At 52.4% G+C, this 57671-nt stretch carries 54 protein-coding genes (2 of these 54 only partly in view); 15 read left to right on the plus strand and 39 right to left on the minus strand.

What is annotated here, in order from left to right; all coding sequences use genetic code 11:
- Positions 1-530, plus strand: partial view of an SDR family oxidoreductase gene (locus BM025_RS01560; protein WP_085847238.1) — the 3' portion only. 229 nt of this gene lie to the left of the window's left edge; 530 of the gene's 759 nt are visible here — the last part of the coding sequence; the start codon falls outside the window, past its left edge; it ends in the stop codon at positions 528-530.
- A gap of 173 nt (positions 531-703) precedes the next feature.
- Here BM025_RS01560 and BM025_RS01565 read toward each other — a convergent pair whose 3' ends face one another.
- Complete coding sequence (locus tag BM025_RS01565) at positions 704-2149, minus strand: aminotransferase class V-fold PLP-dependent enzyme (protein WP_085847237.1); 1446 nt, start codon at positions 2147-2149, stop codon at positions 704-706.
- Between the two features lie 97 nt (positions 2150-2246).
- Here BM025_RS01565 and BM025_RS01570 point away from each other — a divergent pair, with 97 nt between their 5' ends.
- Positions 2247-2711 (plus strand): Lrp/AsnC family transcriptional regulator, encoded by a 465-nt coding sequence (locus BM025_RS01570; RefSeq protein WP_085847556.1) that lies wholly within the window; start codon positions 2247-2249, stop codon positions 2709-2711.
- Positions 2712-2720: 9 nt separating this feature from the next.
- On the opposite strand, the gene BM025_RS01575 is transcribed toward BM025_RS01570, so the two are convergent.
- The 10 genes from BM025_RS01575 to BM025_RS01620 all read right to left on the minus strand — a co-directional run bounded on the left by BM025_RS01575 (position 2721) and on the right by BM025_RS01620 (position 14660).
- Positions 2721-3962 carry a D-amino acid dehydrogenase gene (locus tag BM025_RS01575; protein WP_170842084.1) on the minus strand — a complete coding sequence of 414 codons (1242 nt, stop codon included), beginning with the start codon at positions 3960-3962 and terminating at the stop codon, positions 2721-2723.
- 7 nt (positions 3963-3969) lie between these two features.
- The gene (locus tag BM025_RS01580) at positions 3970-4749 is read right to left on the minus strand and encodes an SDR family oxidoreductase (RefSeq protein WP_085847235.1); all 780 of its coding nucleotides are present in this window, start codon (positions 4747-4749) and stop codon (positions 3970-3972) included.
- A gap of 11 nt (positions 4750-4760) precedes the next feature.
- Positions 4761-7031, minus strand: coding sequence for a molybdopterin-dependent oxidoreductase (locus BM025_RS01585; protein WP_085847234.1), 2271 nt, complete (start codon positions 7029-7031; stop codon positions 4761-4763).
- Between the two features lie 3 nt (positions 7032-7034).
- A complete protein-coding gene (locus BM025_RS01590) occupies positions 7035-7970 on the minus strand; it encodes a dihydrodipicolinate synthase family protein (protein ID WP_085847233.1) in 936 nt (311 codons plus the stop codon).
- 4 nt (positions 7971-7974) lie between these two features.
- Entirely contained in the window at positions 7975-9273 is a 1299-nt protein-coding gene (locus tag BM025_RS01595; protein ID WP_085847232.1) for a TRAP transporter large permease, read from the minus strand.
- Positions 9270-9788 (minus strand): TRAP transporter small permease, encoded by a 519-nt coding sequence (locus BM025_RS01600; RefSeq protein WP_085847231.1) that lies wholly within the window; start codon positions 9786-9788, stop codon positions 9270-9272. Before BM025_RS01600 ends, BM025_RS01595 begins: the two co-directional genes overlap by 4 nt.
- 76 nt (positions 9789-9864) lie before the next feature.
- Positions 9865-10860, minus strand: coding sequence for a TRAP transporter substrate-binding protein (locus BM025_RS01605; RefSeq protein ID WP_085847230.1), 996 nt, complete (start codon positions 10858-10860; stop codon positions 9865-9867).
- Positions 10861-10976: 116 nt separating this feature from the next.
- A complete protein-coding gene (locus tag BM025_RS01610) occupies positions 10977-11882 on the minus strand; it encodes a LysR substrate-binding domain-containing protein (RefSeq protein WP_085847229.1) in 906 nt (301 codons plus the stop codon).
- Between the two features lie 218 nt (positions 11883-12100).
- Positions 12101-13945: an adenine deaminase gene (locus BM025_RS01615; RefSeq protein ID WP_085847228.1), complete on the minus strand. Its 1845-nt coding sequence runs from the start codon at positions 13943-13945 to the stop codon at positions 12101-12103.
- A 67-nt stretch (positions 13946-14012) separates the two neighbouring features.
- Positions 14013-14660 (minus strand): phosphoribosyltransferase, encoded by a 648-nt coding sequence (locus BM025_RS01620; protein ID WP_085847227.1) that lies wholly within the window; start codon positions 14658-14660, stop codon positions 14013-14015.
- Positions 14661-14728: 68 nt separating this feature from the next.
- Here BM025_RS01620 and BM025_RS01625 point away from each other — a divergent pair, with 68 nt between their 5' ends.
- A complete protein-coding gene (locus BM025_RS01625) occupies positions 14729-15898 on the plus strand; it encodes an amidohydrolase (protein ID WP_090875128.1) in 1170 nt (389 codons plus the stop codon).
- On the opposite strand, the gene BM025_RS01630 is transcribed toward BM025_RS01625, so the two are convergent.
- The 15 genes from BM025_RS01630 to BM025_RS01695 all read right to left on the minus strand — a co-directional run bounded on the left by BM025_RS01630 (position 15895) and on the right by BM025_RS01695 (position 29975).
- On the minus strand, positions 15895-16776 hold the full coding sequence (locus tag BM025_RS01630) for a nucleoside hydrolase (RefSeq protein WP_085847226.1): 882 nt from the start codon (positions 16774-16776) through the stop codon (positions 15895-15897). The two genes, BM025_RS01625 and BM025_RS01630, sit on opposite strands and share 4 nt — an antisense overlap.
- A 105-nt stretch (positions 16777-16881) precedes the next feature.
- Positions 16882-18213: an amidohydrolase family protein gene (locus BM025_RS01635; RefSeq protein ID WP_085847554.1), complete on the minus strand. Its 1332-nt coding sequence runs from the start codon at positions 18211-18213 to the stop codon at positions 16882-16884.
- A complete protein-coding gene (locus BM025_RS01640; RefSeq protein ID WP_085847225.1) occupies positions 18213-19277 on the minus strand; it encodes an ABC transporter ATP-binding protein in 1065 nt (354 codons plus the stop codon). The genes BM025_RS01635 and BM025_RS01640 overlap by 1 nt, the downstream gene beginning before the upstream one ends.
- The gene (locus BM025_RS01645) at positions 19274-20062 is read right to left on the minus strand and encodes an ABC transporter permease (RefSeq protein ID WP_085847224.1); all 789 of its coding nucleotides are present in this window, start codon (positions 20060-20062) and stop codon (positions 19274-19276) included. The genes BM025_RS01640 and BM025_RS01645 overlap by 4 nt, the downstream gene beginning before the upstream one ends.
- 5 nt (positions 20063-20067) lie before the next feature.
- On the minus strand, positions 20068-20895 hold the full coding sequence (locus BM025_RS01650) for an ABC transporter permease (protein ID WP_085847223.1): 828 nt from the start codon (positions 20893-20895) through the stop codon (positions 20068-20070).
- Positions 20896-20965: 70 nt separating this feature from the next.
- Entirely contained in the window at positions 20966-21982 is a 1017-nt protein-coding gene (locus tag BM025_RS01655; RefSeq protein ID WP_090875130.1) for an ABC transporter substrate-binding protein, read from the minus strand.
- Between the two features lie 357 nt (positions 21983-22339).
- Complete coding sequence (locus BM025_RS01660; protein ID WP_085847221.1) at positions 22340-23128, minus strand: creatininase family protein; 789 nt, start codon at positions 23126-23128, stop codon at positions 22340-22342.
- Positions 23129-23209: 81 nt separating this feature from the next.
- Entirely contained in the window at positions 23210-23314 is a 105-nt protein-coding gene (locus BM025_RS19410) for a 2-oxoglutarate and iron-dependent oxygenase domain-containing protein (protein WP_217808923.1), read from the minus strand.
- An 18-nt stretch (positions 23315-23332) separates the two neighbouring features.
- Positions 23333-23932, minus strand: a complete 600-nt coding sequence (locus tag BM025_RS01665; protein ID WP_085847220.1) for an NAD(P)H-dependent oxidoreductase — start codon at positions 23930-23932, stop codon at positions 23333-23335.
- 2 nt (positions 23933-23934) lie between these two features.
- A complete protein-coding gene (locus BM025_RS01670) occupies positions 23935-24537 on the minus strand; it encodes an NAD(P)H-dependent oxidoreductase (RefSeq protein ID WP_085847219.1) in 603 nt (200 codons plus the stop codon).
- The gene (locus BM025_RS01675) at positions 24534-25940 is read right to left on the minus strand and encodes an FAD-binding oxidoreductase (RefSeq protein WP_085847218.1); all 1407 of its coding nucleotides are present in this window, start codon (positions 25938-25940) and stop codon (positions 24534-24536) included. The genes BM025_RS01670 and BM025_RS01675 overlap by 4 nt, the downstream gene beginning before the upstream one ends.
- A complete protein-coding gene (locus BM025_RS01680) occupies positions 25937-27217 on the minus strand; it encodes a cytosine deaminase (protein ID WP_085847217.1) in 1281 nt (426 codons plus the stop codon). The genes BM025_RS01675 and BM025_RS01680 overlap by 4 nt, the downstream gene beginning before the upstream one ends.
- Entirely contained in the window at positions 27217-28074 is an 858-nt protein-coding gene (locus BM025_RS01685) for an ABC transporter permease (protein ID WP_085847216.1), read from the minus strand. The genes BM025_RS01680 and BM025_RS01685 overlap by 1 nt, the downstream gene beginning before the upstream one ends.
- Entirely contained in the window at positions 28071-28850 is a 780-nt protein-coding gene (locus BM025_RS01690; protein ID WP_085847215.1) for an ABC transporter ATP-binding protein, read from the minus strand. Before BM025_RS01690 ends, BM025_RS01685 begins: the two co-directional genes overlap by 4 nt.
- A gap of 129 nt (positions 28851-28979) precedes the next feature.
- On the minus strand, positions 28980-29975 hold the full coding sequence (locus tag BM025_RS01695) for an ABC transporter substrate-binding protein (RefSeq protein WP_085847214.1): 996 nt from the start codon (positions 29973-29975) through the stop codon (positions 28980-28982).
- A gap of 264 nt (positions 29976-30239) precedes the next feature.
- Between BM025_RS01695 and BM025_RS01700 the strand changes: the two genes are divergently transcribed.
- The 5 genes from BM025_RS01700 to BM025_RS01720 all read left to right on the plus strand — a co-directional run bounded on the left by BM025_RS01700 (position 30240) and on the right by BM025_RS01720 (position 36021).
- Positions 30240-30635 (plus strand): RidA family protein, encoded by a 396-nt coding sequence (locus BM025_RS01700; RefSeq protein WP_085847213.1) that lies wholly within the window; start codon positions 30240-30242, stop codon positions 30633-30635.
- 381 nt (positions 30636-31016) lie between these two features.
- Positions 31017-31568, plus strand: coding sequence for an RNA polymerase sigma factor (locus BM025_RS01705; RefSeq protein ID WP_170842085.1), 552 nt, complete (start codon positions 31017-31019; stop codon positions 31566-31568).
- An 88-nt stretch (positions 31569-31656) separates the two neighbouring features.
- Positions 31657-32610 (plus strand): FecR family protein, encoded by a 954-nt coding sequence (locus BM025_RS01710; protein ID WP_085847211.1) that lies wholly within the window; start codon positions 31657-31659, stop codon positions 32608-32610.
- Positions 32611-32749: 139 nt separating this feature from the next.
- Positions 32750-35350, plus strand: a complete 2601-nt coding sequence (locus BM025_RS01715; protein WP_085847210.1) for a TonB-dependent receptor — start codon at positions 32750-32752, stop codon at positions 35348-35350.
- A gap of 74 nt (positions 35351-35424) precedes the next feature.
- Complete coding sequence (locus BM025_RS01720; protein ID WP_085847209.1) at positions 35425-36021, plus strand: biliverdin-producing heme oxygenase; 597 nt, start codon at positions 35425-35427, stop codon at positions 36019-36021.
- Positions 36022-36069: 48 nt separating this feature from the next.
- Here BM025_RS01720 and BM025_RS01725 read toward each other — a convergent pair whose 3' ends face one another.
- From BM025_RS01725 to BM025_RS01745, 5 genes are all read right to left on the minus strand, one after another.
- On the minus strand, positions 36070-36720 hold the full coding sequence (locus BM025_RS01725) for an aspartate/glutamate racemase family protein (protein WP_085847208.1): 651 nt from the start codon (positions 36718-36720) through the stop codon (positions 36070-36072).
- Positions 36720-37556 (minus strand): ABC transporter permease, encoded by an 837-nt coding sequence (locus BM025_RS01730; protein ID WP_085847207.1) that lies wholly within the window; start codon positions 37554-37556, stop codon positions 36720-36722. The genes BM025_RS01725 and BM025_RS01730 overlap by 1 nt, the downstream gene beginning before the upstream one ends.
- Position 37557: 1 nt before the next feature.
- A complete protein-coding gene (locus tag BM025_RS01735) occupies positions 37558-38412 on the minus strand; it encodes an ABC transporter permease (protein ID WP_085847206.1) in 855 nt (284 codons plus the stop codon).
- A gap of 92 nt (positions 38413-38504) precedes the next feature.
- Positions 38505-39767: an ABC transporter substrate-binding protein gene (locus BM025_RS01740; protein ID WP_085847205.1), complete on the minus strand. Its 1263-nt coding sequence runs from the start codon at positions 39765-39767 to the stop codon at positions 38505-38507.
- 45 nt (positions 39768-39812) lie between these two features.
- Positions 39813-40787, minus strand: coding sequence for an ABC transporter ATP-binding protein (locus BM025_RS01745; RefSeq protein WP_085847204.1), 975 nt, complete (start codon positions 40785-40787; stop codon positions 39813-39815).
- Between the two features lie 253 nt (positions 40788-41040).
- Between BM025_RS01745 and BM025_RS01750 the strand changes: the two genes are divergently transcribed.
- Both BM025_RS01750 and BM025_RS01755 read left to right on the plus strand, forming a co-directional pair.
- Positions 41041-41727 carry a GntR family transcriptional regulator gene (locus BM025_RS01750; RefSeq protein ID WP_090875134.1) on the plus strand — a complete coding sequence of 229 codons (687 nt, stop codon included), beginning with the start codon at positions 41041-41043 and terminating at the stop codon, positions 41725-41727.
- Positions 41724-42599, plus strand: coding sequence for a GNAT family N-acetyltransferase (locus BM025_RS01755; RefSeq protein ID WP_085847202.1), 876 nt, complete (start codon positions 41724-41726; stop codon positions 42597-42599). Before BM025_RS01750 ends, BM025_RS01755 begins: the two co-directional genes overlap by 4 nt.
- An 18-nt stretch (positions 42600-42617) precedes the next feature.
- Here BM025_RS01755 and BM025_RS01760 read toward each other — a convergent pair whose 3' ends face one another.
- Positions 42618-43304, minus strand: coding sequence for a GntR family transcriptional regulator (locus tag BM025_RS01760; RefSeq protein ID WP_085847201.1), 687 nt, complete (start codon positions 43302-43304; stop codon positions 42618-42620).
- A gap of 174 nt (positions 43305-43478) precedes the next feature.
- Here BM025_RS01760 and BM025_RS01765 point away from each other — a divergent pair, with 174 nt between their 5' ends.
- From BM025_RS01765 to BM025_RS01775, 3 genes are all read left to right on the plus strand, one after another.
- Positions 43479-44288, plus strand: coding sequence for an ABC transporter substrate-binding protein (locus BM025_RS01765; RefSeq protein WP_085847200.1), 810 nt, complete (start codon positions 43479-43481; stop codon positions 44286-44288).
- 87 nt (positions 44289-44375) lie between these two features.
- Entirely contained in the window at positions 44376-45047 is a 672-nt protein-coding gene (locus BM025_RS01770) for an amino acid ABC transporter permease (RefSeq protein ID WP_085847199.1), read from the plus strand.
- A gap of 30 nt (positions 45048-45077) precedes the next feature.
- A complete protein-coding gene (locus BM025_RS01775) occupies positions 45078-46229 on the plus strand; it encodes an aminotransferase class V-fold PLP-dependent enzyme (protein ID WP_085847198.1) in 1152 nt (383 codons plus the stop codon).
- 209 nt (positions 46230-46438) lie between these two features.
- Here the strand turns inward: BM025_RS01775 and xylA are convergent, their stop codons facing one another.
- The 4 genes from xylA to xylF all read right to left on the minus strand — a co-directional run bounded on the left by xylA (position 46439) and on the right by xylF (position 51188).
- Positions 46439-47740: a xylose isomerase gene (xylA, locus tag BM025_RS01780; RefSeq protein ID WP_085847197.1), complete on the minus strand. Its 1302-nt coding sequence runs from the start codon at positions 47738-47740 to the stop codon at positions 46439-46441.
- A 223-nt stretch (positions 47741-47963) separates the two neighbouring features.
- Complete coding sequence (locus tag BM025_RS01785) at positions 47964-48713, minus strand: ATP-binding cassette domain-containing protein (protein WP_085847196.1); 750 nt, start codon at positions 48711-48713, stop codon at positions 47964-47966.
- Positions 48710-50005 carry a sugar ABC transporter permease gene (locus BM025_RS01790; RefSeq protein ID WP_085847195.1) on the minus strand — a complete coding sequence of 432 codons (1296 nt, stop codon included), beginning with the start codon at positions 50003-50005 and terminating at the stop codon, positions 48710-48712. The genes BM025_RS01785 and BM025_RS01790 overlap by 4 nt, the downstream gene beginning before the upstream one ends.
- Before the next feature lie 160 nt (positions 50006-50165).
- The gene (gene xylF / locus BM025_RS01795; RefSeq protein WP_085847194.1) at positions 50166-51188 is read right to left on the minus strand and encodes a D-xylose ABC transporter substrate-binding protein; all 1023 of its coding nucleotides are present in this window, start codon (positions 51186-51188) and stop codon (positions 50166-50168) included.
- 403 nt (positions 51189-51591) lie between these two features.
- On the opposite strand from xylF, the gene BM025_RS01800 reads away from it, so the two are divergent.
- Together BM025_RS01800 and BM025_RS01805 are read left to right on the plus strand one after the other, a co-directional pair.
- Positions 51592-52662 (plus strand): ROK family protein, encoded by a 1071-nt coding sequence (locus BM025_RS01800; RefSeq protein ID WP_306455971.1) that lies wholly within the window; start codon positions 51592-51594, stop codon positions 52660-52662.
- Positions 52659-54143 (plus strand): CRTAC1 family protein, encoded by a 1485-nt coding sequence (locus BM025_RS01805; RefSeq protein ID WP_085847193.1) that lies wholly within the window; start codon positions 52659-52661, stop codon positions 54141-54143. Before BM025_RS01800 ends, BM025_RS01805 begins: the two co-directional genes overlap by 4 nt.
- On the opposite strand, the gene BM025_RS01810 is transcribed toward BM025_RS01805, so the two are convergent.
- The 3 genes from BM025_RS01810 to BM025_RS01820 form a co-directional block, all read right to left on the minus strand.
- Positions 54140-55474, minus strand: a complete 1335-nt coding sequence (locus BM025_RS01810) for a cytochrome-c peroxidase (RefSeq protein ID WP_370738050.1) — start codon at positions 55472-55474, stop codon at positions 54140-54142. The genes BM025_RS01805 and BM025_RS01810 overlap by 4 nt on opposite strands.
- 208 nt (positions 55475-55682) lie before the next feature.
- The gene (locus tag BM025_RS01815; protein ID WP_085847191.1) at positions 55683-57569 is read right to left on the minus strand and encodes a bifunctional sugar phosphate isomerase/epimerase/4-hydroxyphenylpyruvate dioxygenase family protein; all 1887 of its coding nucleotides are present in this window, start codon (positions 57567-57569) and stop codon (positions 55683-55685) included.
- A protein-coding gene (locus BM025_RS01820; protein WP_085847190.1) for a shikimate dehydrogenase family protein crosses the window boundary here: on the minus strand, positions 57566-57671 show its 3' end. It continues 746 nt past the right edge of the window; only the last 106 of its 852 coding nucleotides appear in the window; the start codon falls outside the window, past its right edge; its stop codon occupies positions 57566-57568. Before BM025_RS01820 ends, BM025_RS01815 begins: the two co-directional genes overlap by 4 nt.

Consider the following 57671-nt stretch of genomic DNA (forward strand, 5'->3'; position numbering starts at 1 on the left):
GCGTTGGGATGCTCAACGTTTTGGAAGGCGTCAACATGATCAAGGCACGCGAAGTGTTTGAGACGAATGTCTTGGGCACTATCGCTGTGACGCAAGCGGTCATGCCAATTATGCGCGAACAGCGCTCAGGCGTGATTATCAATATCAGCTCCTCGGTCACTCTGCGCCCACTTCCAGCCTTGTCAGTCTACAGCGCCAGCAAAGCTGCTGTGAACGCCTTTACCCAAAGCCTTGCGCTTGAGGCTGCGGAATTTGGCATTCGTGTAGGGTTGGTTTTTCCCGGCAGCGCCCCCACAACATCCTTTGGCAAAAATGCAGTGGCGCGCATGGGAATGGATGTGCCTGCGCCCTACAGCGCCTTTGTGCAAAACTATTTCCAATCATTGCAATCCGCGACGGAAAAAACTCAATCCGATGATGTCGCCAAGGCAGTGTGGCGTGCCGTCACTGGTGCGCAAACGCCCATGATGTTACCCGCGGGGGCTGATGCCATCACGTGGTTCCGTGAAGCAGGCTACACCACGCAATAATAGCTGAGCCTTGTGCGCCGTTAATCAAATGCTTTGGCGATCTGTGCATGGCCAACAGGTAATTGTCGCGAAATTCAGGAAACTGCCCTTCAATTGATCTTGTTTTGTGTCAGTCGTTTAGAGCAGTAAGATCAATTCCCCCCAAACGACCAATCGTTAGGGGGGATGTGTCTTTAAGATGCCAATTGATCTGTCCGATTTTGCTTGATCGAAAAGCGTGCAGTCAATGTATCAACGTCATAATATGCTTCGAACTCTTCCAAGCGATTCAGCAGATCCAGCACGCTTTCAAGAATAAACTGCACCTGAACATCGCTCATAAGGTAGCTAAAGTTCAACCGAACCCATCCCGGTTTGTTGATTTCATTGCCCAGACGCAGCTCTTCTAACAGACCTGCAGAGGCCATCTCATCAATCTTTAAAAGCGCATGCGCATAGGGACCAGCACAGGCACAGCCACCCCGCACCTGTATTCCGTAAATGTCACTCAACATGCGGGTAAACAGCTGGTGATGGAACCGCGCACCATTTTTACGAGACACCAGAAAAGAAAAGATCGGCAACCGATTGACATGAGCCCCACTCAAAAGCGTCAGTTGCGGATGCCCGCCCCACGCAGACAAAGCTTGCACATTCACAGCATGTTCTCGTGCCGTGATAAAGCTTTGCGACACAACATCTTTCACGATGAACGCAAGAGCAGCGCGGATATCGCCAATCACATTAGGCGTGCCCGCTTCTTCGCGAGATGAAATGTTTTGCGTGTACTCATGGGTCCATGATGAGACAAAAGTGACCGTCCCACCACCCGGTGAAGTTGGCGCGTGTCGTGTCACAGCATCCTTGCGCAAAATCAAAACACCGCTCGCACCTGGACCGCCGACAAATTTGTGCGGAGATACAACGGCTGCATCAATTTGCGCATCGGCACAGGGAGACATATCAATCTCAAGATATGGTCCGCCCCCCGCATAATCCCAAACAGACAGCGCGCCGTGGTCTTTCAAAATCTTGGTCACGGGAACAGGGTCGGTCACGATGCCGGTCACATTAGAGGCCGCCGAAAAGCTGCCGATTTTTACATCTGCCGCTGAGTGTTCGGCCAGTTTGGCGCGCAACACATCAAGATCCGGACCACCATGTGCAGCCTCTGGAATTTCAATCACAGTTGCTTTGCTTTCACGCCAAGGCAAAATATTGGAATGGTGCTCGTAGGGACCGATGAACACAACAGGATTGGCCGCTGTATCAACGCCAAGCAATTTCACCAACTTGTTCAGACCTGTCGTCGCACCAGACCCCGTGAACACAACGACGTGCTCATCCCCTGCTCCGGTGAGCTTGGCAATTTCAGCACGCGCATCGTTGCGCAAACGCGTCATAAAGGAACCGCAATAGGACGCTTCTGTATGGCTATTGGCATAGAATGGTAAGACGTCATGCCTGATATAGTCTTCGACCTGCTCAAGCGCACGGCCAGAGGCCACGTAATCGGCATAGACAAGCGGCACATCGCCAAACAGCCCTGGAATCAACGTTCCGTCACCGATCAGACCCGCCTGCAGGTCTTGGATTGTGTCCGGTGTTTCGATGGAGGCGCGAAATTTATCTAAGCTCATGGTGATCCCTCATATTTTCACCACTATGACGACTCTAAAGGCAAATTTTGTTATCATAATTATAGTAATTCACACCAATACTGCATATTATGATCGTATGAACAGTCAAAAATTAGATCATATTGATCGCCTCATTCTTCAAGCCTTGCAGCAAGATTCGTCTATCTCGCAAAGGGACCTTGCCGACCTTGTGGGTGTCTCGCAAAATGCGTGCTGGCGTCGCTTGCAAAATCTGAACAAGCAAGGAGTCGTGAACGGGTCCGTGGCCAAAATAGATCGCAAAAAACTAGGCTTGGACTTGGTTGTTTTTGTGATGGTGCGTACCCGCAAGCATTCAACAGAGTGGCTTAAACTTTTTCGCAACGCTGTCTTGAACACGCCTGAAATTGCTGATGTTTTCCGCATCGCGGGGGACTACGACTACATGCTGAAAGTCGTCACAAAAGACATGGCAAGCTATGATGCCGTCTATCAGCGTTTGATCGAACAGATCGAATTGGAAGCCGTGACATCCTATTTTGCTATGGAATCCATTGCAGAAAATCGCCCTCTCGCAATTTAGGGAAATGGCTTAATCAAGTGCCGCATCAAAAGGGCGACCTGCAACAAGATCAGCCATCATTTTGCCTGTCCCACAGGCTTGCGTCCAACCATTGGACCCGTGACCTATGTTCAAGAATAGATTGTCGTAGCGACTGCGTTTCACTTGGCTCGGGCCGTCCGCAGTCATTGGTCGAAACCCGTGCCACCACTGCGCCGAGGCATAATCTGCAGCACCGGGGAACAGGGCTTCAACCCGCTCGCGAATACCGCTCAGCACAGGTTCGTGCATTGAGGTGTTAAATCCCGCCAGCTCCGCCACGCCTGCCGCGCGAATGCGTGAGCCAAGGCGCGTGATCATCACTTTAGAATGTTCATCCATCACCGAAGATCGCGGCGCGGCATCTTCATTCGTGATCTCAGCCGTCATAGAATAGCCTTTGACGGGATAGACTGGCACGTTCAATTTGAGAGCGCGCAACAAATCCATTTGTGGACCCGTGGCAAGTACGATGGCATCCGCCTCAAGCGTGCTCTGCTCAGTTCCATTCTGCAAGATTTCAATCGACGAAACGCGGTTGCCTGTGGTCTGCAGTCCGGTCACGCGCGTATCAAAACGGAATTTTACACCCAAGGTGCGGCACAGCTTTTCCAACGCGCGGCAAAACAAATGGCAGTCCCCCGTTTCATCATCCGTAAGTTGCAACGCGCCCGAAAGTTCGACCGAAGATTGTGCCAAGCCCGCCTCAACTTCGCAGGCCTGTTGCGGCGACAACAAACGATGCGCTATGCCAAGTGATGACAACACTTGCGCATTGCGACGCCCGCCGTCTGCCTCGTCCTTGGTTTGAAAAATCTGTAGTACGCCGCCCGTTCCGTGATCATATTCAACACCCGTTTCGTCCCGCAGCGCCTTAAGTTGCGCTTTGGAATAGTGGGCAACCTTTTGCATCCGCGTTTTGTTTTCGGCGTATCGTGCAGGCGTGCAATTCGCGGTGAACCGCAAAAGCCACGCCCATTGAGCCACAGAAAAGCTGGGGCGAATTTTTAACGGCGCCGCAGGGCGAAACATCCATTTAAGCGCTTTAAACGGCATCCCTGGAGCTGCCCAAGGCCCCGCAAACCCCGGGCAAACACCGCCAGCATTGCCAAAGGAGGTCTCAAGCGCCACGCCTTTGCGCGCTTCAATCACAGTTACCTCGTGTCCATCGCGCGCCAAATACCACGCAGTTGTGATCCCGATGACGCCCGCCCCTATGACAACAATTTGCATCGGGACCTCAGTAGGTTCCGGGATAGCTTCCGCCATCCACCAAAAGGTTTTGCGCGGTGACAAAGCCAGCGTGTTCAGAGCACAAAAACGCAAAGTAAGCACCGATTTCTTCGGGGCGCCCATAACGGCCAGCGGGATTTCCCGCAGCGCGTGCGGCACGAATTTCTTCGTAGCTTGGGCCGCCTTCGATCAGCATGCCTTCAATATGTTCACGCTGTCCGTCACTGTCTGTAATCCCGGGCAGCAAGTTGTTGATCGTCACGCCTTTGGAAATGGTTTGACGCGCAAGACCCGCTGTAAAACCGACCAAACCTGAGCGCGCCCCATTCGACAGACCCAATTCAAGCTGTGGGATTTTCACACTGCGTGAGACGATGTTTACAATACGTCCCCAACCACGATCCATCATGCCATCCACAAGGTCGCGCGTCATCAAGATGGGCGGCAACATCATAAGTTCAATCCCTGCGAGCCACTCGTCGCGACCCCAATCGCGAAAATCACCGGGGGCTGAGCCACCTGCATTGTTGAGCAAAATATCAGGGTTTGGGCAGGTCTCTAAAATCTTTGTCCGCCCCGCCTCAGTCGTCACATCCGCGACGATGGTGTGAACCGTGGCCCCTGTGGCACGGCGAATTTCTTCGGCAGTTTGCGTCAAACGCTCTGCGCCGCGCGCACAAATGGTGATGTCTGCGCCTTCAGATGCGATGGCCATAGCGCAAGCGCGCCCCATGCCTTTACTCGCTCCAGTCAAAAGGGCGTGGCGACCTTGAATTCCCAGATCCATTCATTTTTTCCTTATGTAGAGAGGGGTTCGATCCGCGCAAGGGCGGACAGTGCGGCACAGGCCTGACCAAGCTGAGAGCTTCGTCGGTCTGCCGTTAAAACATTTGGATTGCCATTTTGTTCAAGTCCCGTCAGCGCATCGGGTTCAAACCAAGCGCCTGTTGGCATCACCAGCACAGAGCGGCGCACACCAACATCTATACGCGCCGTCGCTTTACAAGCACCACGCGCGTTATAAACCCGCACGGGTTGACCATCGTTGATGTTGTGTGCGGCCGCATCATCGGGATGAATACGCACGGGAGCTGGCGCGCCTGACATGCCGGCAGAGGTGTGCCAAAGTTGGCTGTGCAGCTGTTTCTCAGGTTGGTTCGTGACCAAGTGAAACTCGCCCTGCGCAGCGGTGCCCAGCCACTCATGAGGCGCACGAAACACCGGGTGACCGGGTTCGTCTTTATACCCAAAGTCGGCAATCGTTTGTGAGAACAGTTCGATCTTGCCTGACGGTGTTGGCAAAGGTGACTGGTCAGGGGCATCACGGAACTCTGCGAGCATCACTTCTGGGTGATCTGGCGCGGGCACGGGCCAGACGCCCATCGCACGAAAACTGTCATAATCGGGCACTTCGACGCCGTCGCTTAATCCCTTTTTGACCGTGCCTGCCCACATTTGTTTAAGCCAATCTTGTTCATCAAACCCCGTATTCTGAGGTCCACCGTCAAATGCTTCACGACAACCCAGACGATCTGCGAGTGCTGCGAAAATATCGCGGTCGTTGCGAGCTTGGCTTTGTGGTTCAATGATTTTTTGCATGAAAACTACATTGGGGTCGCGTGATGTGCCACCAATGTCATTACGCTCTGCCGACGTGGTCGCAGGCAAAACGATATCAGCGCGCAATGCCGTTGGCGTCCACCATGGTTCATGCACAACAACCGTTTCAGCGCGTGCCCAGCCGCGTTCAAGTTTGCCCAGATCTTGCGCATGATGAAACGGATTTCCGCCAGCCCAATAGATCATGCGAATGTCAGGCAAGGTGATCCGTTTGCCATTGAAATCAAGCGGCTCACCAGGGAACAAAAGCGCATCTGCGACAGCGGCAACAGGGATTGCAGTCCCTGCGTTGGGCAAAGATGCAAGCGTTGGCACATAACCGCGTCGCGCATTTGCGCCGACAGACCCCATGGAGCCATAGCCAAAGCTAAACCCTCCACCGGGCAGGCCGATTTGCCCCAGCATCGCCGCAAGCGCGATGAGCGCCCAATAGCTTTGCTCACCATTCTCGGCGCGTTGAAGCGACCATGCAGCCGTGAGCATGACACGCCCCGTACTGATTGCCGTCCAAAGCGTTTGCAATTCGTTGAGGCTGACCCCTGATTGCGCGGCGGCCCATGGCAGCGTCTTGGGTATACCGTCGGTTTGGCCCGTTAGATACGCGACAAGGCGATCTGCCCCCGTGGTATATGTATCGAGAAACGCCTTATCAGCGCGTCCAGTGATCCAAGCTTCATGTGCCAGCGCCAGCATAATCGCCGTATCTGACCCCGGCCGAGGCTGGATGAGATCAGCGTCAAGCCCGTCAGGCATATCGGATGCCAGTGGCGACAAAACGATAAAGCGACACCCGCGTTCTTTTGCCTGAGCGACCATTTGCGGCAAAGGGTGTTCAACAGCGCCACCAGATGTGACGCGCCAGTTCTTTGTGTTGAGCCCGCCAAATGCCACGAATGTATCTGTGTGTTCGGCAATGCTTGCCCAACTGGTTGCGGCATAGGCAACGGATGCAGTAGAGCCAAGGACATGTGGTAGAATGGCAGCTGCAGCGCCCCAAGAATAATTCGCTATTTGATCGGTGAACCCACCCGAAGCAGCGAGAAACCTGCGCGTTTGACTGCGCGCGTGATGCAACCGACCAGCACTTGACCAGCCATATGAACCACCCAGAATAGACGTTGGACCAAAGTCACGATGCATTCGGCTGATTTCATCCGCGACCAGTTTAAGTGCTTTGTCCCACGAAATCGGGATCATTTCATCCTGCCCGCGCATGTCTGACGGGCCTGCGCCGCCTTCAAGCCATCCACGGCGCACATAAGGTTGGTCAATACGTTGCGGCGAATGAACAAGCTCGGGCCAAGCCCCGATCATCTGCGCATCCGCCCCCCCGATTGGTAGAGCTTCGACAAACCGCCCGCCTTCGACCCGACCACGAAAAGCCCCCCAGTGACTGAGATTCACCGGAAATTGCATGTCGTCAGTCATCGTGAGCGGTTTGTCAGACATTGTTTACTCCGCAGCTATTTTAGAAACGGACAGACCGTATTTTTCTGCCAAACCAAGTTGTTTAAAGGCTTCTAGACCCTTTTTCAGAACTTCAGGTTTTGCAGGTTGCAGCGGCTTGCGCAGCGGACCCGCGGGCAAACCAACAACCTGCATCAACGTCTTGATCGACACAGGATTAACTGCAGCATAAGCGAAATGCAGCATAGGCAGGTTGTCGAGCCACGCTTGACGATGCGCAAAAGCATCTTCCCCTGTTTCCCATGGCTTAGAAATCACAGCCATTTCTTTCGGAATAATATTGCCGGTCATGTTTGCAGTGCCGTGACCACCAAGGGCCATCGTTGGCACCACAAGACCAAGGTTTGGCGAACAACAGCACATGATCGACATGTCAGGTTTTGCGGCACACATTTGTGCAACTTGACCCACACGTGTTGTGCTTTCTTTCAGCACGACCATGTTGTCATGTTGCGCCAGCTTGAGCAGGTTATCCCAATGCAGGTCGGTTTTGACGCGAGGTGGGTTGTTGTAGAACCCCATCGCAAAATCGCAGCTGTCCAACACTTCCATCGCATAGTCTGTGATGGCATCGTTATCGGCGCAAATATACGCAGGAGCCGCCATGATGGCTCCATCAGCGCCCGCGTCTTTTGCGAACCGCACGTAGTCGATTGTGGTCTCAGTGTTGTTGCCTGTCACACCGTAGTACATCAACATGTTGCCGGGCTTCATTTTCGCCGTCTGCGTGATGATCTGTTTGCGCTCTTCAGCGCTCAACATAGACACTTCGCCTGTTGAGCCCATGATCAGGACCGCCTGAGTACCATTGGCAGCGTGCCAGTTCAGCAAAGTGCGGAACCCTTCGAAGTCGATAGAGCCATCGGCGTTCATCGGGGTGATAAGGGCAACAAACGAGCCTTTGGGTTTAATATGGGACATAGGGTTAACCTCCAGGGAAAAATTCGGGGACGAGCAGCTTGGGCAAACCCAGCACAATGCCAGGAAACCACAAGGACAAGATCGCGATGGAAATGGTCAAAAGACAGATCGGCGCGACGGCCAACATGCAACGACCAAGGCTTGCACCCGCAATTTGCGAGGCAATCAAAAGACAGATGCCATAGGGCGGCGTCACCAATCCGACAGACAGGATAATTGTGGACAGAACGCCCATGTGAATGGGGTCGATGCCTGCCGTATTTCCAAGCGCTTGAATGATTGGCAAAAAGATAAGTGTCGCTGAGATAGGGTTCAAAACCATCCCGACCAACAGCAAAAATCCAATCAACATCAGCATAATCAAGAACGGTTCTTGGGTCACACCGAGGATAAAATCGACAACGATTTGCGATGCGCCAAGATAAGCAATCAGCCAGCCAAAAATACCCGCACCAGCAACGGTGAACATCGGAATGGCAAAATCCACAACGGCCGCTTTTAAGATGCCCGGCATTTGGCGCAAAGTGATGTCACGGTAAATAACAGTCGATAGGAACAGCGCCCAAAGAACGGCCGCAATAGCGCCTTCGGTTGGGGTGAACACACCACCAACAATACCACCCAAAACGATCACAGGGATCAAAAGCGGCGCCGCACCACGTTTGACCACACGCGCTGCGACACGCACCCCGGGGAACGGGTTGGAAGGATAGCCGTAATAGATCGCCAAAAGATACGTGTAGAGCATCATAGACAGCGCCACTAAGATGCCCGGGACAATGCCCCCGACAAACAAAGCACCGATTGAGACGTTGCCAAAGGCCCCGTAGATGATGAGAATAATCGACGGCGGAATGATGACGCCAAGTGTAGATGACGCTGCGGTCAAAGCGGCTGCAAATGGCGCAGGGTAGCCCGCTTTTTTCATCGCAGGAATAAGAATGGACCCCACCGATGCCGTGTCTGCGGCAGCCGAGCCAGAGAGCGAGGCAAAGATCATAGAGACGAAAACATTGACATGCCCAAGCCCACCACGCACGTGGCCGACCGTGGTATCGGCGACCTCTAATAAGCGATTGGTGATCGAGCCTGCATTCAGAATACGACCCAGCAACATAAAGAACGGCACCGCCAAAAGCGTAAAGCTATCGATGCCCGCGAACATTTGGTTCGCAACTGAGATCAGTGGCAGGTCTTCCATCAACAAAACGGCTGCTGAGGACAATATCAACGCAAAGCCGATATTCACGCGCAAGGCTATCAAGATGAAAAAGAAAAGGATGAGAACAACAAGAGGGCTCATATTTCAGCACTCCCTGCTTGCACAGAACTATTGCCGCCGTTCGTATGTTGGAAAGGATCGCGAATAAGCGACAGAGTCATTTCCACGAGATAGAGCGCCATAAGCCAACCAGAAACTGGCAAGGCGAAATACATCCAAAAACGTGACAAGCCCAAGGATTGGATTTCACCGCTCGCGCGCATCTGCGCCAACGTCCAACCATGCACACCTAGAATCCACACAACACAAAACCCTGCCGCGATGGACAGCAGTTCAACCAACAGCGCCACACGAGGGCGATGCGTTGGCAGCATATCGACCATATAATGTGCCCCCGTGCGCAAGCCCGACGCGGCACCAATAAAAACGAGCCATGTGAAGAATAAAAGCGCCAGATCGCTAGTCCATATCATCGGTACGTTCAGCACGTTCCGAGCGAGGATTTGTAGGGCAACGGTGGCGATCAACAGCGCGAATGCGATCCAAGAAAGCCCTTCGACCAGCGCAGACACTCCGTTACAAAAACGGTTTAACATGAACAGACCTTTCGGATGAGAGCCAGATCAAATGGGAACAACAGCGCTGCTCCCATTTAGATTTAGCGGTACAATCTTATTTTTTCAAAAGCTCGTATTCAGCTTCAAGATCGAGGTCTGCAGCCAATTTTTCCTGAAGGGGCGCAACAACTTCCATGAATGCTGCTTTGTCAGGGTAGCTGACGGTTACGCCGTATTCTGACGCCAAAGTTTCCACCAGTGCCGCGTCATATTCTTTCGCTTTCTCAACACCATAAGCGTTGGCAGAAACCGCGGCATCTTGCACGATGGTCTGCAAATCCTCTGGCAACTTGTTCCAAGACACCTCGGACATAGACGTGTGATTCACTTGCAACGTATGCTGTGTCAGCGTGAGGTTTGGCGCAACTTCATACAGCTTTGATCCGGTGTAGCCCGGCAAAGAGCTTTCCATTGCTTCAGCAACACCCGTTTGCATCGCGGCGTAAAGTTCGCCCCATGCCACGGTCACAGGCAACATGCCAAAAGCGGACCATGTTTGTGAATCCATCGGCGATGGAGGGGTGCGCATTTTCAAACCATTCAGGTCTTCAGGGCCAGTCACAACGACATCAGCCGTGGACATATTGCGCGCACCAGAAGCACCCAATGCCAAAAGTTTCATACCTATGCCGCGCTCTGCATAGATGTCTTCGAAATGAGCGTGAACAGCAGACCCGGGGCCAACGATTTCAAGTTCAGAATCCATGCTTTCAAAAAGGTATGGCATGGTGAAAATCCCAAATTCCGGGATTTGCTGTACGGCATTGGATGTGGTTGAAATCATCATGTCGATTGTACCGAAAGCCATCTCGCCGATAACCGCCGGATCTTGGCCAAGCTGACCGCTGTCGAAAATTTTAACTGCGATTCGACCTTCAGATTTGGCTTCGACCTCGTCTTTAATGGCCAGAGCCATATCGTTGTAGGGGTGCGGTGATTTTACCAGCGTGTGAATGCGCAATGAATAGTCTGCGGCGAAAGCTGAACTTGCGATGACCATTGATGCGACACTGGCTCCGAGGACCAGCGCTGTGCGGCGTGTAATATGCATATGTTTTCCCTGTTCATATCTGTTGGTGTGAGTGGTTTTTTATATTTATGGGAATAGCTTCTGCCTCTGATCAGATAAAATCAAATACAATTATGGGCTACCCTCATGCAAAAAACTTATGTCCTCTCAAAGCCGTAATGAGAGCGAGATTTTATCGTTTCCAGAAGAGTTTCCAAGAAACGCTCCCCCGCACGCGACATCGGAATGCCCGCAGGCTTTAGGATTTGATAGTCAAATGGAATGACCGGTTCAAACGGCACAACGACCAGTTTTTCCCCAAAGACATCTGGCGTGATCGGATCAACAATCGCAACGCCCACCCCAAGGGCTGCCAGACTGCAAGCCGAATAGCTAGGCTGCGTTTCTGCCACAATGCGCGGAACGACTCCAGATTCGGCAAAGCAGCGCGTCAAATAACTATGGGTTAATGTGCGAAAGTTAAGCGCAATCAAATCTTGATCAGCTAAATCTTGTGGACGTATAATATCGCGGTTGGCGAATGGATGATCCGGCGCCAAGACGCAAACGCAATGGGTCCGAAAAGACGCGAGCACTTCTACATCTTCGCGTCCAGGATCCGTCTGCGCGATTCCAAGATCGATTTGGCGCGAGGCCAATAGATTGAGAATGCGCGCAGATGTATGCACATCATGTGAAATATCGATCCCGCCAAAGCGTTCAACCATTTTGCGCAATGCCAATGGCAGAATTTCGAAACTGACCATGGGCATAGACGCCACGCGAAAAGCAGAGCGTTTGAGTGTTCGAATTTCATCCGCAACCGTTGAGAGCCGATCAAGACTATAGAACATGCGCTCCACTTCCTGAAACAACTCATAGGCTTCGGGCGTGGGCACAGCGCGCCCGCCTGTGCGCAACAAAAGCGCGAATCCGATACTTGCTTCTAGATCAGCAATCAGGCGACTGACGGCAGGCTGCGAGACCGATAAAGCATGTGCCGCCTCAGTGATCGACCCGTGCCGCATGACCATGCGAAAAGCGGTAAGTTGTTTCTGGTTCATAGCAGCTCCATCGTCCCGCGTTTGGTTTTACTGAGACCTATGAGGGCGGTAAATTAAGAAAGAGTTTGGCTCATCTGGCTCATTATGTAGTATGCAACGCGTGTTCTGGGATGCAAGGCGCGCACCTTAACAAAGGCGTGACCAGACAGGACTGCACCGCGACCAGATACAGCGCAGGTTTCATTATTGATCCAATGACACGACAGTAATCTATAGGGTCAAAACACGACAGGGCGCGTCTCGCCAGTGACAACGTGAATGAGCCCTTCGGGGGCGTGATCACTGCGCGCGACCAAATTCCAACGCCACGGTGCGCAGGTAAGCGTCGCAATCGCAAGACGTTCAGGAAACCCAGGCTGCCAACGCGGGTGAAATGACGGCTCGTACATCCATTCCACTTTGTCAGCGGCCGCATAGAGCGCCTTCATCTCTGCGTCGTTTTCCTCGGCGGGGCGCGCGGTCATCAAGCCTGCAATTTCATATCGAACCCGCGCCGTAACTTTGCCCCGATGCACCAACACCCAACCGCCGCCCATTTTGGCAAGTTCATTGACCGCGAGTGCCATCGCAGCGTCATCAGAGCCGACACACCAGACGTTGTGTTTGTCATGCGCCATCGAACAGCACAAAGCCGTATCGGGGTCTTTTGGTCCGCATCCAAGCCAGAACATCTTGGTGACTGCCGCTTTCCCAGAGTACCTATCGATGATCGAAAACTTGGTGATATTTTGGGTCTCGTCACGTTGCACCAAACCATCTGCGACAGGCAGAGTCCGAATTGGGACATCGTCACTCCAATGAAACGGGCGCAAAACAGGCGCTTGCATATCACTGCGTCCCTCTGCGGCTTTGATGACAAAATCTTCCGCCGTCAAAGCACGCCCGATATTGACGGTGTTATACGCCCAATCAGGCCAGTCAACGTGAACGGGATCGGGTAAATATGTTGTGCCTTGTGAAACCTGTTGCCCATCGGCCCACACTTCGTGGATTGAAAACTTGTCAAAGTCATCGAGCAAAACAATATCGGCAAAACGCCCCGGAGACACACTGCCAACCCAAGGGGTCAATCGCATATGCCGCGCAGGGTTTATCGTGGCCAATTGAACCGCGATTTCTGGCGACAGGCCCGCTTTGATAGCACAGCGCACATTGTAATCCGTGCCCCCCAAACGCAGCGTATCTGTCGCGCTGCGATCATCTGTTGTCACCGCGACTTGGCTCCAATCTTTCAGGCCAAACTCGATCAAGCCCTTGATGATTTCGTCCATCGTGTGCACGCGAATTTCAACAAAAAGCCCGTGTCGCAATTTGTCCCATGCCTCTTGCGCCGTCCATGCTTCGTGATCCGAAGCAAGCCCCGCCGCAGCAAAGGCATTGATGTTTGGCAAATCGCGCAGACCAGCGCCATGTCCCTCGACAACACCACGTGCGGCCATCGTCGCGCCAATCATTGACCACAAACGGTCATGTCCGGGGTTTTCAGCTTGGGTAATAGCAGGCCAATCCATAACCTCATCCAGCCCAGCGGTCATCGGGTTGCCCATAAACCCAGCTTGATCACGACCATCCAAATGAGCTCCATGTTCCCACCCCGTCGGCGGCACAGCTGATCCGGGCAATGGGAAAATCTTAAGCGGCGATCCTGCCGCGCGCGCTTTGAGCCAAAAGTCCAACGTCTGTTTGGGCAGCACATTGGACAACTCGTGACTGGCCTCGCAGGTCCACGTATTGCCACGCGGCACAACCAACGCCGCCTCAAATTCAGGCGTGATATGCGAACTTTCAATATGTTTGTGAACTTCGCCAAGACCGGGCACTGCACTAAGCGTGCTACGATCCACCGTGGTTTTGGCGTGCCCCGGAAAGCTGCCGCGCGGGCCGACAAATGCGATACGCCCCTGCAACATTGCGATGTCTGCGCCCTCAATCCACGTGGCTGTCGCCGTATCAAGCAAACGCCCGACTTGCAGTAAAACGTCAGCTTCGACACGGCCCAAGGCCACTTGAACCAGTGATTTGCGCAGTTCAATCTCGTGTTTGAAATCGATATTTCCGGTCACAATAGCGTCCTGTTCTTAGATGTATTTTCGTAATTTATAGGTGTTTGGTATCACATTGAAACGTCGTTCAAGGCGCGGCCCATCCTGCATCAGTCTTTTTCAGAATTGGCGTCCCAAATGCCCCCACAACAGACACATCGCCCACATGATTTGTCCACGCGTCACCTTGTAACATCGCGGCCCCAATCACCGTGGGCGCAATCTGTTGTTGGCACAACAATCGCAAAACCGAAGCAATAGAACTGCCCGACGACAAAACATCATCAATGACCGCAACACGCCCCGACAATAAAGGCACCATGCGCGGATCAAGGTACAATCGCTTGCCCTGCCCCGGTGATGTGATCGATGACATATCAACGGACAGCGCATCGTCGTACCAAAACTTGCGAGAATTGCTTAGAGGCACCAAACGCGCATGTCCCAAACGCCGCGCAACAGCTTCTGCAAGTGGCAATCCCAATGTCGGAACCGCGACAATCACATCTGGTGCATGTGGCTTAAGTTGCTCGGCCAATTCATCTGCCAAAGCATCCAGCACAGCAAAACTTGCTTGGTTCAAAATCAAGGATGCAACGCCCCGCACGCCGTCACTCAATTGGCGGATTGGCAACAACAGTGTCCCTGCGCCAAATGGAACCGCATAGGTTTCTTGGTCGCCTTGTACGCCAGCATTTAAATTCGTGTGCACACTTTGCCATACATCTGTTCTCATAGTCTTTTCTCCTTGTCTCTGACGTGATCTTGCTTAGGTTCACCCCTGAAATTAGAGGACCCAATCCCATGCAAAACCCGCCATTGATGACACCTGAAATTTTGGCCGACCTGACCGAACTGCGCCGTGATCTTCATGCGCATCCCGAGCTGGGATTCGAAGAACACCGCACGGCTGCAATCGTCGCGGACCGTCTGCGCGCTGCTGGACTTGAGGTAGAAACAGGTATCGGGGGCACAGGTGTTGTGGGAACGCTGCGCAAGGGCAACGGAAATCGTGCGATTGCTTTGCGCGCCGATATGGATGCTTTGGCCATGCCCGAAGACACGGGCCTGCCCTATGCGTCCGTCACTCAAGGCGCGATGCACGCCTGCGGCCATGATGGTCATACGACCATGCTGATCGCTGCTGCACAAGCCATGGTCAACCAACCGTTTTCGGGCACTGTTCATTTCGTATTTCAGCCCGCCGAAGAAGGGCGCGGTGGCGCAAAGGCGATGGTCGAAGACGGGTTCTTTGACCGTTTCCCTGTTGATGCCGCCTATGGGTTGCACAACATGCCGGGTCTTGAGCTTGGCGTGATCGCAGCTGTCGAGGGGCCACAATTGGCAAGTTCTGACAGCTGGCTGGTGGATTTTCACGGGGTTGGCAGTCATGGCGCAAAACCCCATCAGGGCCGCGATGCGGTGACGGCGTCGGCTGTGTTTTTGACTCAACTGCACAGCATTGTCGCCCGCGAAGTGAACCCGCTCGAACCTGCTGTTGTTTCGGCCTGCGCTGTGTCGGCTGGCGACTTTGCGGCCCTCAATGTCATTCCGCACAAGGTTCAAATCGGTGGCACCGCCCGCGCGTATTCTGCGGATGTGCGTGACCAACTTGATACCGCGATCGGGCGTCATGCCAATGGCGTTGCCGCCAGTTTCGGAATTACCGCGGACTATACGTTCATTCGCCGCATTCCGCCTGTCATCAACGCCCCCGCCCCGACGAAGATCGCGCAACAAGCCGCGGCAACGGCGTTGGGTGATGATCACCTGCGCACGGTGTTCCCGCCCTCGACTGCTGGTGATGATTTTTCCGAATTCGGCACACGCGTGCCCGGAGCTTATGTCTGGCTTGGCATGGGGGAGCCGCGCGAAAACGGACAGCATCACAACACCAACTTTGACTTTAACGACGACTGCATCCCCTTTGGCACAGCCTATTGGTGCGCAGTCGTCGAAAAGGAATTGGGTTAGCACGACAGCCCCGCAAGCAAAGCTGCCCGCAAGCCATCGGCATCTAGGCCCATGGCCACTTGCACATGGTATGGCCCCGCGATGAGCGCCCCTGTTTCAAGGTCGACATCAAGCATCCGCGGCTCAATCTGAAACAGCTCAGGATGTTGTGCCAACAATGGCACGCAAGGGTCATGTAACGGGCGACTTTCCGCCCCGTTTGTGGCGGCAAAATAGGCATCGATCAACGCAGCAGATGCGATGGCTGAGGCCCGTCCTGTGTCTTGTAGCGCCTTGATATAGGCTGCATCGGCACGCAGTTGTCGTGTTGCATCCAATGGGATCAACGTGAACGGCAGTTCAGCGGCCAAAACAGCGGCAGCGGCATGTGGGTCATGCGCAATATTGAATTCGGCTTTTGGTCCAACGTTGCCCGGCTCGTCGATGGCGCCGCCCATCGCTATAATGCTGCGGATGCGTTTTGCGCTTTTGGGGGATCGCTCTAACAGCAGCGCCAAATTGGTCAGCGGACCAAGGCAAAACAGATCAACAGTTTGCGGTGGATTTGCGTCTAAAATTGCGATCATAGCTCCAACAGCATCTTGGCTGTCCGGTGCGCGCAACGGATCGGGAAAGACCACGCCGCCCAATCCATCATTGCCATGTATTCCAGTTTCGGGGCGTGCTTTTTTGCCAATTGGGGCCGCAGCACCGGCATGAACAGGTGTATCCACATTCGCCAAAGCACAGATACGGCCCGCATTGTGCGTGGTGACTGACAGACCAATATTTCCTGCAACTGTCGTCAATGCGACGATATTTTGCGCGCGATTGTGCAGCGCATATAGGATCGCAATTGCATCATCTATGCCCGGATCGGTGTCGATAATAATGGTCATTTGTGAAACCCCTCAATAATTTTAGTGGGCGTGGTTACGGTCCACGTTTTCTAGTGTGGTTTAAGTTTGTGTCGGCGCTGAACTTTGACGTTCAAAACCCGCAAATCATATAGGTGCTTTGCTCGCATTTTGATCAATTTCAACGATCCGCGCCTTGAATTGATCTGCAACTTGCAAAACATCACGCAGGGCTTTGTCGGCATCAACGGTATGCGTTTCGCGGTTCTGCATTAGCCATTCCCCCGCAACCATCGTGGCCGTGACATCCGTCGGCATCGTCGCAAATGTCAGCATGGAATAGATGTCATAGATCGGGTGTAAACGCGGGTCTTTCAGCGAGATGCGGATCAAATCTGCCTGTTTTCCAACCTCAAGCGATCCGATACGGTCGGCCATGCCAAGCGTTGCGGCCCCTTCGATTGTGGCCATACGAATAATTTCGGTGCACGGCAAACTTCCACGCGATTGCCCCGCTATATTTTGAAACATAGTCGCAGGGGCCAGCTGTGAGAATAGGTCAAGCGTGTTGCCCGACATCGGGCCGTCGGTGGCAATACCAACCTGAACACCACGGGCGCGCAAGGCAGTAATGGGCGCAATGCCCCGCCCGGCTTTGCCATTCGAGCGCGCGTTATACGCGACATGAACACCGCGCTCTGCGAGCAAATCCATATCGGCTTCTGACGGATACATGACATGAGCTGCGACCAATGAGGGGCTTAACAACCCCGCGCGATCCGTCACTTCAACAGTGCTACACCCATGTGCTTCTTGCGCCCATGCGAGTTCTGCTTGGGTTTCTGCCAGATGCATTTGAATGGGCAAATTAGGGTGATCTGCAGACCATGCAGCCACACGTGCCAACACATCCAACCCTGTGGAATACGGCGCATGAGGCGCTGCAGACGCGGTGATCAATAGGTGATCATGATACAGATCGGCCAACGCATCAAGACGCGCAAAGCCTTCATCGAAACTGCTGTGATCTGGTGCTGCGAAATTGGCAAGCGTCTGGCCAACAACACCGCGCAGGCCCGCTTGATCCAAGACAGCACCTATGCGATCTTCGAAATAATACATGTCGGCAACTGTGGTGACGCCGCCGCGGATCAATTCCAACGCAGCAAGCCGCGCGCCGATTTCGGCCACGTCAGCCGTCATAAGTGCGCGTTCAAGTGGTAAAATATAGCGAAACAATCTGTCGTCTACATCTTCGCCCAAACCGCGAAACAGGGTCATGGACATATGGCAATGCGGATTGACCATGCCCGGCATGATCAAATCCCCGTTCATGTCTTCAACCGGCCCAAGATGGGTCGGCGCTTCGCCCGCGCCGATTGCCGTGATACGTGTCCCGCTTAAAGCGATCCACCCCCGTTCGATTTCAGTCATCGTCCCGTCGATGGTCAGGATACGGGCGTTCGCGATAACAGACATTAGGCTTTGTTCGGCAAAAGGCAGCATTGCTCTGGTTGCGGCACAAGCAGAGCGCCATTGCCACTTTCAAACGGCGTCATCAACGGACCATTGGCAAGCATCGTGCCGCTAGCTGTTTCGCAATGATATTGATAGGCGCGGCCCAAATAGGTGCGCATACCCAAAGTTGCAGGGATGCCGATTTTGCTCTCGGGGGATGCGACAAGCAATCCTTCGGGGCGCGCAGCAAGGGTGAATTTCTTGCTTGGCACAGTGAACTGATCTTTGGGCAGGTCAATCATATGCCCCCCCGCCATTTGCACCCTGACCGCATCGCCAGCTTCCTGCACGACTTCCATCTCAATCATGTTGTCGAACCCTACAAAGTTCGCAACAAATGCGTTGGCTGGCTGCGAATACAGAACCTCAGGCGTATCCAATTGCATGATGCGCCCTTCTTTCATGATCGCAACACGGTCGGAAATTGAGAAAGCTTCTTCTTGGTCATGTGTCACGTACAGCGCGGTGGTTCCGTTGGCCTGTTGCAAGCGGCGAATTTCAACACGCATTTCAACGCGCAGTTTCGCATCAAGGTTCGACAACGGTTCATCAAACATTAGCAACGGCGGTTCAATAACCAAAGCGCGGGCCAAAGCCACACGTTGACGTTGCCCGCCTGACAAGTTGGCCGGATGACGATCTGTCAGCTCACCAAGTCCAACACGTTCAATCATGTCGTTCACGCGCTTGGTACGCTCAGCACTTGATACGCCGCGTTGTTTTAGACCAAACCCCACATTGTCACGCACGGTGAGGTGCGGAAAAAGTGCATAGGTTTGAAACACGAGACCGATATCGCGGGCATGTGCGGGTAGACGCGTTAGGTCCCGGTCGCCCAAGCGGATCGTACCAGCTGTTGGTTCAAGAAACCCCGCCACAAGGCGAAGCGTTGTTGTTTTGCCGCAACCAGACGAGCCAAGCAGCGAGACCAGCTCGCCCTCTGCTATATCCAAAGACAGGTCTTCCAACACTTGGGTTGAGCCATAGTGCGCGGAGATATTTGAGAGTGTGAGTGATTGGGTCATTTTGTAAGAAACGTTAGTCCAAGGGTCCGTTCGACCACAGCCATAACTGCGACAGTGACGCCCATCAACAGAACTGACACCGACGCAATCGTGGGGTCAAAAAACTGTTCCATATGAGCGAGCAACTGGATCGGGAGAGTGGAGACGCCGGGTCCGGTCAGAAAGATCGAAATCGAAACGTCATTGAGAGAGGTGATGAAAGCCAGAATAAAACCCGCGATGATACCAGCGCGAATATTTGGCAAAACGACAGTAAAAAAAGCCTTGTAGCGCGGGCAGCCTAAGGAAACGGCGGCCTCTTCGATTGAGAAATCAAAGCTGTTCAGCGAGGCCCCTACGACACGCACTGTGTAGGGCAAAACGATCAACGCATGACCAACCAACAAGGCGGCAATAATCGGCACGCCAAAACCGCTGGCCAGCGATTTCATAAGTGAAAAGCCCAGTACGATTTCAGGGATCAAGATTGGCAAAACAAAGATATTGCCCAAAAAGGATGGCAGTTCCACACGGTAACGCGCCAGCGCGTAAGCTGCGGGAATACCGATCAACATCGACAAAGTTGTCCCGCCTATCGCCAGCATGAACGAGGTGCCCATTGTGCGCGTGAATGCAGATATTTCAAAAATATTGCTGTACCAATGCAGGGTTAATCCTTGCGGTGGAAAGGTCAGATAGGATGTATCCGACAAAGAGGCCCCAATGATCACGACCAATGGGCCCAACAAAAAGAGAAAGGTCACGACCGTGATAAAGATCAAAACAGGGTGAATGCGCGTTTTCATATGACTTACCCTGCCATCGGATTGAGTTTGCGTGCGACCTTGGACATGACCAAGACTGTGGCGAGCGTCACCACCACCATGACGGTGGCAATTGTCGATGCTCCGACCCAGTCAAAGGTCACCATGGCGCGTTGATAGAGAAAAGTCCCCATCATCATTTGTCGCTCCCCACCCAAAAGTTGCGGTGTGGCGTATGATGTAAAGGACCCGGTGAAAACCAAAACGGCGCCAACGATCAGCCCCGGAACTGCCATTGGAAAGACCACTTGGCGAAAGGCTGCGGTCGGTGTTGCGCCGAGAGACGCTGCAGCATCAATCAAATCTTTGGGGATACCTTCAAGCACCCCGACCAAGGTCAAAATCATCAAGGGCACAAACAGATACACCATTGCGACAATAACAGACCCTTGGGTGTAGAGCATTGAAAACGGTTCTGAGATCACGCCAATGGACAGCAAGAAATTGTTGAGAATACCGTTTTTACCCAAGATCACGAGCCAAGCAAACGAGCGCACGACAACACCTGTGAGCAATGGGAACACCGCGGCAATGATCAGCAAGCTTTTCAACCGCGATGGCACTCGTGCCACCACCCAAGCTGTCACAAACCCGATGGCAACCGAAATGATTGTCGTGATCAACGCGACCTCCATGGTGCGCCACAAAACGGTCATGCGAAAGCGTGAATTGAAAAACGCGCTATAGGTTGAAAGTGGCCCTTTGGGATCGCCAAAGGTGGTCACGAAAGTCGACAAGACCGGCAACCCTAAAAAAATAAAAACCAGCAAAAGTGCTGGGGTCGCGATCAACCACGCGCGCAAGCGGTTAGACATTAGACTTCCTTACAAAGACAATACGGAGCACCCAAAAGGTGCTCCGCTTTAGACGAGAAACTCGACAAACTTAGAGACCGAAAGTTTCGTTCCAGCGATCAATCCAGTCCAGTTTGACTGCGTTCATCATAGCGTAATCCATTTGGTTCAGCTTTGCGATAGCCTCAGGGCCATATGTCCAAACTGATGCTTGCTCAGGTGTCAGCACAACGCCTGTGTGAACGGGCGCATCAACACCTTGCTCTGCGTTCACTTGCTGTACTTCTTTGGACAGCACAAAGTTGATAAACTCATACGCAAGATCAACGTTTTTGGCAGCAACCGGAATGTTCACAGTGTTAAGCGTGGCGATATCGCCATCGTCAAGATCAGCCCATACCATGGTTGGAACAGCTTTTTGCAGTGACGACAGTGTGAAATCTTGTGCAATCGCGACAGAGGCTTCGCCAGTGGAAATCAAGTTCACCATTTCAGAACCGGTGTTGTAGTTCTTGGCAGAACTTGGCTTAAGCGCCTCGATTTGTTCAAACGTTGCATCTGCATCTTTATAGGCATCCACACCAGCGCGTTTGCCAGCTTGCACAACAACCATAGGACCGGCTGTTGTTGTGATACCAGGCAACGTCACAGCACCTTTTAGGTCTTCACGCCACAAATCACCCCAAGATGTGATCGGTTCAACAGCGGCTGTATCATAGACGATACCAACACGGCCAACGCTGTACGCAGGACCAAATCCACCTTGTGGGTCTTGCGCCATTTCGTAAAGGTTTTCGATATTTGGCAGACGTGAGCGATCCAATTCCATGAACGTGCCAGCTTCGACACCCAATTGGGAATAGCTGTCAGTCAGGTAAATAACATCAACGCCTTTGCCTCCGCGCGCTTGTAACTTCCCAAGACGATCCGCGTTGTTGCCGGTCTCAAAAACAAGCTCACACCCGCAGATTTCTTGAAATGGTTCTACGATGTTTGCATGGAGTTTTTCGCCATTGTATCCCCACCATGAGATGGTCAATGTTTCAGCTTGGGCCGAGGTCGTCACAAGAGCAGCGACACAACTGGCGGTCATAAGTGCAAACTTCATCGTAAATCCTTTAATGTTGATTTGGGGGTTAGCCGCGAGGTCTCACCCTTATCCAAGGCGTATATGGCGAGCAAGCCACCCTTGGAAAGGCGCTATGTCATTCCTTAGTGCAAAACACATATGCATAAATTTTCGCCACTCACAGCTTAAACCTGTGATTCCTTAGGCAGAAAATAGGAACAACAGGCTTGGCACAATGGAAATCTCCTTAAACTTCCTTAACTTTTACCCGCATTCAATGACCTTTGCCAAACTGAATAGAGGTCAAAAGTAGCGCTTTTGCGGCAAAATTTTTCACCAAACAGCCACCCCAACATCAATTGGTTTGGGGTGGTTGTGTAACTGATGCACGAGAGATCAATCCGGAATGGTGCGCGCGTAGTTATCTGACGGCAAATCGCGAAGCTGACCCAAAAGATCAATAAAGCCCGCCACTTGATGCGCACAGGTCGCAGCGCCTTTTTCAGCAGTTGCCAAATGGGCTTCGCCGACGGTGCCCTCGGGATTAAGATCTTTTGACACCCACGCCAGATTGATCGCACCAATGGGCGAAATGGTTGCTGTTTCTGCTGTAGACCGAAAATCTTTGGCCTGAGACATGTCCACAAGATGCGGCTTGAACTGCAACATGAGCGAGGTTTCCACATCACCACCATGAATGCCAAACTTGTTTTCTTGCTCTGAATACATGCCCTCGGGCGCACCAAAATTGCCCCATTGGCATTTGACCACCATCATGCCTGCTTGCACGCGCAGTTCGCGGCCCAAAATGGAAATCAGATCAAGGTTGCCACCATGCGAGTTCACGATAACCATTTTTTTCAAACCGGCACGCGCGACGGAAAGCCCGATTTCGGTCCATGCCTCAAGCGCTGTTTTGGCCGTATAGGTCAAGGTGCCTTTGGCGTGAATGTGCTCATTCGATTTTCCCACAGCTTGCACGGGTAAAATAAGAACATTGATATCATCAGGCAGGGTCGCACGCAGTTGCGCCAACATGCCATTGTTGATGTAAGTGTCGACACCAACGGGCAAATGTGGACCATGCTGCTCAATGGCTGCGGTTGGCAAAATCACGATGGTTTTCTCGGGGTCCATTGAGGCAAACTCAGTGGTGCGAAATTCAGACCAATCAAAACGTCTCATGCGGTAGGCTCCAGTGTATAGGTCGCATCAAGGCGCATGCGTAGAGAGTTTGCGCCAATGATGATCGAAGGGTATTTGAGATCAAGAAAAACCAGTTTCACAACAAGCCTCGCCAAGATTAGCAACAAAGCTCGCAGGATTATTATCAGAGACAAACCGATGCCAATCCAAGATAGGAAGTGTCATAGAAAGCCCCTTTTGCGGTTAAGCCCGAATAAGTTTATCAAGACGGGCCGCAACGGTTTTCAAATGCTGCGCACGGCTTTCAGGTGTGGCGCTGTCCATCAAAAATTGTGCTGCAAATGCGGTTTTACATCGCTTGGCTAAAAGCAACCGCACACCGCGCATCAACGTACGCTTGCCTGGTGCTCCAACAAAGAATGTCAGCCAACGCGACGCCCCGCAGGTCGTAAAAACGCCCAACTTGGTGATATGCGTCAGACCGGATTTTATGTCACCGCCCTCATTTTCGGGCATGATGAACGCCACCCCCGGCACCATGGCGCGGTCAAGCCAGCCTTTGAGCATCGCGGGCAAACCATACCACCATGTCGGATAGACAAAGATAAGCGCATCGCACCATTCCAAGTCATTGCAATCACGTTCCACACGGATGCGGTTTTCTGGCACGGTCTCGTAAAATTCGTGGTCTTGCGGTGAAAGCGTAGGGTCAAATCCTTCTGCGTATAAATCGCGTAGGCGGTATTCGACGCCTTGCGCCTCTAGGCGTGCCACAACCAAATCACGAATGGCTGCATTGAAAGACCCTGTGCGAGGATGGCAGTAAACAACAAGAGCTTTCATGGTTAAAACGCTTCCATTTCGCGACGCACACGGTCCAAATGCGCTGTTAATTTGGCTTCGGTGTTGTTGTTCATATCGTAGAGCGCGAGATATTTTTTCTTAGGCATACCGCAGGCATACCAAACGGCGCGCATCACGCATTTACGGGGCGGATCGCTGTTCAATGTCGCGCGAAACCGCGTGCCGCCATAAGTCGTACAGGCGTAGAGCTTTTTGATATTGGTCAGACCCGGACGAATGCCGCCATTGGCAAGTTTGAATGAGACGTCTGGCAAGAACACACGGTCCAAAAACCCTTTTAGAATAGCTGGGTAACCAAAGTTCCAAACAGGAAAGACCATGATCAACGCATCTGCCGCCTGAAGGCGGTCCACATAGGGGCGCACGGGATCAATGTTCTCTGGCACGTCATGATATCCACGCCGTTCAGATTCAGTCAAAACAGGTTGAAACCCTTCGACATTCAGATCGCAATCATCAACGTCCCAACCATTTTTTGTGAGCGTATCCACAACGGTTTTATGAACCGCAGCATTGAAACTTTCAGGGCAAGGGTGCGCGTAAAGCACCAGAACGCGCCCTTTCGGACTGTTCGGCGTGTTCATTCTGTCGCCTCTGGCTTGGGGCGCATGCCTTTGTACGAATACATATCAGCGTAATCGAAATCGGGCTCGTCCCATGCAATCATCTTGCCCGGATTCAACAGACCTTTGGGATCAGCTTCACGTTTGAAATCGATCTGGCGTTTGTCCGTGGATTGACGCCCGCCTTCTTCCAAAGTGTAGCGATGCGGATTGAAAATCATACACTCCATGGCCTCGTGATCTGCGACCAGTTGATCCAGTTCGTCTTTGTTCATCGGCTCAACAATCGGCAATCCGGCGAACGACAGCCCATTGCCTTCGCGCATGACTTCAAGATGCATGTGCAGTTTGCCTTTGAAGGTCTCATAAGCTTCCACGACCTTGTCCACATCGCCGCCATAGCGCACTTGCAAATAGGTAAGGCCTTTGTTGAATTTAAGCGCCCGCAACGTGGTGTGGTTCCAGCCAAATTCATACATAGGCCCGGGTGAGCGCGCCCATTGCAGATCATCCGAACGATAAATCACGTCACCGTCATCATGTCGGCCGAGCAAAGTCATGAAACCGTCCATGTTATGCGGGGCCACCATCACGCCAACAAGGTGATCATTTTCCGTGACATACGGTTTAACACGCTGGAAAAAGCTATGGGCAATCGGCGCGGCATAAACGGACGCAAGTTTGATCAAAATACCCGGCTCTGATGTCAGTGCGCCGGAAAACTCAGTGGCCGCACGAAAAGTGTCAAACCGCACAAACATTTCGACCCATTCATACGCGGGGGCAAGAGGCAGTTCAATTTCGGTGATGATTCCGTTTGTGCCATAAGCGTGCGACACGCGGTGAAGCTCTTCGCCGGTAAATTCCAAGATGCGCGGCTCTTCTTCCATCGTCACGACGCGCAAACGATTGATATTGCCCAAATCGCGCAAGGCGCCCCAGTTCGCGGACCCTACCCCGCCAGACCCGCCAGCAACAAAACCGCCGATGGAGGCTTGTGCGTAGGTCGAGGGGAACATGCGCAACTCTTGGCCGCTCTTTTCTTTGATCTCGGCGTCCATTTCTTTGATGATCGCACCCGGTTCAACCACCACATAACCTGCGCCAATTTCTTTGACTTTGTTCATTTGGGTGGTGTGAATCACGCAGCCGCCAGCAAGCGGGATGGCTTGGCCGTAATTGCCAGTGCCGCCACCACGCATTGTGACGGGGACATCATGCGCATAGCACACTTTCAAAATCTCGATGATTTCTTCTTCGGTTTTTGGGTTGATCACAAAATCCGCTTCAAGGTGATCAAGCTCGGCTTTGAGAACGGGCGAATACCAAAAGAAGTCACGCGACTTATTGCGCACAGTGGCTGGGTTTTCTTCCATGTCGAGATGAGACAAGGCAGCTTTAGCGGCTGAAATATTAGGGGTCATAGCGGGCTCACAATTTGGTCTAAATCGCTGTAGGATGGCAACGTGCGGTCGATGGGATTTCCATCACGCAGCACAATGCGGTCCGATTGAGGGCGGGAGAAAAATTCGGTCCAAGAGCGGGCGTTGCACACCACAAAATCAGCCGAGGCGCCGACATTGAAACTTGGTGCTTCAAAGCCACAAGCCAGTGCTGGGTTGGTGATAAACGTGGTGCTCCAATCTGTGCGCCCGTGATCGAGATGACAAATCCGCGTGGCTTCGCGCATCACTTCGATCATATCCAGATCGCCATAGGCGTAAAACGGATCACGGGTGTTGTCTGAGGCAAAAGACACGTTGACCCCAGCCGCTTTCAATTCATGTACCATGGTCACACCGCGCCACCGCGGCGTGCGCCCCGCCGTGCGATCTTGCAGATACATATTGCACATCGGCAAAGACACCACGTGCAACCCAGCTTTGGCAACCAAGGCGATGATGTCATTGGCCGTGTCATCGGGCATGACCGAAATGGAACAACAATGCCCCACGGTGACTGTGTTTTTAAAACCAAGATCCAAGACAGTCTGCGCGATGGTGCGCAACGTGTCCGATGTAGGATCATTGGTTTCATCGACATGGAAATCGACATCTAAATCATAGAGCTGTGCTAGGTGGAAAAAGTCCAACAACCGCTCTTGAAGATCGGGCACAGGATAGGTGACGGCCCCAAGAGTGTGACCGCCGTTTGCAACGATTTTAGCGACATCGGGAAAGAACCCTTCGTCTTTGAAAACGTTATCAATGGCCACAAGGCAGGACGCTTGCAGCGCAATCTTACCAGCCCATTTTTCTTGCAACTTAGCCACCACACCAAAAGACGAAGCAGCCAAATCATCAGCGCTATCGATATGCGTGCGGATGGCTTTCGTGCCATGGGCATAAGCGCAGCGCAGTGCAAAATCCATACGCGCCTCTACGTCGCTTGCCGTCCAATTGGCGTGATCTGCGCGTACTGTTGTCAGCGCGCCCATGAACGATCCATCAGGATTGCTGGCACGCGGCCAGATGTGCCCCTTGTCGAGATGCGTGTGCATATCAACAAAGCAGGGCAGCACCATAGCGCCTTTCATATCGATTACAGTTTCGGCCGGTTGCCCAGCGTCCGTTGATGTAATCTTGCCGTCTTTGATCGTGAGATCGGTTGTGATGAGATCACCGTCTTGGCCCATAAGGCAGGCAGGAACAGTGATGTTTCGAAGGGTCTTCGCGCCGCTGGGCAGTACGCAAAATTCCATTAAGTCTCCCGTTTGATCGCGCTCTCATGCCATTTGTGCAATAAAGCGTGGCTGAGAAGCGAGGCTGCAGTAAAGATCACCACCCCAGTGGCAGCAATCAAAAGAAGGGCGGCAAACATCCGAGGTATATTCAGACGATATCCAGCCTCAAGAATGCGAAAGGCAAGGCCAGAACCAATGCCCCCAGTGCCCGCGACGTATTCCGACACGACGGCACCAATCAAAGCAAGACCACCAGCAATACGCAGACCACCTAAGAAATAGGGCAACGCAGATGGCAGCTGCAAATACCGCAGACGTTGCCAGCGTGTGGCACCATAAATTTTGTAAAGATCACGCAGGTTGTGATCGGTTGAATTCAACCCAAGCGTGGTGTTCGACAGGATCGGAAAAAACGCCACGATCCATGCGCAAAGCAAAAGCCCTGCAAGACGGTTGTCGACATAGATAAAGATAAGCGGCGCAATCGCCACAACAGGCGTCACCTGCAAGATAACGGCAAAAGGGTAAAACGACATTTCAAAGTAACGCGACTGCGTAAACAAAATAGCCAGTCCAACGCCCCCCACCACAGCAACCCCAAGAGCCATAAGCGTGATTTTGACCGTCACCCACAGGGCACTTGAAAGAATGCTCCAGTCTTGGATCAACGTTTCAATCACCAGTCCCGGACGCGGCAGAATGTAATGCGGAATTTCATTCACCACCACAATACGGTCCCACGCAAAGATGGCCAAGGCAAGCATCAGAGCAGGTAAAACCCATTTCGCGATTTTTTCAATCTTTTGAGCGCGCGCGTGGCGCAACTCTTCTTCGTCTACAATCGGTGCGCTTGATACGTTCACTACATCGCTCATGCTGAAGCCCTTTCGCCATGCTCATTCATCGCGCCATGCAGCGCATCTGAGGCTTTGCGGCATAGGTCCGCATACCCTGCTGAGGTTCGAAATTCTTCGGTGCGTGGATACGGCGCATCCACGGTCACTTCCGACGACACTCGGCCAGGGCGCGCGGCCATGACAACGATGCGGTCGGACAAAAAGACAGATTCAAAAACGGAATGCGTGACAAAAATCACGGTGCATTTCAGCTTGTCACGCAGCATCAACAAATCATTGTTAAGCTTATGTCTGGTGATCTCATCCAGAGCCGCAAAAGGTTCGTCCATCAAAATAAGACGCGGCTCAGTCACCAACGCACGAGCAATAGATACACGCATTTTCATGCCGCCAGACAACTCCCGGGGATAGGATTTTTGGAACTTTTCCAAACCCACCATTTTGAGTGCCCAAAGGATTTGGTCGCGCACTTCAAAAAGACTTTTTCCACGCAACCGGTGTGGCAACCACACGTTTTGTTCGACCGTTGCCCAAGGCATCAAGGTCGGCTCTTGAAACACCACGCCGATATCGCCAGAATTTGTTCCACCTTCCCAAGTGATTTGGCCCGAAGTTTGACGCATCAAACCAGAAATCAAACGCAAGGCAGTGGATTTTCCGCATCCTGACGGACCAAGCAAGGAAATAAAGTCCCCTTGGTTAACCGTAAGATTTAGATCGCTGAGAGCCACGACATTGCCGTTGAAAACTTTGTCCACATTGGACATTTGCAATAGCTTGTCGCGCTGCCCCATGGGCGGGATCGAGGGTGTGGTCACAATTAAGAGCCTTTTTGGGGAGAGCCTTAAAAATCGGTTCTCTAGAGTGTGAACAGGGGCGCGACCGCCCCTGTCAGGTTCTTGTATTCAATCGTTTTTAGGAACCTATTTAAGGTCCATACCGACTTTTTTATTCACAAAATCAAGCGTGTAAGATTTTGAATAATCCAGACCCGCCTCGATAACACCAGCGTCGACCATCTTGTCGTAGAAGTCTTTGATCTTTTCATCGGTCATAGCGCCAATGCCAAGTTCAAGCGCATCACCACTGTCAACAATGCCCTCAGATTTCATTTTATCGATGGCATAAGCGATCTTGTCATCAGACATATCGGGGTTGTCCCCAATGATCATCGCAGTCGCAGCAGCGTTGTCGCCGTAAAGGAAATTGTACCAACCTTTGATGGACCCCTCGACGAAACAGGCAACTTCTTCCGGCTTCTCTGCAACGGTTTTTTCCATGACTTCAACTGTCGTAGCGTAGGATGAATACCCTGCATCTGCGATCAAAAAGAAGTTCGGTGTGAAGCCTGCTTCGGTTTCAATCACGTAAGGTTCTGAAGACAGGTAACCTTGCATACCTTTGTTCTTATCAGCCACGAAAGGCGCTGGGTTAAACGTGTAAGGTTCACGTTGCTCAACGGTAAATCCGTAGGCTGCAATCATCCATTGGTAATAAGAGGCAAATCCATTGTCACCGATCAACAGTGTCAAATCTTTAAGATCTTCAAAGCTTTCGGCCATCCCGGGATGCGCCAAAATACCTTGTGGGTGTTTTTGGAATGCGGCCATGACAGCAACGATTGGAATGCCTTCTTTGGCTGCGTTGAATGTCTGAAGCAGATCACCCCCCATGTGATAATCAATCTTGCCCGCCAAAAGCAGCGCACGGTTGTTCACCTGTGGGCCACCCGTGACGATGCTGACATCCAGACCACAGTCCGCGTAAGTGCCGTCAGCAACGGATTGGTAAAAACCACCGTGCTCGGCTTGGGCAAGCCAGTTGGTGCCAAAGGTTACAGGGGTGAAATCAGCCGCGATAGCAGAGCCAGCTGTCGTCGTTGCAAGCAAAGCGCAGGCAAGTGTTTTTTTGAGGGTCATTGAATGTCTTTCCAAGAGTGCGAGGGGGTGAATTCCAAAATCCACGTTAGTAAGCCTGCAGGGGGAAAGGCCCGCGATCCGTCCTATTCCTTCGCCTATGAACGCCTAAATGATTAAATTGCAGACGATCTATCGACCGTTAGGTCAAAAAATAAGCGATAGTTATGCATTTTTCTGACCAAATCATGAGCATCCTAGCTGCGCACTGCAATGGCGTGACATCAAAGGTCAATTGAAATTTGATTCTAAAGCATCGGTGAAATTATGAACGAAGCCCTGAACCCAACGACCATCGCGGCCCCTTTTGGCGCGTACAACCACGGCATCAAAAGCGCTCAGCAGGGCCACATAGTCGTCACATCGGGACAATTGGGATTGGCCCCTGACGGCACCTGCGCACAGGATGTGACAGGACAAGCGCAACAATGCTTCGCCAATATCGACGCGATTTTGGAACAAGCAGGCTGTGGACGCGACGCTGTGATCCGTATTTCCGCCTTCGTCACAGCACGTGAAGATTTCGCAACCTACATGGCCGTGCGCGATGCATGGCTGGCAGACGTCACGACCAAGCCAGCCTCGACACTTCTTATCGTTAGCGGCTTCACACGTGAAGAGTTCAAAGTCGAAGTCGAAGTAACCGCATTTATGGCTGAATGAGGCGGCCATAAGAAATGGGGGCCTAACGGACCTAGACTGAAAGAGCGCCCCAAAATTTGACAACAACTGGCACTTTCGTCTAACCAAGGCCCAGTCCAGCCCCCCGCGCTCAATCAAAGCTTGGTAGCCATCACAACATTTTATTCATCAGGAAAATCGTCAGACTGACGTTTTGACTGGAATTTATGGATTTGAGATGCAGCGCTATGACCATCCAAGAGACAACAGACTTGCAGGTGAAACCTGTAGACAAAATCGCCATTCTCGGCTTGGTCGCGTGGCAACGCGTTGTGTTAAAAGGATGAATTCGCCGCAATCCATTCCTGTTTTTGTGCTTTGGCATAGATCCAAGGTTTCGAACCCGCACAGGCGGCATGTCTCGTGACAAACGAAATCGCTAGACCTTTTGATGTTGCGCTCTTGTTCGGCAAACACCGCGTGGATTTACACCGTTTTTTAAAAAGTCGCGGCTTTGCAGATGATGCGGCGGCCGATGTCTCGCAAGAAGCTTTTTTGCGACTGCTGACCAGCCCGCAAACGGATGGTATTCGAAACAAGAAAGCTTACCTGTTTCGTATCGCGGCAAATCTGGGTGTCGATATCCAGCGAAAGCAGGCGCGCGAAGGGCGTGTTGAAAGCCTTGACGAAGGCCGCTTTGAGATTGCCGATGAAAGCCCATCGGTGGAACGCATGCTCATCTCGCGTCAAGAACTTGCCATTCTATCCAAGGCTTTTGACGAGGTGCCACATGGACCACAGAGCGTATTTCTGGCCCGTCTCGAAGGATTGACCTTTGCTGAAATCGAACGCAGGCAAGGCGTGCCTTTGAAAACGGCTTACTCACAGGTGATGAAGGTGACACTGTTTTTAAAATCCCGTCTGGATGATGCACGAGAAATTCCTTTGCCCCTTTCAGAAAAACAGCAAGTCTGATCGTCATTTATATGAGGGGCTATAAATATTCCAATATATGAGGGGCTATAAATATTCCAACGCGCCGCGCGTCTGAAAGCAGAGACACATGAGAAATTACCAGCCAGACTGGAACAGTGACGATTTGGAGCCCGATGCAGATCCGGCCCTGCGCGAAGCTGTGCTTTGGCACGAGTTAAAAAATGGCGATACTTTTTCAGAAGAGACAAAACAAAGGTTTGAAGCTTGGCTTGTCGCCTCGCCCGAAAATGCCCGTAGTTTTGCTGAAATTGATGCAATCTGGCAGGGCGCTAGAGAGCTGCCCCAATTCGCGGCGCTGCTAAAGAAAAAGAGGCTTGCAAAAATGTCGCGACGTGCTTTTGTGGCTGGTGGTGGCGTAACCTTGTGCGCGGCAGCGAGCGGGCTATGGCTGTCGAACCACCCCTTTGCCGACTTTAAAACCGCCAAGGGTGAGCTGCGCTATCAAACACTCGCCGATGGGTCGCAGTTAGAGATCGCGGGGCGCACGGCCGCGTCGGTAGATTTCTCTGAGACACGTCGCCAAATGTCACTGCATCGTGGCGAAATTTGGTTCGATATGAAACAGGCGCAATCGCGGCCCTTTGACATTGCCATCGGAGACGCGCGCATCCAAGGCGATGGTGCTCAGTTCGCACTGGAAGCCAGCAATGGGAACCATGTCCTGACGGTTGGCAGCCATCAGACCGAACTTTTGCAAGGCGACAGGAAACTCAGTGTAAATGCAGGGCAACAAGTCGTGTTCGGTAAAATCCGCGCTGACATATTTGAGGTTGATCTCACTTCAGAATTGGCTTGGCGCGAAGGTCGTCTCGCCTATGTATCGCAGCCGATGTGGCGCATCGTTGCTGGGCTAAACCGCTGGAGTGGAAAACAGATCGTCATACTGGATGATGCAATTGCCCAACGGCAGGCCACGCTGATTATCGACATCAATCAAATCGATAACGCACTTGACGACCTGCGTCACGCGCTTCCGATCCAGACATTTGAGGCCCCTGGCGGATATATTTTTATATCTTAATTTCAATATGTTAACCTAACAATCCACAATCAAGCGAAATAAACATACTATTTTTGTCAGAAAAATCCTTTCCTAGACCGTCATTAATGTGAGGCCGCAAAAAAATGCGGCATAGAACACCGATAGACGGAGTAAAATCGTGCGCACCACTGATCAACCAATCCAAAAAAGACCCAAAGGGATAATCGGCGCTTTGATGCTTGGCACCACAATTGCTTTTGCCATGGGACCTGCCTTGGGCAGGCCAGTATCGGCTCAGTCCGCCAGCGAAACCGTTTTGGATTTCGCGCTATCACAACAGCCGTTGCGCCGTGCCGTCGCGGCCTTTTCACGCACAACAGGTATCGGGGTGGCCGCAGATGGATCGATACCAACCTCGGTAACCGCAGGCCCTGTTGTGGGCAGCATGACAGTGCGACAAGGGTTAGACCAATTGCTGGCGGGCACCGGCTATAGCTATCATTTTTCCGGACCAAACAGCGTTGTTTTGCAAGCACCCAAAGCCGATCCCGACACCCAAGACCTCGCCAATGGTGGATTGCTTCTTGATCCGATCGCGGTGAATGACAGCTACGGGCGCTACAACCAAGACAGCACCTATGAGGAAGCCGCCTCAATCGTCTATATGGACAGCGGCGATATTCAGCGATTTCGTGGCGTGTCCACTGGCGACTTCCTAAACGGAGAATCCGGTGTCCTGAATGGCGATAATCGCAACAGCGGCGCCTTGGACGTGAACGTACGTGGCATGCAGGGACAGAGCCGCGTTCCAGTGGTGATTGACGGCAGTTTTCAAGAGTCGACTGTCTATCGCGGATATTCAGGCATCGCAGGGCGGACCTATCTGGACCCTGATTTTGTTGGCAGTGTTTCTATTGAAAAAGGGCCTAGCAGCGGCGCGGATGGAGGCGGTGCTACGGGGGGGGTTGTGCGCGTTTCCACACTTAAACCTAACGATATTATCGCGGACGGCGAAACCGAGGGCGTGCAGTTAAGACTTGGGGTAACGGGCAACACAACTGACATTCCCGCAGAATTAACGGTAGGTGCCGGGAATGGCACAGAGGCACGATTTGATCGTCCTGGTGCGATGGAATTCGGTGAATCGTGGAATGGCAGCATTGCCATGGCTAAGAAATTTGGAAACCTTGAGATTCTGGCAGCCTATGCACGCCGCCAAACTGGCAACTATTACGCGGGTGAGAGCGGCGCGGGACCAGATGCGGATCAATCGAACCGCTACCAACTGGGCGAAGAGGTTCTAAACACGTCGCAAAACAACACGTCCGGTCTTTTGCGTGGTATTTATAAATGGGGTAGCGGCCAATCCATCGATCTGAGCTACTCAAGCTACGACAGCGACTTTGGAGAACTGATGCCTTCGCAAATCATTCGCTCCGATCTAGGTTGGCAATCTCCATTGAGCCACGTGGAAGTGAAAACGGTCACGGCGCAGTACAGCTGGAATCCAGAAAACAACAGCTGGATCGATCTAAAGGCTGATCTCTACCACACCAAAAACCTGACCCATATCACCACCGCCTATGGGTTCAGTGGTATGCCCATTTCCTTGCCTTTTGTTTTCGCCAGTGAAGCCGAACAATGGGGTCTCAATGTGTCCAACAGTTCAGAGCTGATGCTGGCGGACCGCCCGTTGATATTGAACTACGGTGTTTCAGGCAAAAGGGAATTCCTCCGCCCCCCCAATGATACGGATAGCTTTTTGCCCGACAGCCCCTATGCGACGCTCGACGAAGAAGCGCGCGACGGTTGGCGCAACGAAGTTGGGGCCTTTGTCGCAGCGAATTATCAAGCGACAGACAAGCTGACACTGGACGGATCCTTGCGATACATCTGGTCCGAAACACAAGACAACACTGCAATCTCTTACTCCGTGGATGATGGAGAAGGCGGGGTGATTAAGAAAGAACTCTACAAACATCAAAAAGCAGATGGTTTTGCCCCGATCGTTTCGGCGCTTTACGAAATCAGTCCTGGCCTGCAAGTTTATGGCAAATATGCCGAAGCCTATCGGACACCTAGCCTGTTTGAGAGCACAAAAGGCTGGTCAGCGGTCCCGTCCGCCTTTGAAGACTTGAAACCCGAGCATGCCAAGAACAAGGAAATTGGGGTTAATTTCCAAAGCAACGCCCTATTTTCAGGCGGCGGTCTATTTCAGGCCAAGCTGGCCTATTTTGACAATGACGTGGACAACTACATCACCCGAGACACATCCGCAGGTTACAGGTTTGTCAATATCGACCATGCAAGCATGAACGGCTGGGAAGCTTCCGTGAACTTTGACACGGGCAAGTTCTTTGGCACCCTGACCGGATCGAAATATATCGACACCCAATATTGTGGCATGGACGGTGAATGCAGTTCGGGTGGCACTAAGGGCGGTTATGCCCATATGCACGTGCCTCCAGAAACAAGTGCAACCTTAACGCTTGGTCGTCGCTTTTTTGACGAAACGCTAGAGCTGGGGGCCCGCTTGACCTATATCGGCAACCGCGCCTCAACTGATTTCATATCCTCAACAGGTGGCACAAACAGCGCAATCAACTGGACCCCCTACAAGACGGTGGATCTTTTTGGCAGCTATAAAATCAATGATCATATGGCCATTGATGTCGCTGTCGATAACGTCACAGACAAATATTACATGGACAGTTTGACCGTTGGCCTTGTGCCGTCACCTGGGCGAACGATCCGCCTTGGCCTGACTGCAAACTTTTAAACCCAGTTTTCTTTTTTCACCTGTCGGGGACCTATGTCTGCCCGACAGGTTTTCATTTACACGACAGGTGCGACATGAACACGACACTCCAGACCCAAATCCTCTTTTCTGACCGCTTGCGCGCAGCAACCCAGTCAACCCACGAGACTCTGGACCAATCCATCATGGCTGCAAAGCCATTTGAAAACCTCACAACATACGGGCAATTTTTACGGGTCCAGCACGGCATTCACCGCGACGTAGAACCACTTTATCGCTCTGCGGACTTGGCCAAGATTTTTGACAACCTGCAAGGACGCGCGCGTCTTGGCGCAGTCGAACAAGACCTAGCCGATCTCGGAATACATCCACCCGATGAGACGAATGCCCCCGCCACGACTATGCTCGCGCAGCGCGATATGGCACAGGCTCTTGGCTGGCTTTATGTCATTGAGGGATCGAACATCGGAGCCGCCTTTTTACTTAAATATGCCAAGAAAATGGGATTGTCCGAAACCTATGGGGCGCGCCATATGGCTGAGCCACCAGAGGGGCGTGCGCCTTACTGGCGATCCGTCAAACAGACTTTGAATTCTGTGGCATTAACACAAGCCGACGAAGCACGCGCCGTCGCAGCAGCAGAGACCGCATTCAACCGTGTCCGACAACTGGTGCAGCGCCATCTCGGCTGACCCAGACCGTTTCGGGTATCACGCTATAATAGCTTGGTTGAAAACCCTTTACTGAGATGTGGCAGCAGACACAGCAAGAAGCGCAGATCCCGCAACACCGTCTATAAGCTTGATCCCAGTGCGTGCTTCAAGGTCGCCGAGCAGTGGGGCCATACCGGCACACCCCAAGACAACCGCATCGCTGTTATCGTGACGTTGCGCCGCAACAATAGCAGCCGCTAACTTTTCGCGTACGGGTTGAGACCCCGCGTCGATATCGAGCACCGCGATCCCGCTGGCATGCACTCCAAGACAGTTTTGGCTGAACCCTTGTGCTTTGATGTTGTGTTGGATCACAGGCACGGACAGCGTGACAGAGGTCACGACAGAAAAGCCCTGCCCCAACATTGCCCCCATGGTAAAGGCCGATTGACCGATGCCCAAAACAGGGCAACGTGCCGCTGCTCTTGCACGGTCCAGCCCTGTATCGTCAAAGCATGCAATGACAATCGCATCAGCACCCATGGACTGCGCTTTATCCACCAGTTCCAACACACCGGGAATGGCCGCTTCGCCATCAGCAGCGCCTTCAATCGCAGGAGGGCCTGTTAGATTGGTCAAACCGGATATTGTGGCAAAAGGCACCGCCCTTTGCGCCACATCCACCACGCTTTGTGTCATGGCCTCTGTCGCATTGGGGTTTATGTAAACCACATGCATCAGACGGCCTTTCCTGCATCTGATCCAGACCGAGCGCGACGTTTGCCCATAAGCCAGACGATCACCAAAAAGATGCCGATGATGCCAAGAGAAAACAGGGTCGTGAAGGTGCCCAAGGCATAGATAACAGGTGTGGTCACATTGGTCGTCATTCCGAAAATTTCAAGCGGCAGGGTGTTGTAACTGCCCGATGTCAACAACGTCCGCGCGAATTCGTCGTAGGACAACGTAAAGCCAAACAGTGCGACCCCGATGAGCGAGGGCGCGATGATGGGCAAGATTACGTGGCGGACGATTTGCCACGATGTCGCCCCTTGGTCACGCGCGGCTTCCTCGTAGGATTTATCGAAACGGTTGAAAACGGCGAACATGATCAAAAGTCCAAAGGGCAGTGTCCACGTCAATTGACTGCCAAACCCTGAGGTGGCCCAATGCACTTTGAACCCGAGTTGATTGAAAATCAGACCAACACCAAGGGACACAAGAATAGACGGGATCACGAGCGATGTGATGGCGAAATAGAACAACACCGCTGATCCCGCGAACCGCTTGCGAAATGCCAAACCTGCCGACACGGACACAACAACTGTGGTGATCATCACCATAAACCCAAGCGCTAGAGACCGGCGGAACGATCCCCAAATATCGCCCACGGCTTGCTGTTCAAACAGTTCACGAAACCAGTTGAACGACGTGCCCCGCATTGGAAACGTCAGCCCGCCTTTTTCGCCCTGAAATGACAAAACGCCAATGGTTAGCGTCGGACCGTAGAGAAACAAAAGAAACACACAGAAAAAACCAGAAAGAACGTAGAATGAACGAGAACGCTGTTCCATTTTACAGCTCCTTTCGGATGTTGACGAAGCGCAATAATAAACCGATCACGATAAGCACTGTACACAAAAGCACCACAGCAGTGGCGGCCGCAGACGGATATTGCAGCAGCGAAATATCGTTTGAAATCAGTCTGCCGACGTTGGCTTTTTGACTACCAGACATAAAGCGCACAGTGATGAAATCCCCCATGACCAACGTCACGACAAAGATCGTGCCGATCATGATGCCCGGTTTGGTCAAAGGCACAATCACATGCCACAGCGTTTGCAACCCCGTGGCCCCATTGTCATAGGCCGCCTCAATAAAAGACTTATCGATCCGCATCATCGTGTTGAAAATCGGCACGACCATAAACAGCGTATAAAGATGCACAAAGGCGAGGATGACGGAAAAATCCGAGTAGAGCAGCCATTCTAAAGGCTCATCAATAACACCCCAAGATATCAACGCTTGATTGGCAATGCCATTGCGCCCAAGGAACGGAATCCATGAAATCATGCGGATAATATTCGACGTCAAAAACGGAATTGTACAAAGCAAAAAGAGTGCCGTTTGCATTGCTTGCGTGCGCACGTGGAACGCCAAGAAATACGCAACAGTAAAGCCAATTGCCAAGGTAAAGGCCCATGTGATGATTGCGTATTTGAACGTTGCGAAAAAGACTTTGTAGGTGACCGGCGAGCCAAACAGAAAGGCGTAATTGTCGAATTGAAATGCGGGGTAAATTGAAAATTCAGTTGCCCCCCAAAAACTCACCACAACGATCATGAAAATGGGAGCAATGAGAAACGCGAGCAGCACAGCCATCAACGGGGCCGCTTGGAGGTAAGCAATAAAATCGCGAGGTTTGCGCATCAGGTTTCCCATGTGGTCAGGTGTGGTCGTTGAAAATATCGTCAGGTGAAAGGCGCAGACAAAAAGCCCGCGCCCATCATTGTTGATGCGTTTTAGGCCGCGATGAATTCATTCCATTTTCGGACCATGTATTGGTTTTCGTCCATGACAGAGTTCCAACACGCAACTGCGCCCATGCGATCTGTGAAAGATCCGCCATCGCGCACGTCACCCGCGACAGCAAGCTGATCACCTGTTGGGGATGTGATAACGCCTGTGGCCGCTTTGCCTTCGTACCAGTAGCCCCATTCGTTTTCAGTCATGAATTCTTTGGAAGTTTCAGGCACAGCAGAGTAATACCCTTGGCGCATCAAATAGCCGCCAACCCAACCAGACAGATACCAGTTGATGTATTCATATGCCGCTTCAAGTTCCATGCCAGACAGGCTGGCTGAAAGACCAAGGCCACCGCCCCAAGAACGGTAACCTTCTTTAAGCGGCTGATACACACATGGCACGCCACGTGATTTGACCGCTGTAATCGCAGGTGACCACATGGATTGAATGACAACTTCGCCAGAAGCCATCAAGTTCACGGATTCATCAAAAGACTTCCAGAACGCACGGAATTGACCGTTTTGTTTCGCAGCCGTGAAGATCGCGAATGTCTTGTCGATCTCGTCTTTGGTCATATTGCCTTTGTCGCCGTACTGGATTTCACCCATAGCTTCGCAGACCATCGCCATGTCCATGATGCCGATAGATGAGATGTCCAAGATAGAAGCTTTGCCCTTGAACTCAGGGTTCAAAAGTTCCGCCCAGCTGTCAATCGGGCGATTGATCAAATCAGGACGAATGCCAAGAGTATCCGCGTTGTAAATCGTCGGAATAAGCGTCATCCAACCGGATTCATCCGTGGCAAATTTGGTGCTGCCCGGGCCTTCAACGAAACCAACAGTGTGCGGTGCGGTGCCTTGTGCAATCACGCTTTCAGGTGTCAATTTACCAGAACGGAACGTGCCCGCGATATTGTCATAGTTGGCAATTTTAGACGCATCCATTGCTTGCAGATTGCCTGTTGGCCAAACTTTCTTACAAATCCAGTATTCGATGTCTGCAATGTCAAAGCTGTCAGGCTGAGTGGCGGCACGCTGTGTCACGCTGTCGGAATCCAGCGCCGTCATTTCCAAATTGAACCCTAGATCTTCTTTAACCTTGGTGGCCACATCGTTGAGGTTTGACACCCCTGTGCCGAACTGGCGCAGAGTAATATCTTTGATTTCTTGAGCCCACACCATGGGTGCAGCAAGTGTTGACGCGGCGGCTGCTGCGCCCGTTTTCAAAAGAGTTCGGCGGCTATAACGCATTTTAGACATGTGGTGGTCCCTTGTTGATTGCTTGAGTTGGATTGAGTGTTTCGTTTACGCTTGGAGGCGGTGGAGCCGCCCCTCATCCCACGCGAGCATGACCGCATCGCCTGGATTTTTTGGTGTGTCGAAAAACTTATGATCTGGCATCAACGCAAGCACATCTTCGCCTGCTGCGGTGCGCGCATTGAGGACCACATGAGCCCCTTGATATTCAACGGATGTGATCGTCGCGGCCAAGCCCGTAGTCTCAAAACGAATATCATCGGCGCGTAAAGCGACCTTGCCGCCCTCAAAGGCTATGACGTTATGACCGCCCATAAAGCGTGCCACGAATTCTGTTTTGGGGGCTGACCACACCTCACGGGCAGGTCCGGATTGTTCAATCACCGCGTTGTTCATGACGACCAATTCATCGCCAAGCGCCAAAGCTTCGTCTTGACCGTGGGTGACGTGAATGAATGTGATGCCAAGCTCGCGTTGTAGTTTTTTCAATTCGGCACGCATGCGAATGCGTAAAAAGGGATCAAGGGCTGATAGCGGTTCATCCAAAAGCAGCACTTTGGGTTTCGTCACCAACGCCCGCGCCAAGGCAACGCGTTGCTGTTGCCCCCCCGACAGTTGTGCAGGAAGACGCTCGGCCAATGCCGTGAGGTCGACCATTTCTAGCAACTCATTGGCACGCGCATATCGCGAAGGTTTATCCTCGCCCTTCATACGCAATGAAAAGGCAACGTTGTCACGCACATTCAGGTGCGGAAAAAGCGCGTAGTTTTGAAACATCATCGCGGTGCCACGTTTGGCTGGCGGCAGATGTGAGACATCGAACCCATCCAAAACCACAGATCCGTCCGTGACTGTTTCATGACCTGCAATCATGCGCAAAGTGGATGATTTTCCGCAGCCAGAAGGCCCCAAGAGGCACACATAACTTCCAGCTTTAAATTTGGCATTGATCCGATCAACAGCGAGCGCGTCGCCATATTTTTTCGTCACATTAATCAGTTCAAGATCGTAACCGTTGCTCATATCCACTCCATACGCCCACTATCTTGTGCGGGCTGCGTTTGACGTATCGCCCCTCAAGTTCACGCGAATTCACTGTTTGTGGACTAGATTTTTCAACGCATAGGCTTGGCAAATACGCGCATTGGCGCTTTTTTGTGCACTTAAACCGCAAATGGTCGCAATATTGTGCTCAAAATTGTATACAACTTTGGTTACATCATCTCGCTTGAATTAAATGCGCCGTGATTCCAGTATGGATATGAAGGAAATTCCAATGACCGAAATACCCATTCCAGCCCCCACAGCACATCAATTATTCGAAAAACTCGAGTTAGCGATTCACGAGCATCAATTGGCACCAGGCACCAAACTCGGCGAAGACGACATCGGGGACATATACGGTGTGAGCCGAACGACAGTGCGCGCGGCGCTGCAAACGCTCTCGCATCAACGTCTTGTCGAACACAAACGTAACAGGGGCGCTTTCGTCGCGCAGCCCTCTGTGCGCGAAGCCCGCGAAGTGTTTGAAGCCCGCGCTCTTATAGAGCCCCGCACAGCCTATTCTGCCGCTGAGCGCGCAAGCCCCGAAGACATCCTAAAACTGCAAGCTCATATAGATGCCGAACATGAAGCCTTGGCAGATGGAAACCACGGGCGGGCCTTGTACTTGTCGGGGCAGTTTCACATCGAAATCGCAAAGATTGCAGATCAGCAAACGATCGAAACCTTTATCACGCAACTTATGTCACGGTCATCGCTTATTGTGGCACTCTATTGGCAGCGCCGTGCCGCCATGTGCGAAAGCCATGCTCATGATGCGTTGATTTCAGCCTTTGCCGATCACGATGGTCCACGCGCAGAAGAGTTGATGAAAAACCATCTTGTTGATCTGGTCACCTCACTCGATCTGCGCAACAAAGTGTCCGCGCCCTTATCTTTAAAGGATGCCCTTTCAAGATGACCCTCACCCCCTCTCGCACCTCGCCCCTACCTCACAATGTAAGCTTTCACACCGCAACTTTGGACGAAGTAGAGCAAATGATAGCTTGGGCAGCGGATGAAGGATGGAATCCCGGTCTTGATGATGCACCCGCGTTTCGGGCCGCCGATCAAGACGGATTTTTCATTGCACGCCATGCTGGACAAACGGTCGCGGCAATTTCGGTCGTCAATCACGATGAAACGATGGCCTTTTTAGGTCTCTATCTGTGCCACCCAGATTTTCGCGGCAAAGGCATTGGCCTAGGACTTTGGACACATGCCCTAAAACATGCAGGCACGCGCTGTGTGGGATTGGACGGCGTTGCAGCACAAGAGGCGAATTACGCAAAGTCAGGCTTTGTCCGCCAAGGGGCAATCACACGCATGCAGGGATTATCGCCAAACCTGTCTGTCACAGGCACCCGTCCGATAGACATAAACCGCGACCACACGGAAATCGCCAAGCTCGACACACAAGCAAATGGATATGCGCGGCCCAAATTCTTATTACACTGGATCAGCGATCACACGAAAAGTCGCAAAACGGTTGTCGCAGAACAAGCAGGCCAACTCACCGGGTTTGCAACTGCGCGACTTTGCCATGACGGGGTAAAAATCGGCCCCATCGTTGCGCCAGATGATGAAACTGCTCTAGCGCTTTTGCAAGCCGCAGCAACCGCATTGAATGCACAACAGATTATTGTCGACATCCCCGACTGCCAAGTCAGCTTGCACAAGACACTGGATGCGCTTGGCTATATCGCCACATTTGAAACAGCCCATATGTTCCGTGGCACACCACCCAAATCCTCAATGCTGTATCGTGCCGTCGCAACGATGGAATGCGGTTAAACGCGACGGGCATCGCCCTTAGGGGTCACTGCTGGATTCGGTATCGCTCGGCCAATCGTTTAAACCTTTGACACGGCGAAAACTTTCTTCGCCGGCCAGCACGTAACGCAAAAGTAAAAGCTCGACATGCGCGGCGTCACGGCTGGAAAAGGCGCGCAACATTTGGCGCTGCAACTCAACAAGCACCTGCAAGGATTGCGCTTCCCCCAGTGTCGCAAATCGCACCGACTGGATTTGCGCCATATACCGCAAAATCGTGTCGCGCAGCTCGACGTTTGGCACGGCCATAATCCACGTACGACGAATGGTTTCAGAAGCGGCGTACAGACTTTCGATGTCGCCCGTTTCTAACGTGCGCTCAGATTGCGCGACGGCCGCCTTGAGCACATCAAGATCACTTTGCGTGAGCTTGGCCGTTGCCAAAGCCGCCGCACGAGGCTCTAGCAGGCGACGCAATTCAAAAATCTCTAAAATCTGTTTGAGCTGCAGATTGGGCAATGCAAAGCCACGCGTTGTGCTGGTCAAATAGCCTTCGTGCGTGAGCCGCATAAGCGCATCGCGCACGGGCATCCGCGAAACCTTAAGCTCGGCAGCGATGGCCGTATCAACAAGCCGATCCGTATACGAAACTTCGCCCCGCTGAATGCGCCCAAGATAGGTTTCGTAGATTTGATCTTTTATATGGCGCTTCGGCGTATTAGACATTTTTACTCCTAGAAACAGTATTCCAATTTTTAATCAGCATTACAAGATATAGGGAAAAACGTATACAATAAGCTTTAAGCTTAAACAAAATGTTTGTATCCGTATACTGAATGTGTAAACGATATGGGATTAACAGCTTAAAAAGCACACTACACAACAACAGGGATTTCACCAATGACCACTAGACGGACGATTCTCACAGGCCTCGCATTTGCCACGATCACTGCCCTTTCAGGCGTCAGCGCTATGGCACAAGACGTTTTGCGCGTCGGGTCTTACCCCGCAAACCCACCATGGGAATTCAAAAACGAAGCGGGCGATTTCGAAGGCTTTGAAGTCGACATCATCACCGAAGTCGCCAAACGCCTCGATATGAATGTCGAGATCACGGGTCTTGATTTTCGTGCGCTTTTTGTGGCCTCGGCATCCGGTCGCGTTGATGCGGTTATCTCGTCTTTGACGATCACCGAAGAACGTTTAGAAGCGCAATCTTTCACCCAGCCTTATTTCTCTGGCGCACTTGGTGTTGGCACGAAAGACACAGCTGAGATCGCCGGCCTTGCAGACCTTAAGGGCAAGCGCATTGGGTCGATCGCAACATCCTTTCCCGAAACATGGCTTAAAGAACGCGAAGATGAGTTGGGATATGCATCCTATTCCAGCTACGATTCCACAGCCAACCTGCTAACAGATCTGCGCAGCGGTCGCATCGAAGCCGCCGTCAACGACATTGTCGGGTTGCGATATGCCTTTGCTCAGATGCAAGACAGCGGTCTTCAGGTGTCTGTTGAGATCCCGACAGGTGACAAGTTCGCCATCATGATGCCTAAAGAGTCCGAAAACCTTGAGGCAGTGAATGATGCCATTTCAGCCATGAAAGAAGACGGCACAATGGCCGAAATCTTTGAAAAATGGATGGGCGTTGCGCCCGCGGCGGGCAGCCTTACGGTCACACCTATGCCTGTTCCCACAACAGCCGAGTAATCCCTTCACGCGGCCCAGCGACACCTGCTGGGCCGCTCGACCCTTTAAGATGACGTGCCCAATTGCGCCTCTACGACCGGAGCCCCTATGGAAATTATCGACATTTTCTTCAACATCGACGTGATGCGCCGCGCCTTTCCGATCATCATGCGCGGCCTGTTGAACACGCTGCTTCTTGGTGGGGCGGCCATTGTCACGGGTGGTATCTTGGGCATTCTGGTGTGCCTCGTACGTCTCTACGCCCCGCGCCCATTCCAGCTTTTGGCCATTTTTTACACCGATATTTTCCGTGCCATTCCGGTGCTGGTTGTGCTCATTCTAGTCTATTACGCCCTGCCCTTTACGGGGATCGTTTTGTCCTCTTTTGTGGCGGCGACCGTGGCCTTGGCCGTGGTGCTAGCGGCCTACACTGCCGAGGTCGTACGTGCTGGGATTGAGGCCGTACCAAAGGGCCAGTTCGAGGCTTGCGATGCCCTTGGCCTGTCCTTTGCCACCACAATGCGCAAAGTGATTTTACCCCAAGCTTTCCGCATGATGATCCCGCCTTTGGCCTCTTACGGTGTGGCGATCATCAAAGACACGTCGCTTGCCTCGGTTGTTGCGATGGATGACCTTTTGAAACAAGCCACCGATGCCCAAGCTCTTTTTGCCAACCCCACGCCCCTTTTGCTGGCCGCGCTCATTTACATCGCGATCCTTTGGCCGCTTGTGCGTCTGACGGGCTGGCTAGAGCAACACTACAAACGCGGTTACCGCTAAACCTGAGCCCCTATTCTAACGGAGACATCAATGTCCATATTACCAGAAACAGGCGATGCCTATCTGCTGTACCACTCCATCGGTCAATACGATGGAAAGAAAGAAGATATGGCGGCGGGCCTTACAGATTTTTCTCAGGTTTGGGGCGCCTTTAATGGCGATCAATGGGGCGATGTTTTGGGCAAACGCCAGCAGTTCATCGACCTTTGGGCCGAACTGATCCAAGCGCCCAAAGGCACAGTGACCACGACCGAAAGCGTCACGACGGGCCTGATGTCCGTCATCGGAGCACTGCCCGAAGGCACATTGCGCGGCAAAAAGGTTTTGGTGGCAGAAGACGGTTTTCCATCGTTACACTTTTTGCTGACAGGACTGGCCAAGCGTTTTGAATTCACCCTCACAACCGTACCAATCAGACAGGGCGGTAACTGGGTCGAAGCCGAAGACATCATATCCGAATGGGACGAAGACGTCGCGCTGGCCTTGCTAACGTGGGTCAGCTCAACCAGTTCTCATCGTCTCGACATCCCGCAGCTCGCGGCCCACGGCCGCGCGATGGGGTCACTGATCGGTGTAGATTTAACGCAAGCGGCGGGCCTTTTGCCTTACGATGTGATGGCACCAAAAGTAGATTTCGCGCTTTCGACGAGTCTCAAATGGATGTGCGGCACGCCGGGGGCTGGGATCATTTACATGGACCACGACCTTTTGCTGCGCTGTGAACCCGAACTGCGCGGTTGGTTTTCGCAAGACAATCCGTTTTCTTGGGCGCTGGATGCTTTCAAATTTGCCGATGATGCGCGTCGGCTTGACAGTGGCACACCTGCAAGCGTTTCCGCCCTCGCCAGCCTTCCGGCGATGAAATGGCGCATGGCCCAAGACAGCGACACTATCGCCGCGCACAACCGTATGCTTACAGCTATTCTTCAGGCTGGCTTAGAGGAAATGGGCCTTGTTCTTGCAAGCCCATCAGATCCAGAGCAACGCGGGGGCAGCCTTATGGTGACTTTGCCAGACCGCCTGCCCGCTGCAGATGTTGTGGCGGCCCTGCGAGAAAAGGCGATCTATATGGACAATCGCAGTCAGATTTTGCGGATGTCCCCTGGGGTAATTACAACCAAAGATGGCGTGCTTAGAACTCTTGCGACCCTGCGCGAGATCGTGTTCCCAACCCAGAAATAAGCGCCACTCCAAGCGATGAGACTACCTTCACTAATGCCATGCTATTTTGAAAAAATTTCCCTATCGACAGCAATATCAAAAATGTTGTGGCTGCATTAACAATACACGTGGGCTGCGGCGGTAGATGAACCACCGCAGCCCACGCAAAACGTCTTCAAGTGTTCGAGCCCGTGACCGCCAAATGGCAATCACAGATGTTCTTGTTTGCCTTAGAAGTACTTATTCACAAGGTTTTCGAGGCGTTCTTGGCGACCTGATTTTGGATCAGGATTGAGGTTTTGTGCCAAGACACGGTCATGGATTGTGGTCAAATCATCGGACATAAGAGCCGCGCCATTCGCGCTGTCCCAACCCGCATACCGCGCATTACGTGCGGCTTCGAGTTTGCCATCTTCCAATATAGCGGCTGCAGCTTTTAGGCCCGCAGCACAAGCATCCATACCGCCAACATGCGCAAGGATTAGATCTTCGGCATCAAGCGATTGACGGCGCAGCTTTGAGTCAAAGTTCGTACCACCAGTTTTGAAACCACCCGCGCGCAGCACTTCGTAATAGGCCAATGCCATTTCAGGCACATTGTTTGGGAACTGATCCGTATCCCAGCCCGATTGATAATCGTTGCGGTTCATATCGATGGATCCGAAAATGCCCAACTCGCGCGCCAAAGCCAATTCATGCTCGAACGAATGGCCTGCCAAAATCGCATGCCCCTGTTCGACGTTCACTTGAACCTCGCCCTCAAGGCCGAAATCTTTCAAAAATCCATACACAGTTGCGACATCATAATCGTACTGGTGCTTGGTCGGTTCTTGTGGCTTGGGTTCGATCAAGATCGCGCCTTTGTAGCCCATCTTATGTTTGTAATCGACGACCATCTGAAGCATCCGGCCCGCTTGCCTGCGCTCGCGTCCCATGTCGGTGTTGAGCAGCGTCTCATAGCCTTCGCGACCGCCCCAAAGAACATAGTTTTCGCCGCCCAATTTCATCGTGGCGTCCATGCAGGTTTTGATTGTCGCGGCTGAGAAAGCAAAGATATCTGGGTCTGGGTTGGTTGCAGCACCTGACATAAAGCGTCGGTGTGAAAACAGGTTCGCGGTGCCCCAAAGCAATTTTACGCCAGTTTCATCCATCTTTTCAGCGAAGTAATCAACGATGGCTTCAAGGTTGGCAGTGGTTTCGGCAAAGGTAGCGCCTTCTGGGCGAACATCTGCATCGTGGAAACAAAAATAGGGTACGTCCAAAATCTGGAACATCTCAAATGCGACATCAGCCTTGAGTTTGGCCAATTCCAATGTGTTTCCAAACCAAGGGCGATCAAATGTTTGACCACCAAAGGGATCGTCACCGGGCCAAGCAAAGGAATGCCAATAGGCTGCCCCAAAACGCAGTTGCTCTTTCATGGTCTTGCCCATGACGATTTCATCAGGGTTGTAGTGGCGGAAAGCAAACTCGTTATCGCTGTCTGGCCCCTCATATTTGATTGCGGGGATGCCTTTGAAAAAGTCGGTCATATCAGATGTCCTTTAGAACAGAATAGCTGCGCGGTAGCGGCTATGAGATTCGGTAAATGTGGGTTTCAGCGCAGGATCAGGCAATGATTTTTAGGATTGGCGGCATGGTAACATGCAGATCACGGCCATCACGCCCAGCGGTCAGCCCCAAGAGCCTTGGCATGGCCCTCATCCGCCAAAATCGCTTTTAGGGATGAGGTTCCAAGATCAATGCCCGTGAAGATCAGGCTGCGGCCTTTGGGTTTTTGCCCAAAATGATCATAGACAGGATATCATCTTCGGTGACATCCTCAACTCGCTCTGTGCCGACCATCTTGCCGTTTTTCATCACGGACACGCGGTCACACAAATCCATCATTTCGCGCGTATCGTGACTGATCAAGAAGATACCCAGACCTTGTTTTTTCAACTCGCCAATCAATTCGGCGACCATAGCCGTTTCATGCACACCCAAAGCCGCTGTCGGTTCGTCCATGATCAAGATTTTGGCGTTGAAATACACCGCACGGGCAATGGCAACAGATTGACGCTGACCACCAGACAAGGCGGACACGGGTTCTTTGAGTTTTTTGAAATTAGGGTTGAGCCGCGCCATGATTTTGCGGGTCTCAGCTTCCATACGACCATCGTCGACAAAGCCAAGTTTCGTGGTCAACTCGCGCCCCAAAAACAGGTTAGACGCGGCATCAAGATTATCGGCCAGCGCAAGCGTCTGGTATATGGTCTCGATGTTGTAATCACGGCTGTCAGCAGGGGAATTGATCGTTGCACGTTCGCCTTCGATCCAGATTTCGCCAGAGTCCATTTTATAGGCCCCTGACAGCATTTTGATCAGCGTAGATTTGCCCGCGCCGTTGTGGCCCAAAAGACCAACAACTTCGCCTGCATGCAGCTCGATGCTGACATCATCAACCGCATGGACACCGCCAAATGCGATTGAGACGTTTTTCATTTCGACTAATGGAGTGCTCATACTTTTGCTCCCACGCGCTTGCGATATTGAATGTCGATCCAAACAGCGAGGACAAGAACCGCGCCAACGACAATGTTTTGATAGGGCGCATCAACGCCAACCATGGCCATGCCAGATTGCAAAGATTGCATGATCAAAGCGCCGATGATGGCACCATAAATCGTCCCGATACCACCAGACAAAGCAGTTCCGCCAATAACGGCTGCCGCGATCACGCGCAGCTCGTCCAAGGTGCCGATGTCATTCGTGTGATACCCCAAACGCGCCGAGGCCACGATGCCAGCCAAAGCGGACAAAACGCCAACCATGGAAAAGATTTTGACCGTCAAAAGGCGTGTATTGATGCCCGAAAGCTGTGCAGCCTCTGGGTTGCCACCAGTTGCGAATATGTAGCGTCCAAGCCGTGTGCGCAGCGCGATAACAGTCATGACAATGGCCACAACGATCAGCAACAGCACAGAATAAGGCAAGCCATATGCGGCAACACAGCCTTCTGCGACATCACAACCAAACAAAGCAGGATCGCGTGCAATGACCCGTTCGGGCACAGTGTAGGCATTTAGAATGGCGACAAATCCAAGGATTGCAGCAGCAATCACGGCCATGACCAAGACTTCGGCCCACAAAGGCTTCACAGGGAAACCATGAGCATTTTTGGTACGTCTTGCCGAGCCAAGCGCCAAAAGCGCCGCAGCCGTCGCAACCAGACCAACAACCCAGCTCCAAAACACGCCAAGCGTGCCACCGATGCCGCCAAACAGTACGAATGTTTGATCAAGCGGGCCGATTGTGGCGCCATCTGTCATCCACCAACCGACGTTGCGCCAAATCAAAAGACCACCAAGTGTCACGATAAAGGCAGGGATCGCTTGATATCCAACCAGCCACCCTTGGGCTGCACCAATCACAGCGCCAGTGATCAGACCTGCAGCAATGGCGATCCAAGGGATCAACGGATGCCCCAACTCTAGCCCGATGATTTGCGGCAACCACTGTGTTTGGGTCATAGCCATCACAGCTGTACAGGTCGCAAGCAACGCGCCAACCGACAAATCAATGTGACGGGTCACAATCACGAACACCATGCCCGTTGCCATGATCGCCACAGATACAGTCTGGATCGTTAGGTTGAAGATGTTGCGCGGCGTTAAAAAACGCCCGTCTGTGAGTATATTAAAAACGATGCAAACCGCTAAAAAGGAACCGATCATCCCAAGAAGACGCATATCGACTTGCAAGGATTGCAGGATGTTGCGTTTGGGCTGCGGTATGGCGGGGTTGTGGTCAGACATGGTCTGTCTCCATCAAAAAAGCGCGACGATTGGACAAGCAAATAGCGCCAGCAGAGCTGGACAAGTGCGTGTGGATGTATGGGGGAAACGTGTGGGTCCCGCCAATGGCGAGACCCGTTGTCGATTGGGCATCATCAAACGATCCGCCCAATCGAGCGACTTAGTTACAAGGTGCAGGACCGTCAGTCACGCCTTGGCACAATGCCTCAACAGTGATCCAACCCGCGTCTGTGACAACGCTTAGGTTTGCTGCAGTCACAGGAACTGGCGCAAGGAACATAGAGTGCAGTTCAGTGCCAGCAGGTGATGTCCACATGGACGATCCGGCAACCATTGCGTTTTCATCAGCAGCCAAAGCTACAGCAACTTCACCAGCAACGCGTCCAAGAGCACGCGCATCTTTCCAAACAGACACAGTCTGTGTGCCAAGGGCAACGCGGTTCAAAGCTGCATGGTCGCCGTCTTGACCAGACACAGGAATGCCTTCCATGCCTTGTGCTGTCAGCGCAGCAACAACACCGCCAGCGGTACCGTCGTTGGAGGCCACAACAGCATCAACCATGTTGTCGTTCGCTGTCAGGATTTGTTCCATGTTGCGCTGTGCGTTCGCAGGCAACCAACCATCTGTGTAGGCTTCGTCAACGATTGTGATGTCACCGCTGTCGATTGCAGCTTGGATGATTTCTTGTTGGCCACCACGCAAAAAGTCTGCGTTTGGATCAGTAGGCGAGCCTTTGATCATAACGTAGTTGCCAGTTGGCTGAGCTGCAAAAACAGCGCGAGCTTGCATGCGGCCAACTTCGACGTTGTCGAATGTCAGGTAGAATGCGCGGCTGTCTTCGATCAAGCGGTCGTAAGCAACGACAGGAATACCTTCGGCGTCTGCAGCATCAATAGCTGGGCCGATGGCTGCGCTGTCTTGCGCCAAGATGATGATGGAATCAACGCCTTGTGCGATCAAACTTTCAACGTCAGAAAGCTGTTTGGCTGAAGATGACTGTGCATCGGCAGACACATAGGTCGCCCCTGCTGCGTCAAGTGCGGTGCGGATCGCGGCTTCGTCTGTTTTCCAGCGTTCTTCTTGGAAATTTGACCAGCTCACGCCGACTTTAAGACCGTCTGCAAATGATGCAGAACCGAACCCAGCGACGGCGACAGCCGCTGCGATAATAAACTTATTCATTGTAATCCTCCCTTAGATTGCCCCCTTTTTACAAGGGAGCGAGTCACCTGACTCGAATCTAAGATGCACTCATTAAATTTAATTTGCAAAATAAAAGATGTAAGTTTTTGTAGAAATATTTCCAAAAACACTTCATTGTGGCGAAACTCAACGTTTCTATCACCAATTACGGCCAATAAAATAGGAATATGTTTAGGTGCTGAAATATAATAAAGATAACTTGATATCAAATGGTTGCGGCCCCCTTCTGCACAGAGACTCGCCCAATTCCACGCCGTTACGGCAGAAAATCTTTCAACATGTCCGTGCCGTTGGATGTACAGCGCGCGCAGATATCACGCGGTCCCTGCAAATCAGTGCGGGCAGCGCAACGACCCAGACAGCCGACCTAATTGCTGCGGGCTTGTTACGTGAGACCGATGAACCTGCGCGTGAACATGGGCAGGGCGAACTGGGTCGCGGGCGTCCACGGGTGGCATTGGAAATCGTGCCAGAGGCGGCTTATGTTATCGGCATCAAATTATCATACACGCAACACTCGGCCGTATTGTGTGATTTTGCAGGAAATTTGATTGCCACCACGGCGTGCCCCACGTCCGTTATGCGCCGTAGCCCCACGCAAATGTTGGATGAGATTGCAGACTTGATTGAGAACGTGACCCAAAAAGCTGGCATGCAGGCCGATGACATCAAAGCCGTCGGGGTTGGGTTGCCTGGGCTTATTGATCAAAACAGCGGGACGATCAGATGGAGCTCATTGCTTGAGGGCGCGCATGTCGATCTTCACCCAGAGTTTGCCAAGCGGTTTAACGCGCTGTTGTTTTTGGACAACGACACAAACATGCTCACATTGTATGAGCTATGGTTTGGCTCTGGACGCGATAAAACCGACTTTGCTGTGGTCACCGTTGAGACGGGCGTTGGCATGGGGTTGGTCGTGAACAATCGACTGTATCGGGGCACGCATGGCATGGGACTTGAGCTTGGGCACACCAAGGTTCATCTCGATGGGGCCTTGTGTCGGTGCGGTCAGCGTGGCTGTCTCGAGGCGTATTTAGGCGATTACGCCCTCACACGCGAAGCTCAAACAGCATTAAATGTCAATCACTTAGATGCACGCCGCCCCAAAGAGTTATTGGATTTACTGTTTGAACAAGCCCAAGCTGGCAATACGGCAGCGCAAACTATTTTTCGGCGCGCAGGGCGCTATTTGTCGGTTGGGCTTTCAAATGTGATTCAATTGTTTGACCCACCACTTATCATTTTGTCGGGTGAGCGCGTGCAATGCCATTATCTATATGCGGATGAGGTCTTGGCAGACATGCAAAAGTTAACCTTGTCGAATGATCGACAACCTTGCGAAATCCAAATCCATCCATGGGACGATTTGGTCTGGGCGCGTGGCGCCACAGCGGCAGGGCTTTCTGCACTGACCGATACAATGGTTGGCGGGCTAGAGGTTCAAACTCCATGAAAATAGCGGCTTTTGTCATCTGCGGTCTCGCCCTGCCTGTTGGGGCAGACCCCCTGTTTGAGAACCGATCAAACGCCCTGCCCAAACATATTTACGATGGCGGCTGGGAACACTTTGTTGGCGGTGGAATTGCGGTTTTTGATTGCAATGGTGATGCATTGCCCGATGTTTTTGCTGCTGGCGGTGAAAACCCTGCCACGCTGATCCGCAACGACGGGAACTTTACCTTTACCGCGATGGATGTACCCGCGTTAAAGGGGGTAACTGGAGCCTATCCGATTGATATGAATGCAGACGGTCAGATGGATCTGTTCGTTTTGCGGGTGGGGCAGAACCGAATTCTCAAAGGGATGGGCGATTGTGTTTTCACTGACGCAACAACCACTCTAGGGATTCCGCCCGACAATGATTGGAGCACCGCGTTCACAGCATGGTGGGAAAACGACGCAGAACGCCCGACGCTGGTGGTCGGAAATTACGTTGATCGAGATGATCCCGATGGCCCATTCGAGGCCTGCGACACCAACAGTATTTTGCGCCCCTTTGAACATGGTTACACAAACGAAACCTTGCAGCCGGGATTTTGCCCGCTGTCCATGCTCGCCGCAAATGATGCACGCGGCAAGCCAACACTACGCCTGTCCAACGACAGACATTATTATGTAAGCGGTGGGCACGAACAGATGTGGGACATCGCAGACCAACGGTTTCTGGGCGCAGCAGACGGTTGGAATAACATAGCGCTTTGGGGCATGGGCATCGCCAGTCGCGATTTGAATGGCGACGCGGTTGATGATGTTATGCTCACCTCGATGGGGGATCAATTGCTGCAATTTGCCATTCCAGGCGGAGGCTATGTCGCGGCAGATTACGCACTGGGCACCTATGCGCAACGCCCCCATATCGGTGATGATGGGCGCCCCTCGACCGGATGGCACGCAGAATTTGGCGATATCAACAATGATGGCCGTGCAGATTTGTTTATCGCCAAAGGCAACGTTGACCAGATGCCTGGAATGGCGATGCAAGACCCCAACAACCTGTTGATGCAGCGCCCCGATGGAACGTTTTATGAGACGGCTGTGCAGGCTGGCATCGCCTCAACAGACCGCTCACGCGGTGCCGCTTTGGTCGATTTTGATCGCGATGGCCGCTTGGATTTGATCGTTTCAAACCGCCGCGCGCCGTTAGAGGTTTATCGCAATGTGACCCTAAACACGGGTCATTGGATCACGGTCGAGCTTCAACAAACCGACGCAAACCGCAATGCAATCGGCGCGGTGATGACTGTCACGACAAACGCGCGTTCGCAAGTTTTACAGCAAACGATTGGCGGCGGTCATGCCGGCGGGCAAATGTTGCCGCGCCACTTTGGTTTGGCCGATGCAACGCAAGCCCAAGTCAGCGTGATTTGGCCAGATGGCACCAAGACATCTGAAATGGTGTCGGCCCGCAGCAATGTTGTGATCAAAAAGCCCTAGTCAACGGTGTCAACCGTGGGAACTGCCAGCCCGCTGGGCACGGAGACAGGTGACCCCAAGCGCCCTGTGATGCTGATCGGGTCTGTGAGTGAATGTAGAAATGCGACGATGGCCGCCACGTCGTCTGCGCTTAAGCTGGCCGGTGGCGATGTGACCGCGGCCGCAATTGCCGCCACCTGTTCTGGGTCATCCAATACCTTAAAATCGTCGCTTTCAAAATCCGGCACTATGGCCTGCGTGCGGTCATAGTGCGCAAGGCTTTGCGCTGGATCACTGTGATCCGCCACAAATTGCGCCAGATCGCGGTGCGCGCCCGCATGGCCATAAGGTCCGGTCAACGCCACATTTCTCAAAGAAGGCGTGCGAAACGCATAGCGATCTTGTTCGCGCCCTGTCACACGAAAGCGGCCATCATCTCTGGTGTGGTCTTCGAATGTGGCTGATTTTCCAGGCCCGATTTGCGGCGCTGCCATCGCATGAAATGCATGATCGGTCAAAAACGGCCCCGAATGGCACGTCGCGCAAGCGCCTTTGCCGTAAAACAGGTCTAGCCCTGTTTGAGCCTGAGCATCAAGAGTATCAGTGCCCCGCAAAACAGCGTCAAACGGCGCGGTGTCAGAGCGCCATTCGTAAGATACAAAGGCCGCAATCGCGTTTGAAATATCTGTAAACGCGATATCGTCAGGTGTATTTATGTGGGGGAACAGCGCCACGAACCCATCCGCATATTCTGGAATATCTGCCACGCGTCGCGCCAGTAAATCCCAAGCGCCGCCCTTGCCCGTTATGATGCCCTGACGCACATTGCGGGCGATGTCGTTTTCACGATGCGATCCCGCCATTTCATCACGGCTAAGCACCGGAAACATGGTTTGCGCCGATAAAACCGATACGAACCCGTCCAGCATGTCCGATCCCATTGGCGTGCGAATGCCGTTTGGCTGGTTTGAATCTGCTTCAAGGCGACCATCGTGAAATAGAGTCGTAAATTCCTTGGCACCTAGGTTGAAAAGCCCGGTGGCATTGCGGGGAATTCGCTCTTCTGGAACGTTATTCGGATCGACGTGGCGCGACGGCCCCATGCCAATACCGCCATCGCCCAAAGACAACGAAACGCCATCTGACGTGCCGAGTTTGGGGTGATGACAGGTCACACAGGCAACGTCGCGGTTGCCCGACAGGATCGGATCATAAAAGAGAAGCTGACCCAACTGGGCCTCAAGCAAGTCCACAGCAACATATGATTGATCAGTCACAGGAGACGGCAAATCTTGCGCCAATGCTGGCATGAGTGATGTCGTAAAAAGAAGAGCTGCACTGGGAATTTTCATATGAGATGCCAAAGTCAATTTCATGCTGGGTTGCGCTCTTACCTATTGAATAGGGTCGAGACGCGCAAAGAAAAAGCGACGTTTTCTGTTTGAATTCGCCAGCTCTTTGCCCCCCGAAACCAACAAAGGTACATTTTACGCAGCAGTTGTATTTGGCGATTTTTTCACAAAATAGCGACTGATAAACAGTCCCGATTGAGTGTCCCAATCACAACTTGGGCATTCCTTTGGGGCGCATCAACCGCTTTTGAGCCGCAATTCGGAAGGGTGCATTTGGGGCGCCATAACCATTATAATTTCCCCGCCGCTCAACAATTTCAAAGAACATCCCCCCCGCATAGGGCTTGGAATAAAACTGAAAGAATGCCCCTTGTGCATCTTCATCATATAGAATGTTCCCGGCTTTTAGCGCGGCGAGCATGTCTGTGGGCAGATCGAAACGTGCCACCAAATCGGCATAATAGTTTTCCGACATCGGCAAGGGATCAAAGCCCAACTTTGCCATCGCGGCAGCCGTCGCAAAGATATCACGTGTCGATAGGGCAATGTGTTGAACCGAAGCACCAAAGCTGTCGGCCAGAAAGTTTCCGGCCATTGTGCGATGGGTTTCCGCCCCATTGAGTGTGATGCGCAGTGACCCAGTGCCTGTTTCCAACGCCTGACTGCGCACCAATCCGTCTGGATCCACGACATCGACCATTGGTGATTTTTGCATCTGAAAGAGTGTAGTGTAAAACAACGACCAACTGAGCATTTCATCATAGCTCATGGTCTGCGCAAGGTGATCAATGCATTCCAGACCAGCATCGGTTTTATCGTCTGACGCATGAGCGAATTCAACAGACCATACGTCACTCAAGCCGCTTGATTTATCAATGAAATGCAAAACGCTGCCGCTTTGACCACGGATAGCAGGAATGCTCAGCTCGCCGGGGCCAATGGCCTGTTCGAAAAGATCAGCGCCCAAAGACTTTGCTCTGGAAACCGTCTGTGCTGCGGAATCCACCGATATTCCGATGTCGCATACAGTCGTACCGTGCATGGCGTAAGCACTGCTGGCATAGCCTGACGTTTCTCGGTTAATGACAATTCGAATGTCACCTTGGGTCCAAAGTGAAAGCTTCTTTGCAATGTGATTGCCTGAGTGTTGAAAACCAAGGGTCTTCAAGATGGATTCTAGTGCTTGCGCGTCTTCACCTCGTGTCGCGAATTCAACGAATTCGATCCCTTCAACGCTGGAACGCTCAGGCATTTTAACCAAATTTTGGGGTGCAGGCTGCGCGTCCCTTTGTACGTCATCCATCAATGCGACAAGAGAACGATAGCCGTCTTTAGCAACAGTCTTAGGGTGTCCGCCACGAAATTGATCGTTGAAAATCTCTAAAGAAATCGGGCCGTTATATCCTGTCGCCATCACGGCTTTCATAAAGTCAACGATGGGCAAATCACCCTCAAAGGGCATGTTGCGAAAATGGCGGGACCAATAGAGCAGATCCATGTCGATCAAAGGTGCATCGGCAAGTTGAACAAAAAATATCTTGTCGCCCGGAATGCGCCGGATCGTTTCTGGATCAATTTTACGTGCCAAAGTGTGGAAGCTATCAAGCACCAAGCCAACATTTTCATGGTCTGCGCGGCGTACAATTTCCCAAGCATCGCGGTGATCGTTGACATGACGCCCCCACGCGAGCGCTTCAAACCCGACCCGCAGATCACGCTTGGCTGCGCGTTCGCCCAACGCGTGAAAGTCGGCCGCTGCGCGATCGATACCACCAAGGGCCTCTGGGTGACATGACGAGCAAACCAATACCAGATCCGTGCCCAATTCCTGCATCAGGTCAAACTTACGTTCTGCGCGGTCAAATGCCTTTGCACGCAGCGGTTCGGGCAATCCTTCAAAGTCTCGGAAAGGTTGGAACAAAGTGATCTCTAGACCCATTGATCGGATCAGATCGCCCACCTCTCGGGGATTGCCATCGTGGGCGATGAAATCTTGTTCGAAAATTTCGATGCCATCAAAACCCGCAGCGGCAATTGCTTCAAGTTTTGCGGGCAGGTTGCCAGAGATCGAAACCGTTGCAATAGATGTTTTCAAAGCGCATCTCCCTGAATAGCGTCGCGAAGTTCCGACGGATTAAGATAAGCATTTGTAAAGATTTTCCACGCATCCAAGCCCTGTTCAAAGAAAAGCTCATAC

Source organism: Pacificibacter marinus (genome assembly GCF_900109555.1).
GTDB classification, from domain to species: domain Bacteria; phylum Pseudomonadota; class Alphaproteobacteria; order Rhodobacterales; family Rhodobacteraceae; genus Celeribacter; species Celeribacter marinus_C.

Excerpts from the sequence above, each read along its gene's own strand:
- BM025_RS01760 (WP_085847201.1), bottom strand. The coding sequence starts at position 43,304 with ATGTCTAATACGCCGAAGCGCCATATAAAAGATCAAATCTACGAAACC.
- BM025_RS01565 (WP_085847237.1), bottom strand. The coding sequence starts at position 2,149 with ATGAGCTTAGATAAATTTCGCGCCTCCATCGAAACACCGGACACAATC.
- BM025_RS01675 (WP_085847218.1), bottom strand. The coding sequence starts at position 25,940 with ATGACCCCTAATATTTCAGCCGCTAAAGCTGCCTTGTCTCATCTCGAC.
- BM025_RS01680 (WP_085847217.1), bottom strand. The coding sequence starts at position 27,217 with ATGGAATTTTGCGTACTGCCCAGCGGCGCGAAGACCCTTCGAAACATC.
- BM025_RS01740 (WP_085847205.1), bottom strand. The coding sequence starts at position 39,767 with ATGTCTAAAATGCGTTATAGCCGCCGAACTCTTTTGAAAACGGGCGCA.
- BM025_RS01660 (WP_085847221.1), bottom strand. The coding sequence starts at position 23,128 with ATGAGACGTTTTGATTGGTCTGAATTTCGCACCACTGAGTTTGCCTCA.
- BM025_RS01685 (WP_085847216.1), bottom strand. The coding sequence starts at position 28,074 with ATGAGCGATGTAGTGAACGTATCAAGCGCACCGATTGTAGACGAAGAA.
- xylF (WP_085847194.1), bottom strand. The coding sequence starts at position 51,188 with ATGAATAAGTTTATTATCGCAGCGGCTGTCGCCGTCGCTGGGTTCGGT.
- BM025_RS01665 (WP_085847220.1), bottom strand. The coding sequence starts at position 23,932 with ATGAAAGCTCTTGTTGTTTACTGCCATCCTCGCACAGGGTCTTTCAAT.
- BM025_RS01810 (WP_370738050.1), bottom strand. The coding sequence starts at position 55,474 with ATGAAAATTCCCAGTGCAGCTCTTCTTTTTACGACATCACTCATGCCA.
- BM025_RS01570 (WP_085847556.1), top strand. The coding sequence starts at position 2,247 with ATGAACAGTCAAAAATTAGATCATATTGATCGCCTCATTCTTCAAGCC.
- BM025_RS19410 (WP_217808923.1), bottom strand. The coding sequence starts at position 23,314 with ATGACACTTCCTATCTTGGATTGGCATCGGTTTGTCTCTGATAATAAT.
- BM025_RS01600 (WP_085847231.1), bottom strand. The coding sequence starts at position 9,788 with ATGTTAAACCGTTTTTGTAACGGAGTGTCTGCGCTGGTCGAAGGGCTT.
- BM025_RS01735 (WP_085847206.1), bottom strand. The coding sequence starts at position 38,412 with ATGCGCAAACCTCGCGATTTTATTGCTTACCTCCAAGCGGCCCCGTTG.
- BM025_RS01745 (WP_085847204.1), bottom strand. The coding sequence starts at position 40,787 with ATGAGCAACGGTTACGATCTTGAACTGATTAATGTGACGAAAAAATAT.
- BM025_RS01770 (WP_085847199.1), top strand. The coding sequence starts at position 44,376 with ATGGAAATTATCGACATTTTCTTCAACATCGACGTGATGCGCCGCGCC.
- BM025_RS01730 (WP_085847207.1), bottom strand. The coding sequence starts at position 37,556 with ATGGAACAGCGTTCTCGTTCATTCTACGTTCTTTCTGGTTTTTTCTGT.
- BM025_RS01610 (WP_085847229.1), bottom strand. The coding sequence starts at position 11,882 with ATGAACCAGAAACAACTTACCGCTTTTCGCATGGTCATGCGGCACGGG.
- BM025_RS01585 (WP_085847234.1), bottom strand. The coding sequence starts at position 7,031 with ATGTCTGACAAACCGCTCACGATGACTGACGACATGCAATTTCCGGTG.
- BM025_RS01690 (WP_085847215.1), bottom strand. The coding sequence starts at position 28,850 with ATGGGGCAGCGCGACAAGCTATTGCAAATGTCCAATGTGGACAAAGTT.
- BM025_RS01595 (WP_085847232.1), bottom strand. The coding sequence starts at position 9,273 with ATGAGCCCTCTTGTTGTTCTCATCCTTTTCTTTTTCATCTTGATAGCC.
- BM025_RS01710 (WP_085847211.1), top strand. The coding sequence starts at position 31,657 with ATGAGAAATTACCAGCCAGACTGGAACAGTGACGATTTGGAGCCCGAT.
- BM025_RS01650 (WP_085847223.1), bottom strand. The coding sequence starts at position 20,895 with ATGTCTAACCGCTTGCGCGCGTGGTTGATCGCGACCCCAGCACTTTTG.
- BM025_RS01620 (WP_085847227.1), bottom strand. The coding sequence starts at position 14,660 with ATGAGAACAGATGTATGGCAAAGTGTGCACACGAATTTAAATGCTGGC.
- BM025_RS01790 (WP_085847195.1), bottom strand. The coding sequence starts at position 50,005 with ATGTCTGACCACAACCCCGCCATACCGCAGCCCAAACGCAACATCCTG.
- BM025_RS01775 (WP_085847198.1), top strand. The coding sequence starts at position 45,078 with ATGTCCATATTACCAGAAACAGGCGATGCCTATCTGCTGTACCACTCC.
- BM025_RS01765 (WP_085847200.1), top strand. The coding sequence starts at position 43,479 with ATGACCACTAGACGGACGATTCTCACAGGCCTCGCATTTGCCACGATC.
- BM025_RS01695 (WP_085847214.1), bottom strand. The coding sequence starts at position 29,975 with ATGACCCTCAAAAAAACACTTGCCTGCGCTTTGCTTGCAACGACGACA.
- BM025_RS01655 (WP_090875130.1), bottom strand. The coding sequence starts at position 21,982 with ATGAAGTTTGCACTTATGACCGCCAGTTGTGTCGCTGCTCTTGTGACG.
- BM025_RS01725 (WP_085847208.1), bottom strand. The coding sequence starts at position 36,720 with ATGCATGTGGTTTACATAAACCCCAATGCGACAGAGGCCATGACACAA.
- BM025_RS01630 (WP_085847226.1), bottom strand. The coding sequence starts at position 16,776 with ATGACCATTATTATCGACACCGATCCGGGCATAGATGATGCAATTGCG.
- BM025_RS01750 (WP_090875134.1), top strand. The coding sequence starts at position 41,041 with ATGACCGAAATACCCATTCCAGCCCCCACAGCACATCAATTATTCGAA.
- BM025_RS01580 (WP_085847235.1), bottom strand. The coding sequence starts at position 4,749 with ATGGATCTGGGAATTCAAGGTCGCCACGCCCTTTTGACTGGAGCGAGT.
- BM025_RS01700 (WP_085847213.1), top strand. The coding sequence starts at position 30,240 with ATGAACGAAGCCCTGAACCCAACGACCATCGCGGCCCCTTTTGGCGCG.
- BM025_RS01605 (WP_085847230.1), bottom strand. The coding sequence starts at position 10,860 with ATGCATATTACACGCCGCACAGCGCTGGTCCTCGGAGCCAGTGTCGCA.
- BM025_RS01805 (WP_085847193.1), top strand. The coding sequence starts at position 52,659 with ATGAAAATAGCGGCTTTTGTCATCTGCGGTCTCGCCCTGCCTGTTGGG.
- BM025_RS01575 (WP_170842084.1), bottom strand. The coding sequence starts at position 3,962 with ATGCAAATTGTTGTCATAGGGGCGGGCGTCATCGGGATCACAACTGCG.
- BM025_RS01645 (WP_085847224.1), bottom strand. The coding sequence starts at position 20,062 with ATGAAAACGCGCATTCACCCTGTTTTGATCTTTATCACGGTCGTGACC.
- BM025_RS01755 (WP_085847202.1), top strand. The coding sequence starts at position 41,724 with ATGACCCTCACCCCCTCTCGCACCTCGCCCCTACCTCACAATGTAAGC.
- BM025_RS01635 (WP_085847554.1), bottom strand. The coding sequence starts at position 18,213 with ATGTCTGTTATCGCGAACGCCCGTATCCTGACCATCGACGGGACGATG.
- BM025_RS01670 (WP_085847219.1), bottom strand. The coding sequence starts at position 24,537 with ATGAACACGCCGAACAGTCCGAAAGGGCGCGTTCTGGTGCTTTACGCG.
- xylA (WP_085847197.1), bottom strand. The coding sequence starts at position 47,740 with ATGACCGACTTTTTCAAAGGCATCCCCGCAATCAAATATGAGGGGCCA.
- BM025_RS01625 (WP_090875128.1), top strand. The coding sequence starts at position 14,729 with ATGCAAAACCCGCCATTGATGACACCTGAAATTTTGGCCGACCTGACC.
- BM025_RS01640 (WP_085847225.1), bottom strand. The coding sequence starts at position 19,277 with ATGACCCAATCACTCACACTCTCAAATATCTCCGCGCACTATGGCTCA.
- BM025_RS01720 (WP_085847209.1), top strand. The coding sequence starts at position 35,425 with ATGAACACGACACTCCAGACCCAAATCCTCTTTTCTGACCGCTTGCGC.
- BM025_RS01590 (WP_085847233.1), bottom strand. The coding sequence starts at position 7,970 with ATGTCCCATATTAAACCCAAAGGCTCGTTTGTTGCCCTTATCACCCCG.
- BM025_RS01785 (WP_085847196.1), bottom strand. The coding sequence starts at position 48,713 with ATGAGCACTCCATTAGTCGAAATGAAAAACGTCTCAATCGCATTTGGC.